Raw genomic sequence first — 57,671 nt, 5'->3', positions numbered from 1 at the left:
CCCGGCGGATATGGACAGCTGGCACATTCCGGCCTTCATCTCCCTCTCGGTGAATGTTCTTTTCTTCGCCCTCGGTTCTCTGATCACCAGCACCAGCAATGAAGAGCTGCGCGCCGCCGAATCCTGCAGCATCGGCGCCATGGCACGGCCACCACGCCGCGAACTTCTTGCCGGTTCCTCGGATGAGTTCAAGTCCGAGCTCGCCATCCCGCTTGGCAGGGACGTGGCTGAGCGCGAAGTGGCTCGGGCCCTGGATCAACTCCAGCTGCCGGACACGGAAAGACGCCCCTACCCACTGAGACGCCTGCGGGACCAGCTGGAAGTGAACCTTTCCGGCCTTCTCGGGCCGGCGATCGCCCGGGACATCGTCCGCCGCCACCTGGGCTTCAAGCCCGAATCCGGCTCCGAGCCACAGCACGATATCCAGTTTGTCGAGCTGGCTCTCGAGGACTACAAGACCCGCCTCACGGGCCTTGCCGCGGAACTCGACAGCCTGCGCCGCCACTACCGCCAGATCCTGCAGAACCTTCCCATTGCGGCCTGCTCGCTGGGCACCGACCGGGAGATCCTGATGTGGAACCATGCCATGGAGAACCTGACCGGCATCCGGGCGGACAACATCGTGGGCGCCACCCTCCAGACACTACCGGAACCCTGGCATTCGCTGCTGGGCAACTTCCACGACAGCGAAGAACACCACCTTCCCCGGCGCCGGGTTGAGCTGGGGGGCAAGGCGCACTGGTTCAACCTGCACCAGAGCGCGATTGCCGGCCCCGAACACCCGGAAGGCGGTACCGTCATCCTGGTGGAGGACCAGACCGAAACCCGGCGCCTGGAGGAGGAGCTGATCCACAGCGAGCGCCTGGCCTCCGTGGGACGCCTGGCAGCCGGCGTCGCCCATGAGGTGGGCAACCCGGTAACCGGCATCGCCTGCCTGGCGCAGAACCTCAAGCTTGAGACAGAGAGCACGCCGGTTCTTGAGACCGCCGACGAAATCCTTGGCCAGACCAACCGTATCTCCAGCATCCAGCAGTCGCTCATGAACTTTGCGCGCGCCGGCCAGCACGGCGCCAGCAACCCCCATACCGACACCAGCATCAAGCGCTGCGTTGACGAGGCAATTCATCTGCTGTCGCTGGGAGACCGCCATCAGAGCATCCAGTTTCTCAATGAATGCCCGGACGGCCTCAGTGTTGATGGCGACGAACAGCGCCTCGTCCAGGTATTTGTAAACCTGCTCAGCAATGCCCGTGATGCCTCACCCGACAATGGCGTTGTGCGCGTTAGTGGCACAATGGAAGCCGGCCTCGCACGCATTACTGTCAGCGACGATGGGGAGGGCATTCCGCCTGACCGGATCGACCATATTTTCGAGCCGTTCTACACCACCAAAGGCCCGAATCGTGGCACGGGTCTCGGACTTTCTCTTGTTTACAACATCATGGAGGAACATCATGGCAGCATTCATGCGGAAAGCCCCGCGGACCCGGGCAGTGGTCGAGGCACCCGGTTCGTCATGACATTTCCGACAGTCGGTAACACAGCGGAACAGGCAGAGAACACTCCATGAGCCGGATTCTTGTTGTTGAGGATGAGGCGGTAATCCGCTCCGCACTTGAAAAACTGCTGACGCATAACGGTTATGAGGTTGCCGGAGCGGAGTCCATTGATGATGCCGCCGGACGGTTTGACCTGAACCAGTTCAACCTCATCATCACGGACCTGCGCCTGCCGGGCGACCCGGGCACGGACCTGATCCACAGGGCCCCGGATGTCCCCGTGCTGATCATGACCAGCTACGCCAGCCTGCGCTCCGCTGTCGACGCCATGAAGCTCGGCGCGGTCGACTACATCGCCAAGCCTTTCGACCACGAGGAGATGCTGGACTGTGTGCACAACATCCTTGCGCAGCAGAGTCCCGACGCGCAGAGCGCCTCCCCAAACACCGACAGTGACAGCACCCAGGCAGCAGACCCTTCCCAGTTCATGTTCGGCGACTGCCCGGCCATGGAGAAGGTGTTTCACCTGATCCGCAAGGTTGCCCCAACGGACACCACCGTCCTCATCATCGGCGAATCCGGCACCGGCAAGGAGCTTGCCGCCCAGGCGCTGCACCACCTCAACAAGCGGGCGCCCTACCCGCTGATCTCGGTTAACTGTGCGGCCATCCCGGAAGCACTGATTGAATCGGAGCTGTTCGGCCATGAGAAAGGTGCCTTTACGGGCGCTGTATCCGCCAGAACTGGCCTGATCGAAGCCGCGGACGGCGGCACCCTCTTTCTCGATGAAATCGGGGAGCTCCCGGCCGAGGCCCAGGCCCGGCTGCTGCGCGTGCTCCAGGAGGGCGAGATCCGCCGGGTTGGCTCAACCCAGAGCCGACGCGTGAACGTGCGCATGGTCGCGGCAACCCACCGCAACCTGCGGGCCATGACACGAACCGGGGAATTCCGCGAGGACCTCTATTACCGCCTCAACGTGATGCAGATCCGTCTCCCGCCGTTGCGGGACCGGGGCGATGACATCCTGGGCATGGCCCGCCGTTTCCTGGACCGCATTGGTGAGCGCGTGACGCACCGCAACTACACCTTCTCCCCCGAGGCCATGCAGATGATCCAGCGCTACCCCTGGCCCGGCAATGTCCGCGAAATGGAAAACGCCATAGAGCGCGCAATCATCCTCGCCGAGGGCGACGTGATCACGCCCGAACTGCTCGATCTGGACGAAGAGGAAGACGAGAGCCATGTCTCCACCGGTCTTGTGGGCGCGGAAACCGTCCGCCACACGGCGCAGGCCGATGATGACGCCCCCAGCGACCTGTCACTGGAGGATTACTTCCAGCACTTCGTCCTGGAAAACCAGGACCGTATGAGTGAAACCGAACTCGCCCAGAAACTCGGCATCAGCCGCAAGTCGCTCTGGGAGCGTCGCCAGCGACTCGGCATCCCCCGCAAGAAATCGAGCCCATCCGGCTCCAGTGCCAGCCACTGATCCGCGCCCGAACTGTTACCGGTTGTTACCTCGCGGAACACAGCGCGAACCACCTCAAGGTTTGAGTAACAGTTCATTCTTTTTGTCGCGCCCACCTCTGACGTTACTCTTCTGTAACTAGCTGTATAAAAAGGGGTCCATTTTTCTGGCATGGCAGATGCTTACTTTACTGTGAAAACAAGAAGAACGCGCCGCAACAACAATAAAAACGCGCATTGAATGCAGCAGCCCAAAAACAAGAAAAAGCTGCACAGAAGCGCGCCCGGTAACAACAAGAACAAACAGGGCGTGGTCGAACTGAGTGTTTTGGAGGCAGAGCTTTTTAGCGGAGGCATTCCGCTCTCTGTTTCAAAAATGTTCAGCTCGTGTCCAGCAACACAGTAAAAACAATAAGAACAGCGCAAGAACAACAAAGAAAACCAGAATTAATGATTCTTTCGGGGTCGCCTTCGGGCGGCCCCGTTTTGATTGCGGCCCATACTGCCCCGGGGACTCGCGCAAGCGTTCGCAAACCGTTACACTCCCGCTTTTAACCCGTTTACCAACTCGACAATCAGGGATCCATGCCGAAACGCCTTTTAAACCGGCTGCAAGACTGGGTTGGCCGTATTGGTGGTCGCTCGCAGAGCGCCTCCGCCAACCAGGGCCCCAGGATCATACCCCGGGACGAGCACACCATTTCACGCCAGCACATCAGCGAATCCGCCAAGAAAGTGCTGCATCGGCTGAACCGCTCGGGCCACGACGCCTATCTGGTTGGCGGCGGCGTGCGCGACCTGCTCCTGGGCGGCAAACCCAAGGACTTTGACATCGCCACCAGCGCCACGCCCGAGGAGGTTCACGAGCTGTTCCGTAACTCGAGGCTGATCGGACGCCGCTTCCGGCTGGTTCACGTGCTGTTCGGGAAAGAGGTTATCGAGGTCACCACCTTCCGCGGCATGCCGAGCAATGCCGACGCCGATCCACACATGGACGTGAATGAACAGGGTCGTCTCCTGCGTGACAACGTCTACGGCACCCAGGAAGAAGACGCGCTGCGGCGGGATTTCACGGTCAACGCGCTCTACTACGACATCCGCGACTTCACCGTGCACGACTACGCCAACGGCCTCGAGGATCTCCACCACCGGGAGCTGAGACTGATCGGGGACCCGGTCGTGCGCTACCAGGAGGATCCGGTACGGATGCTGCGCGCCGCCCGGTTCGCCGCCAAGCTCGATTTCTCCATCGCCCCGGACACCGCCACCCCCATCCGTGACCTGACACACCTGCTGGAGGACATCCCCGCGGCGCGCCTTTTCGAGGAAGTGCTCAAGCTGTTCGCCGCCGGGCAGGGGGAAAGAACCTATGAGATCCTGACCCAGTACGACCTCTTCGCCCCCCTCTTCCCGGAGACCGCCAAGGCCCTGGCAGAGGGCGAGTCCGACGCGGTGATCCGCCAGGCACTGGCCAACACCGATCGCCGGATCGCACAGAGCAAGCCCATTACCCCCTACTTCCTGTACGCCGCGCTGCTCTGGCCGGCGCTCAGGGTGCGCTGGCTGCGTGAAGAGGAAGAGAGCGACCAACCCGCTTACCAGGCCCTGCAGCAGGCTGCCGGCGACACCGTCCAGGAGCAGGTGGGCGCCACCTCGATTCCACGGCGTTTCAGCACGCCCATGCGCGAGATCTGGGAACTCCAGGTCCGGCTCGGCAAGCGCGGTGGCCGAAAGGCGGACCGGCTGCTTGAACATCCACGCTTCCGGGCCGCCTATGATTTCCTGCTGGTGCGGGAACACGCCGGTGAGGACACCCAGGGCCTCGGCGCCTGGTGGACCGAATACCAGGATGCGGACGAGGATCGGCGCCGCGCAATGATCAAGGAGCTTGGCCAACCCGGAGGCGGTGGCAAGCGCAAACGTAAGCGCAAACCCAAACCGAAGACCAGCACCTCATGAGCGAGACCGCCTGGATTGGACTGGGCAGCAACCTGGACACGCCGCTGCAACAGCTCCACCTCGCCCTGGAGGCCCTGAACCAGATCCCGGACAGCTGGCTTCTGGACGCCTCCCCCGTCTACCAGAGCCGCCCGGTTGGTCCCGCGGACCAGCCGGATTTCCTGAACATGGCCGCCAAGCTGGCAACGGATCTGGAGCCCCTGGCCCTCCTCGACGAACTCCTTGCCATCGAAGACACCCAGGGCCGTGTGCGCAACCAGGTCTGGGGGCCACGCCTCATTGACCTGGACCTGCTGATCTTCGGCAACCAGACCCTGGATGAGCCGCGCCTCAAGGTGCCGCACCCGGAGCTGGCCAACCGTGACTTCGTGCTTCAGCCCCTCCTGGACATGGACCCCGATCTCACCCTGCCCGACGGCACGGCCCTGAGCCAGCTGCGCGAGCAGTGCCCGGACAACCACCTCAGCCGTCTCACCCACACCTGATCTTGCCTGATGGGGTGGCCCGGATTACCCTTGGACCTGTTCACAGTCATCAACCGAGGCCCCCATGACGGCAACCATCCAGACGCTCCAGGAGCGCAAGGCCAACCAGGAAAAGTTCAGCTGCCTGACGGCCTACGACGCCACCTTTGCGTCGCTGTTAAGCCAGTGCGGTATCGATGTGATCCTCGTGGGGGACTCCCTGGGCATGGTGCTGCAGGGCAAGGACAGCACCCTGCCCGTGAGCATGGAGGACATGGTCTATCACACCGAATCCGTGGCGCGCGGCAGACCCCAGTCGCTGATCATGGCGGACATGCCGTTCATGAGCTATGCCACCAACGAGACCAGCATGGCCAACGCGGCCCGCCTGATGCAGGCCGGCGCGCACATGGTCAAGCTCGAGGGCACGGACTGGATGGCCGACACCATCCACCGGCTGAGCGAGCGGGGCATTCCCGTCTGCGCGCATCTTGGCCTCACGCCGCAATTCGTGAACAAGCTGGGGGGATACCGGGTCCAGGGGCGTGACAGCGAGGCGGCGGATCGCATGGTCGCCCACGCCCGGATGCTGGTTGATGCCGGTTCGGATCTGGTGCTGCTCGAATGCGTGCCGGCGCCACTGGCCGAACGCATCACCCGCGAAGTGTCCGTGCCCGTCATCGGCATTGGCGCGGGCGCCGATACCGATGGACAGGTACTGGTGCTGCACGACATGCTCGGCATCACCCAGGGCCATCGCCCGCGTTTCGTGAAGGACTTCCTGGCCGAGGCCGGTTCCGTACCGGCGGCCATCGAGGCCTACGACCAGGCCGTTAAATCCGGTCAGTTTCCAACGAAGGAGCACAGTTTCCGGGGATGAAAACAGTACACACGGTTTCCGATCTGCGCGAGGCGGTGGATGCCTACCGCCAACAGGGCAAACGCATCGCCCTGGTCCCGACCATGGGCAACCTGCACGCCGGGCACCTGGCGCTGGTGCATGACGCGCGGGAACGGGCGGACATTGTCATTACCAGCATCTTCGTCAATCCGCTGCAGTTTGGCCCCAACGAAGACCTGGACAGCTACCCGCGCACCCTCGCCGAGGACCAGAACAGACTGGCCGACGCCGGCAACGACCTGGTCTTTGCACCATCGGCCCGGGAGGTCTACCCCAACGGTATCGAATACCATACGCACGTCACGGTGCCGGCCATCACGGAACTGCACTGCGGCGCCAGCCGGCCCGGTCATTTCACGGGCGTCGCCACGGTGGTCACCATCCTGTTCAATATGGTGAGACCGGACCTGGCCATCTTCGGGGAAAAGGATTTCCAGCAGCTTGCCGTGATCCGCAAGCTGACCCGCGATCTCTGCCTGCCGATCGAGATTATCGGCATGCCCACCTTCCGGGAATCGGACGGTCTGGCCATGAGTTCCCGGAACAACTACCTCACGGACGCGGAACGCCACAAGGCGATACGCCTTTACGAAATGCTCTGCGAGACCGCTGAGCGCATCAAGGAAGGGCGCCGCGACTTCAGCACTCTTTCCAACGAAGCCATCAAGACTCTGGACCAGGAAGGCTTTCATCCGGACTATTTCAACATCGTGAACAGTGACAGCCTCGAGCCGGCAGCATACGATGACCACAACATCACCATCCTGGGCGCCGCCTGGCTCGGCCGCACCCGGCTTATCGACAATGTCAGCCTGAGGCTGGACCCGGAAACCGACTGAATGATTGCTCATGGAGACGAGCCGTGACCTACAGCCCCCTGCCACCGCTGACTGACAGCCCGGAATGGGACGCACTCCGGGAGCAGGCCGAACACCTGCGCCCCCGCCATATGCGCGACCTCTTCGCCGAGGACCCGGACCGCTACCCGCGCTACACCCTGGAGGCCGCCGGGCTCCTGCTGGACTATTCCAAGAACCGGATCACCGACAGCAGCCTGGCCGCGCTCATGGCGCTGGCCCGTTCCCGGCGACTGGAGGAACGCATCGGCGCGCTCTTCAAGGGGGAGCGTGTGAATACCACGGAAAACCGCCCTGCCCTGCACGCCGCCCTCAGAACCCCGGAATCCGAAGCCGTCACGGTGGAGGGGCAGGATGTGGTCCCGGAGGTCCACCATACGCTGAGGCGCATGGAAACCTTCGTGGGGCAGATTCACAGTGGCCAGTGGCGGGGCATGAACGGGCATCCGTTCACGGATGTGGTCAGCATCGGCATCGGCGGCTCCTTCCTCGGGCCCCAGATGGTTTCCGAGGCCCTGCGGCCCTACTGGCACGACCAGCTCCGCTGCCACTTCGTCGCCAATATCGATGGCAGCGACATCAGCGACACCCTCCGCCACCTGGATCCCGAAACCACCCTCTTCCTCGTCCAGTCCAAGTCCTTCCGCACCCAGGAAACCCTGGCCAACGCCCGTGCCGCCCGGGAGTGGTTCGTGGAAAACGGCGGTTCCCAGGAGCAGGTCAGCCGGCACTTCGTGGCGGTCACCTCGCAGCAGGACGAGGCGGAACGTTTTGGCATTGCCCGGGACAACGTCTTCCCCATGTGGGACTGGGTGGGCGGACGCTATTCACTCTGGTCGGCCATTGGCCTGCCGATTGCCCTGGCGGTGGGCATGGACAACTTCCGCAGCCTGCTGGCCGGGGCGCACGCCATGGATGAGCACTTCCGCACGGCGCCGCTGGAGCGCAACATTCCGGTGATCATGGGGCTTCTCGGGCTCTGGTACAGCCACTTCTTTGATGCGCACTCCCACGCGGTGCTGCCCTACGACCACTTCCTGAAGAGCCTACCCGCGCACCTTCAACAGTTGGACATGGAGAGCAACGGCAAGCAGGTTCGCATCAATGGCACACCTGTTGATTACCCCACCGGTCCGGTCATCTGGGGCGGCGCGGGCGCCAACGGGCAGCACGCCTACCACCAGCTCCTGCACCAGGGAACACGCCTGGTTCCCGTGGATTTCATCATGCCGCTGCACTCGCACAACCCCCTGGGCGACCACCACCGGCTGCTGTTCGCCAACTGCCTCAGCCAGAGCCAGGCACTGATGCGCGGCAAGATCGACGAGGAAGCCTTCGAGGAAATGCGCGCGGAAGGCATGCCCGAGGAGAAGGCGCGGGAACTCGCACCGCACAAGGCCATTCCCGGCAATAAACCCAGCAACACCCTGCTTCTGGATCGGGTCGACCCCAAGGGCCTGGGTGCCCTGATCGCGCTCTATGAACACAAGGTGTTCGTTCAGGGCGCGCTCTGGGATATCGACTCGTTCGACCAGTGGGGCGTGGAGCTGGGCAAGCAGCTGGGCAAGACCATTGAGAAGCGGCTGGAGGCCGACGGCGGGCAGGGCGAGCCCCGGGAGGACAGCTCAACCACCGGCCTGATCCAGCTTTTCAGGGAGCGCGGCCAGGGGATCAGCGGCGCGGGGAAATAACCCCGCCGCGCCACTCGAACGGGATGGCCCAGAGACGCTGGTCCCGGCTGTAGTCGTTCCACAGGGCGCCATAGGAACGCTGCTCCGTCGGATGCAGCTCCTCCGGCGCAATCTCTGCCAGGGGCTTCAGGACAAAGGCGTTCTTCAGGATTTCCCGGCGCGGCAGCTCCACCCCTTCCGGCTGGCCGACCTTATCCCCGTAGGTGAGAATATCCAGGTCCAGGGTCCGCGAGCTGTAACGGGCCACGTTACGCTGGCGCCCGTTGTTGTCCTCAACCGCCTTGAGCCAGTCCGCCAGGCTGGCCAGGGGCTCGTCCGTGTCCAGACCCACCACCAGATTCAGGAAATTCTCGCCGTCAAAGCCCACCGCCTCGCTCTCATAGACAGAAGAGATGATCAGGTCCCCGAAACGCTCGTACAGGGCATCCAGCGCGCTGCGCACGTGGCGGACCGTCTCCTGGTTTGAGCCGATACTGATATAGACCCGGTTCATGCCTCACCTCCGCGCACAATGGTCACTCCCACGGATTTCGTGCCCGGCACGGCGCCCGGCTTGCGCAGCACGATGCGACGATAGGTTACGCCGAAGCGCTCATTCAGCACCGAGGCCAGCTCTTCCGCCGCTGTCTCCAGCAGGTGGAACCGGCCCTCGCGCAGACAATCACGAGCCACCCCGGCCACGGCGGCGTAATCCAGCGCGTCCTCCAGTGCTCCTGAGGTCGCGGGGCGACGGTTATCCCACCCCAGGTCCAGGTCCACCAGCAGCCGCTGCTCGACGGTGCGCTCCCAGTCGAGCACACCGATGATCGCCTCAACCTCCAGCCCTTCAATAAAAACGCAATCCATTCAATCTCCTGCCGTAATCGGCTACCCTTGGGAAAGAATCATCAGCCAAACGGGACACCCATGGACCTTCTGATCGCATTGCTGCTCTGCGCCCTGGGCTACCTCAGCGGGTCCGTCCTCTACGCGCCCCTGATCTGCAGGCTGCTCAACGCGCCACCCCCGCACCTGTACGGGTCGCGCAATCCCGGCGCCACCAACGTCTACCGTATCGCCGGTCCAGGGCCGGCACTGCTCACACTGATCGCCGATGCCCTCAAGGGCTGGCTCCCCATCACCCTGGCCCAGATGCTGGATGCCTCGCCCACAACCCAGGCCGCCGTGGGCCTCTTTGCCATTGCCGGGCACATGCTGCCGGTGTTCTCGGACTTCCAGGGCGGCAAGGGCGTCGCCACCACACTCGGGGCCGGTCTGGCGCTCGCCGCTACCACCATCATGATCACGGCCCTGATCTGGCTACTGCTCTTCCGCCACTTCCGGGTCGCCTCCCTGGCCTCGGTCATCAGTGCTGTTGCGGCCCCATTGGTCAGCCTCTGGTTCAACCCGGAGCAGTTCGCCCTCTTCGTCATCCTCATGCTGGTACTGCTGGTGCGCCACCGGGACAATCTCGTGCGCCTCAAACAGGGCCGGGAACACCTGTTCTAGCCCGCCGCATCCAGCCCCGGCAATTCCGTCATCGACCAGCGCGGCCACGCCAGCATTTCCGGCCCATCCTGCTGCCCCGCCCTGAGCCGCTCGTGGCCGGCAAAGGCAATCATGGCCCCATTATCCGTACAGAACTCGGGCCGCGGATAGAAAACCCGGCACTCCAATGGTTCCACCATCGCGGAAAGGCGATCACGCAGGGCCCGGTTGGCCCCCACGCCACCAGCGACGATCAGGGTGCGAATGCCCGTCTGTTCCAGCGCACGCCGGCACTTGATCGCGAGCGTCTCCACCACCGCCGTCTGGAACGCGAGGGCAACATCGGCGTGCAGCTGATGATCCGCCTCGCCGGCCTCGGTGGCGTCACGCAGGGTATTGCGCGTATAGGTCTTGAGCCCGCTGAAGCTGAAGTCCAGCCCGGGTCGGTTCGTCATCGGGCGCGGGAAACGGAAGCGGTCGGGCGTCCCCTCCTGGGCCAGCGCGGCAATGCGCGGCCCGCCCGGGTACTCAAGCCCCAGCATCCGCGCCGCCTTGTCGAAGGCTTCCCCGGCGGCATCGTCCACGGACTCCCCGAGAAGCTCATAGCGCCCGATATCATCCACACGCACCAGCTGCGTATGCCCGCCCGACACCAGCAGCGCCACAAACGGGAAGTCCGGCCCCTCCGGCTCGAGCATGGGCGCCAGCAGATGCGCCTCCATATGATGAACCCCCAGCACGGGAATATCGAGCGCGCGCGCCAGCCCGTGGGCGAAGGTGCTGCCCACCATCAGCGCCCCGATCAGACCCGGACCCGCGGTGTAGGCGATGGCATCCAGGTCCCTGCGTGCAAGGCCGGCCTCGGAAAGCACCTGCTCGCACAGGGGCAGCAGGCGCCGGATGTGATCCCTTGACGCCAGCTCCGGAACCACGCCACCGTAGCCGGCATGGGCGGCCACCTGGCTGTGCAGCGCGTGCGCCAGGAGGCCCTGTTCCGTGTCGTAAATGGCGACTCCCGTTTCGTCACAGGAGGTCTCGATTCCCAATACCCGCATGTCCCCGGCCCTTGCTGAAAACCGGCGTAGTGTACCAGACAGTTTCCCTTTACAGGACCGGCATGCAGGAGTAAACTCCCCGGCCCTGAACAGGTACAAAGTACACTGAATTCCAGCAGACAACACAAAGGTAGGTGATTCTTCATGCCCGCTGTGAAAGTGAGAGATAATGAACCGTTTGATGTAGCCCTGCGGCGCTTCAAGCGTTCCTGTGAAAAAGCGGGGGTTCTTTCCGAGGTGCGTCGTCGCGAGCACTACGAGAAGCCCACCGAGGTGCGCAAGCGTAAGGCAGCGGCTGCTGTTAAACGGCATCTCAAGAAGCTGCAGCGTGAACAGAAGCGTTTCGAACGCTACTACTGAGTTGAACGCCCGCCTCCGGCGGGCGTTTGCTTTTCCGACAGGAGAAGCCCATGGCTGGACTGATCCCACAGGGTTTTATTGAAAACCTTCGCGAACGGACGGATCTGGCCGAGCTCATTGGCGCGCGGATTACGCTGAAAAAGGCCGGAAGCAACTACAAGGCCTGCTGTCCCTTTCACGACGAACGCACCCCCTCCTTCAACGTCCGCCCGGACAAGGGTTTCTACCACTGTTTCGGCTGTGGCGCCCATGGCGATGCCATTGCCTTCCTGCAGGAATACGAGAACCTCAGCTTCACGGAAGCCGTGGAAAGTCTCGCCGCGCACCTGGGAATGGACGTGCCCTACGACGAGTCCGCGAAGGAGAACATGCGCAAGGCCCAGTCCCTGACCGGGGCACTGGAACAGGCCAGCCAGTTCTACCGCCAGTGCCTGCAGCAGCATCCCTCCGGCTCGCTGGCCCGGGACTACCTGCAGCACCGGGGCGTGGACGCTGAAACCGCCGAGCGTTTCGGCATCGGCTATGCGCCCCCCGAGGGCGACGCCCTGGTCCGCCACGTCAACAAGGAAACGCTGGACGCTCTGATTGCCGTCAAGGCGGTAACCGACCGCTACGAGCGCCCCCGGGACCTGTTCCGCAACCGCCTCATGTTCCCCATCCGCAACAGCCGGGGCCGCACCGTGGCCTTCGGCGGCCGCACCCTGGGCGACGACAAGGCCAAGTACATCAACTCGCCGGAATCCGAGATCTACCACAAGAGCCGCGAGATCTACGGGCTCTACGAGGCGAAGCAGGCGACCCGCAAGCTCGAGCGGCTGGTGGTGGTGGAAGGCTACATGGACGTGATCGCCCTGGCCCAGCACGGCATCAGCTACGCCGTGGCCGCCTCCGGCACCGCGACCAACCAGGAAAGCCTGCAGGCACTGCTGAAGCCGACCCATCACCTGATCTTCTGCTTCGACGGCGATGAAGCCGGCTACCGGGCCGCGGACCGGGCCCTGGAGAACCTGCTGGAACTGCTCCAGGACGGCATGCACATCCAGTTCCTGATGCTGCCCGAGGGCGACGACCCGGATTCACTGGTCCGCCGCGAAGGGCCGAACGCCTTCCAGCAGCGCATCGACGAGGCAACGCCGCTGTCACGCCTGCTGTTTGAGCGCCAGACCCAGGACCTGGACCTGACCCTGGCCGAGCACCGGGGCGAACTGCGCAGCCGGGTGGAACCCATGCTTCGCCGCATGCCCCACTCCGCCATGCGGGATGCGCTCTGGCAGGAACTCCAGCGCCTGACCGGACGCACACGCTGGTCGCGCCAGAATGATTCGCAATCAACCCGCAGCCAGCCCAACGCCCCGGAGCGCGCCGGTCAGCATCCGAGGATCCAGCTGGATCGGGACACCGTTCTCTGCCTGGCGCTGTATGAGTTCCCCGACCTGGCCCCGGACGTCACCGAGACGCTGGAAGGTCTGCAGGAGCTGCCCTCAAGCCAGGCCTTCGCCCACTGGATACAGGCCATCGGAGCCAGCACCCGCGACGACATCCTGCGGGCCATGGCAACCCAGGCCGAGGCGCGGGAACGCTTCGCCGCCCTGTTCAACCGCATCGAGCACTTCCCCGAACGCGATGCGCTCAAGGAAGATGCCCGCCGAATGCTCAACCGCAGCCGCGAGCGCAAACTCAGCCGCGCCGCCAGTGAGCTCCTTGCCCACAAAAAACCCAGCGAACTCTCCGAGCAGGAAAAACAGCAGCTTCAGGACGCGTTCAGCCGAAAAACCAGTACGAAAGAACCACGCATGCATTGAATTCCGCGCCCGCCGCCCCCATCTTTCGACGCATCAGGATCATAGCGGGCTGTGCGTGGACGCAGCCCCCATGACTGGCAGAAACGATGTCTTGCAGCTATAATGCGCGATTCATCTTGCCTAAGACAACACCGAGCCCAAAGGGTGACTATGTCAGCCAATACCCAGAAATCCCGACTCAAAGACCTTATTGCTCGTGGCAAGGAGCAGGGTTATCTGACTTACGCGGAAGTCAACGACCACCTCCCGGAAGACATTGCCGACCCGGACCAGGTGGAAGACATCATCCAGATGATCAACGACATGGGCATCCAGGTGACGGAGGTCGCGCCGGACCAGGACGACCTGCTGATCACCGACGGTGACTCCTCCGCCGACGAAGCCGCCGCCGCGGAAGCCGCCGCCGCACTTGCCGCCGTGGAGAGCGATGCCGGCCGGACAACCGATCCGGTGCGCATGTACATGCGGGAAATGGGCTCCGTGGAACTGCTGACCCGTGAAGGCGAGATTGTCATCGCCAAGCGCATCGAGGAAGGCATCCGCGACGTCATGGCCGCCGTGGCCCAGTTCCCGGGCACGGTCGCCGCCGTAATCAACAATTACGACAACATCATCGAAAGCGAAAGCCGCATCAGCGACCTGCTCTCCGGCTTCCTTGACCCTGAAGGCGAGGAACCGGTGCTGCCCGACAGCAAGTCCGACCCCGAGTCCTCCAATGCCGACGAGCTGGCCGAAAAAGCCGCCAACGCAGAGGAAGACGACGAGGACGAGACCGAGAACGAGGGCGGCCCCGATCCGGAGGAAACCCGCCGACGCTTTGAGCTGCTGCGGGACAAACTCTCCACCGCCATGGAAGCCGTCGAGACGCATGGCCGCTCCAGCAAGGTGGCACAGCAGGCCCTGGAAGACCTGGGCCGCGTCTTCGCGCCCTTCAAGCTCAGCAACCGCCATTTCGAGGAAATGGTCAACGTCGTGCGCACCACCAACGACACCGTGCGCCAGCACGAGCGCAGCGTCATGGCGATCTGCGTAAAAGAGTGCGGCATGCCCCGCAAGGAATTCGTCAAACAGTTCCCGGGCAACGAGACCAACCTGCACTGGGCGGAGGAACTCGCCAACAGCGACAAGAAGTACGCCAAGGCCATCGGCGAGCGCGCCAACGACATCGCACGCCTGCAGAAGAAGATTGCCAACGTCGAGGAAGGCGTGGGCCTGGATGTCAGCGACATCAAGGAGATCAACCGCCGCGTCTCCATCGGCGAGGCCAAGGCACGCCGCGCCAAGAAGGAAATGGTCGAGGCCAACCTGCGCCTGGTCATCTCCATCGCCAAGAAGTACACCAACCGCGGCCTGCAGTTCCTGGACCTGATCCAGGAAGGCAACATCGGCCTGATGAAGGCCGTGGACAAGTTCGAGTACCGCCGTGGCTACAAGTTCTCCACCTACGCCACTTGGTGGATCCGGCAGGCCATCACCCGCTCCATCGCGGACCAGGCCCGCACCATCCGGATCCCGGTGCACATGATCGAGACCATCAACAAGCTCAACCGGGTCTCCCGGCAGATGCTGCAGGAGATGGGCCGCGAGCCGACGCCGGAAGAACTGGGCGAGCGCATGGAAATGCCCGAGGACAAGATCCGCAAGGTACTCAAGATCGCCAAGGAACCCATCTCCATGGAAACGCCCATCGGGGACGACGAAGACTCCCACCTGGGCGACTTCATCGAGGATATCCTGGCGCTCTCACCGGTGGAATCCGCCACGGCAGAAGGCCTGAGCGAAGCCACACGCGGCGTACTGGCCGGCCTCACCGCACGCGAGGCCAAGGTACTGCGGATGCGCTTCGGCATCGAGATGAACACGGACCACACGCTCGAGGAAGTCGGCAAGCAGTTCGACGTCACCCGCGAGCGGATCCGCCAGATCGAGGCCAAGGCCCTGCGCAAGCTGCGCCACCCGTCCCGCTCGGACCACCTGCGCGGCTTCATAGACGAGCAGTAACCCTGCCAGTAGCGGGCGCCGGACATCATGTCTATAATGGCGCCCGCTGTACCCTCCTTTCCGGGCCTGTAGCTCAGTTGGTCAGAGCAGAGAACTCATAATTCTTTGGTCGCTGGTTCGAGTCCAGCCAGGCCCACCATCTTATCCCGCGCTAACCTTAAAACCGTAACGCTCAAGTCCGCTTACTCAGACATACTCAAACATCTACCACCGCCCGGAGCCTTGGCTTGTCCGACAGAAGCCGCTTATTAACAGTTCACTGCCACTCAATTTTCAGATCCTTGTGTGACTGAGCGCAATCACGCAGGTAGAGGTTGATAAGGCTTTGATACGGAATGTCCTTTTTCTCAGCAAGATTCTTGAAGTACGCAACGGTATCTTCATCCAGCCGGATCGTAACCTGCTTCTTGAGCTTCTTGGCGTATGGATTCTTGACGGATTCGGAAAAATCGTAATTATCACGCATGTCTGTACCCTTCATAAGTATTTCGTTCTCGCCTATTTGCCTTACGGGCGGAGATAATTCGAATAATTTCACCGTCTCTAACGCAGTGGCACACCACCAGTAAGCGAGAATGAATGCTTGTACCGAGAAGAATGAACCGGTTCTCCTCTTCAGAATGGTCTGGGTCAGCTATAAGACGTGCGAACTCATCCGTAAAGGCAGTTTTGGCCTCCTGAAACGAGACGTCATGCTTCTTGCGATTAGCGGCGTCCTTGCGAGGATCCCAGTCAAAGGAATAATGGCTCATACCTACATTGTAGGTACATTATAATTATTTGCAAGACACTAAGCTAGATACTGTTAACAGACTGCATCCACTCCCCGACCTTATACAACCGAATTTGTGCATACTCCCTAGTACACAAACACGCTTGTGTATGGCAAACCGTATTTCCTGATACACAATATGTCCTCCTGCCCCCTTAGGACAGAGGCAGTTCCCAGATATAATTCCACTACAATCCAACGAAGAGGAGACCCTGTAATGGCTCGAAAACGCCGTAAGGCGACAGCAACGGCTGAAAGCGAGGTCAAGCGTGATCTGCGCAGCCCGAAATATCGGATGCAGGTGGTTGAAGACAAGCGCCACTACAACCGCAAGAAGCACAAGCGCGTAGATCTGGAGAACTGGCCCGGAGCAGCAGGCACTGTTGTTCTCGGCGAGTTCTTCAGCATAACGTTTACAGCGGCCCTGCCAACCCTCGGATCTCAGTGAGCTCTCGACGCAAACGCTAAACTACCCCCTTCAAAAGACCTAGCCAAGCAAGCGCCGGCCTCGTCGCGCCCCATCGGTATCAATATACGATACCTTTTTATACGGCATTGCTTTTTAGCCGCCTTGAAGCTTGAATGCTCACATAGATTCAAGAACAAGGAGTTTCCCATGGCAACAGGTCACACCGGCACACTACTGCGCGAGCGACGCTTCGCCCCCTTTTTCTGGACCCAGTTCCTGGGCGCCTTCAATGACAATCTCTTCAAGAACGCCCTGATCATCCTGATCGCCTTCCAGGGCGCCCGCTGGGGCGCGGACAACCAGGACGTGCTGATCAACCTGGCGGCGGGCCTTTTTGTGCTGCCGTTCTTCCTGTTTTCACCCGTGGCGGGCCAGCTGGCGGACAAGTTTGAAAAGAGCCGGCTCATCCGCCTCATCAAGCTCTGGGAAATCGCCATTATGGTCCTGGCCACGGCCGGGCTCATGCTTCAGAACCTCTGGTTCCTCCTTGCCGTGCTCTTTCTGCTGGGCGCCCAGTCCAGCCTGTTCGGCCCGCTGAAATACGGGATCCTTCCGCAGCACCTCAAGGATGAAGAACTGGTGGCCGGGAACGGCCTGATCGAGATGGGCACCTTCCTGGCCATTCTCCTGGGCACCATCCTTGGCGGCATCCTGATCGAGCGTGCGGACAGCGGCCCTCTGCTGGTATCGGGGACCGTTCTGCTGCTTGCCGGGCTGGGCTACCTCACCGCCCGCGCTGTGCCCCGCGCGGCACCCGTTGCTCCCGACCTGACCATCAACTGGAACCTGTTCAGCGAAATCAGCCGCACCCTGCGTTTTACCTATGGCAACCGCACCGTGTTTCTTTCCATCATCGGGATTTCCTGGTTCTGGTTCTTCGGGGCCGTGATGCTGGCCCAGTTCCCGGCCTTCACCCGCAACGCGCTGGGCGGCAACGAGTACGTGGGCACGTTGCTGCTGGCCGCGTTCTCCCTCGGCATCGGCCTGGGGTCGATCCTCTGTGACCGCATGTCCGGGCGCCGGGTCGAGTTGGGGCTGGTACCCTTCGGCGCCATCGGCATCAGTATTTTTGCCATTGACCTGTTCTTCGCGACTCCGGGCTCCGTGGAACAGGATGCACTGATGGGTCCCGTCGCCTTCATGGCCACCGACCACGCCTGGCGCCTTATTATCGATATTGTCCTGCTGGGGGCTTTCGGCGGCTTCTACATCGTTCCCCTCTATGCCCTGGTCCAGCAGCGCAGCGAGCCCAGCCACCGCTCGCGCATCATCGCCGGCAACAATGTGCTCAACTCGCTCGCCATGGTTCTGGCCGCCGGCTTCGCCATACTGCTGCTCGGATGGGCGGGGCTGAGCATTGCCGAGCTCTTCCTGGTGCTGGGCCTGATCAACGTGGCAGTGGCGGTCTACATCTTCACGCTGGTGCCCGAGTTCCTGATGCGCTTTCTCATCTGGATACTCGTCAACACGATTTACCGGCTGCGCGCCGAGGGGCTGGACCACATTCCCGAAGAAGGGCCCGCCGTTCTGGTCTGCAACCACGTCAGCTATGTCGATGCGTTGATTGTCGCCGGATCGGTACGCCGTCCCGTGCGCTTCGTGATGTACCACCGCATTTTCAACATCCCGGTCCTGAGCTTTATCTTCCGCACGGGCAAGGCCATTCCCATTGCCCCGGCAAAGGAGGACCCGGAAATGCTGGAGCGCGCCTATGAGCGCATAGACGAGGCGCTGGCCGAGGGGCATCTGGTGTGCCTGTTCCCGGAAGGCGCCCTTACCAGCGATGGGCAAATGGGCGAGTTCCGTCGGGGCGTGGAACGCATCGTCCGGCGCCGGCCCGTCCCTGTTGTGCCGCTCGGCCTCGGCGGTCTCTGGGGAAGCCTGTTCAGCCGTCACGGCGGGCGTGCCATCCTCAAGCTCCCACGCCGGTTCTGGTCACGCATCCGATTGACAGCAGGCGCCCCACTGGCGCCGGAAGCCGCCTCCCCGGAGGCCCTGCAAGCCCGTGTCGCCGAGCTCAGAGGAGACAACCCATGACAACAACGCCGCAGACGGGCCTGATGGTTCAGGCCCTGAAACGTGCCCTCAGGGCCCGCGGGATCACCTATGCGCGGGTCGCCGAGGAACTGGGGTTGAGCGAACCCAGCGTCAAACGACTTTTTGCCAACGCCGGGTTTTCCCTGCAGCGGCTGGAACAGGTCAGTCACCTTGCGGGATTGTCCCTGACGGAACTGGCGCGGCAGATTGAGGACAGGGGGAACGAGATACGCCAGCTTACCGAGGAACAGGAAGAGACACTCGTCGCCGAGCCGAAGCTCCTGCTGGTGTTTTACCTCCTGCTCAACCGCTATGCGCTGGACAACATCATTGCCGAGTACCAGATCGACGAGCTGGAGGGCGTCCGCCTTCTGGCCAGACTCGACCGCATGGGGCTGATTGAACTCCAGCCCGGCAACCGGGTCCGGCTCCTGATCTCTCCTTCGCTGAGCTGGCGCGAGGACGGCCCTATAAGGCGTTTCTTCGACCAACGCGTGCGGGAGGAATTTTTTGATTCGCGCTTTGACCAGTCGCCGGAGACCCTCAAGTTTCTTTCCGGAATGCTGTCACGCGCTTCGCAACGCGTGATGCAGCGCAAGTTGGCACTGCTGGCCAACGAGTTCAACGAACTGGTCCGGCTGGACAGCACCCTGCCCCTGGAGGAACGGTTCGGGTGCAGCATTATGCTGGCCCAGCGTGTCTGGGCCTTTTCGGCGTTTTCACGCTTCGCAAGAAACGATTGATGGGCCGATACGCCGAGCACGGGGAGTTGCCAACCGGCTTCGATGAGGACAGGATGCAGGGCGCGTTTCGCCATAGAAAGTCACGCAGGAGTGCATGAAATGAGGGTGATGTTGCTGGGCGCCACGGGGCTGACCGGTGGCTGGGTGCTACAGGGCCTGTTGGCCAGGGAGGAAGTGTCTCAGGTGGTGGCGCTGGTGCGACACAAACTCCCCACTGTCTCCGACAAACTGGTCCAGCATGAAGCCGATTTCGATAGATTGGAGGATCACGCCCAACTGTTCGATGTCGATATCATTATTTGCTGCCTGGGCACCACCATCAAAAAGGCCGGCTCAAAGGACCAGTTCCGCAAGGTGGATCTGGGTTATCCCCTGAAAGCCGGTGAACTCGGCCGCGCCCAGGGTGTGAGGGCTTATATCCTGATGTCGGCCATCGGTGCCTCATCCTCGTCCAGCATTTTCTACAGCCGGGTAAAGGGCGAACTCGAAAATGCCCTAAGAGACCTCGACTACCCCTACCTGTCCATCTACCACCCAAGCCTGTTGCTGGGTGACCGGCAGGAGCACCGCACCGCCGAGGCCCTGGGAATAAAGGCCATGCCATTGGTCAACAGTCTGATGATTGGGCCTCTCGCCAAGTATCAGGGGATTGAGGCGAGTACCGTCGCCAGCGCGATGGTTAACGAGGCCTGCAGCCTGGCTCCGGAGTCACTCCCCGGCCAGGCCGTCCAGACCCGTGAATACGATGACATTGTGCGGCTGGCCGGGAACGGCTAGGACCCGCTCAATACGGCTCACACTTCATTGGAGGTGGGCAACATCAAGGGGTGGCTCTTTTTTGTTTTATGGGTGATCAGCAGATATTCCGTACCAAGTAAGAAGACCGACCCCAACGACAAAGACAGGTCCAACGGCTACGAGTTTCAAGGTCGCCCCTCCAATAGCCTTGCCTATAGGAACCAGAACCTCTCCGCTTTTAACGATTATCTCTTCTGCCTTAGAAGGTAGTGACCATTGCTCAAACTCAACACGAATGGGGAACGGTTCTTCCAGCTCCGCCCATGGCAGATCACCGCCTCTTACCTCACCCCTTTTACCTCTCAGGTTCGTTGTAAGAGTCAGCTGACCTGAAGGACTGAGGGAGTCGTCCCTTCTGAAGCCCAGCTGTCTTAATTTTCCGGTCTGTTCACCAGTGAGATCTTCCTCTGCAACGACGAGCTCCACAGTGCCCATTACGCGGTTACTATTATCCAGTTTAAAATTTTTAAAACTTGGCTTAAAAAGAATCTCCCTGCTTAATTTAAGTGCTTTTCCAAAATCTGGATCGATGCGAAAAAAGTACATCTCCCTTTGGGTGGTCGATACCAGTAACAGATCCTGCTGAGAGTCGACGTAAAAGCCTGTGACTCTCACCTCTTTCGCCACGAGGCTGGATGAAGGGTCTTGATGGCTGGCGCACCCAACCAACATTGCCGCCAACAACACTGAAAGCATACGGTGCATGGCCTTTACCTCCTGTGAATAACGCCTTGCTCACCGGCCATAGGGAGCGCAGCCAGAACTCCAAGCCCGTGGATACGGTGACATCTTTGGGCTGGCCGGGAACGGTCGGTTCCCTTCCATACCACTCACCCTTCATTAAAGCTGGGCAACCCCGACAACGCCATCGCCAACTCCTCATCACTGTACTCATGGTCACGCAGGTCGCCCTCGAAGTAGGCCGTGTAGGCCGCCATACCGAAGTGCCCGTGGCCGCAGAGGTTGAACACGATGGTCTCGGCCTTGCTCTCCTCGCGGCAGCGGCTGCGACAGATCCGCCTGGATGTTGTACCAGTGGGTGGGAAGGTGAGCAGGTACTTGGTCGTCATCGCAGCCCTCATGCAACAGGAATTGGCAGAGCCATCACACCCCGAGCGCGGCGCGCACTTAAGCCTGTATCACTGCAACACAGCTATCCCTTCGCCGGCCGCTGCTTGGGCTTGAACCCTGGCGGCTTGTGCTGGATCCAATCCACGAAATCGCGCAGCTCCGGAATCTCCAGCAGCTTCTCCCGGGTGTTGTAATGCATCGCCAGCTCCTGCTCGCTTCGGGCCGCGTGAATGGCGTTATGGCAGGGGCGGCACACCCAGAGGATGCGCGTCAGGCGGTCTTCGAGATCGAAGGCTTTGCGGAAGCGTTTGCGGCGATGGACGCCTCTGGGGATGAGGTGGTGTTTGGTTACGGGGAGGCCGGAGCGGTTACAGAGTTGGCAGTGGTCGGTGGGGCGTGGGACTTGCATTTCAGGCTCCGCTTTGTAGACCAATTCTGAGAATAGCCATCGACTGGAACCAGTATGGTAAGTTGGAAAAAATCACTACACTTTTGTCGGAAACATGATTGTCGTACCGCAATCGCTTCAGCCATCAAAAAAGCACTGGACATCCGAGTCAGACATCATGAGCCCCCTTGATTCTGAGAAGCGAATGTCGGTGTAGAGCCATTTGGAGCATTCCCCCATGGAGAACTGGCCATCAAAAATAATAACCCCCGGTTCCCGAGTTAGAGTTGTCACAGCACCTGACCGAATAGGGACGGTAACCAATCGAACCGACGGTACGGAGCGTCGACCACGGGTTTACGTAGCATTCGACAATGAACCTCAAGAGGCCATCCTCGTCTCTAGCCTCGAACCTATCGAAGATGAACCGCTCAGTGACTATGAAAGATTTGAACGCGGACTTTTCGGCGGTGTTCACCACCTAAGAAAAGAAATCACATACCGTCGCCTGAGCGGTAAGCTCGCAAACTTAATATACAGCCTTAACACCACTAATACCCACTTCCTCGGCTATCAGTTCAAACCAGTACTAAACTTCCTGGATTCGCCCAGCAATGGCATTCTCATCGCAGATGAGGTCGGTTTGGGTAAGACCATAGAAGCAGGCCTCATATGGACTGAGCTAAGAGCGCGCATGGACGCTCGACGAATTCTAATCGTATGCCCGGCTATGCTCAGAGAGAAATGGGTCCAGGAGCTGGCAGCACGTTTTGGAGTAAACGCTGATATCGTGGATGCGTCTGAGCTTCACAAAAAACTGGAATCCGCGTCAGCTAGACCCAACGAAGAATTCGCTTTGGTCGCCAGTCTACAAGGATTACGCCCACCACGCGGGTTTGAAGAAAGTGACTCCAAAAACGGTGCCGCCAAGCTTGGGCGTTTGTTAGATCAACTCGGAACAGAAACACCCTTACTCGATCTAGCGATCGTCGATGAAGCCCATTATTTACGAAATGAAAGCTCGCAAACTCATAAATTTGGCAAGCTGCTGAGACCAGTATCCGAAAACCTCGTTATGCTGTCAGCCACACCAGTTCAACTGCATAACCGGGATTTGTTTAACCTCCTCAATCTACTTGACGAAGATGCATTCCCTTACGAGTCAGCTCTAGAAGAAACCCTTCACTCAAACGCACCCCTCGTCGGTCTGAGAGATAAAGTCTTAGCGGGAACGGCAAAACCAGAAGATTTCACTACTGCGCTTGGAGAGGCAAATGACCGATCAATCTTCGGAGAAAGCCTTCAAATTGAGTATCTCGAGAACAATATCCCGTCAGAGGAGGAGTTAACAGAGCCACAGGTGCGTTCGGAAGTCGCCAATCAAATTGACAGAATTAACCCTCTGAACAAGGTAGTTAGCAGGACCTTAAAAAGAGACGTGACGGAAAATCGGGTCCTGCGGATGCCCGCTGCTCTCTCCACGAAGATGAGCGACGTGGAGCAAGATTTCTACGAGCGGGTTACTCACAAAGTCCGTTCTTACTGTGCAGATAATAGCCTGGCTACGGGGTTCATCCTTACGATCCCACAACGGCAGATGGCAAGCTCAATGCCTGCTGCCTGCCGAGCATGGCAGCGAAAGCTGACCCAGCAGGAAAAAGAAATAGAAGAGATAATCTATGAGCTAGACGGACAGGACCTCGAAGCTGATGCGGACGAACCGACTCAAATGAGCTCCTTGATGGAAGAGCTCGTGCACATTAGTCAGGAAGTCGGCAGCTATGACCAATTAAAAGCCAATGACTCTAAATATAACACGCTTATCAACAACTTAAAGAAATACTGGAAACAATATCCGCAGAAAAAAATTATTCTTTTCGCTTTTTATAAAGAGACCTTGTACTACCTGAACGAGAGGTTGAGTGAGGATAACGTCGGATCTGTGGTTCTCCATGGCGGAATGGACAAGAATCCGATTATTCGTGAATTTCAGGAACGTGACGACCAACAAATTCTTCTCTCCTCAGAAGTTGCCGCTGAAGGTGTTGACTTACAGTTTTCCAGCATGCTGATCAACTATGATTTGCCCTGGAACCCAATGAAAATCGAACAACGCATTGGCCGGATTGATCGTATCGGGCAAGCAGCCGAGCGTATAAATATTTGGAATCTTATTTATGAGGACTCCATTGATGAACGCGTATACACAAGACTCCTGGAACGTCTTGATATCTTTAAAGTCGCCATGGGAAGCATGGAAACGCTTCTGGGAGACCAAATACACCAACTGACAAAGGATCTCTTAACCCATGAGCTAAATGCCGAACAGGAAAAAGAACGCATCGAACAAACTGCGATGGCGTTGGAAAACAAACTTAAACAGCAAACAGAACTAGAAGAGGCTGCTCCTCAGCTCATTGCTCACGGAGACTTTATACAGAACAAGGTTCGAGCAGCCCAGGAGTTGGGCAGGTACATCCAAGGTGATGACCTTTTCCTCTACATCAGGGATTACTTGACTGAAAACTACCCAGGTTCCCGCCTTATACAAGCTGACGACGCTGAGTGTTATTTCTGCGAACTCTCCACGGCCGGTCGCACCGATCTCTCTGAGTTTATTACGCACAATAACCTCCACGGGAAGACACAGATCCTGAGCTATAAGCCCAAGCCACTGTTTTTCTGCAACAAACAAGGGATCTCATCCTCAAGGTGTGAAAAGATCACACAGGATCACCCGTTGACCCGTTTTGTCACTAAAGGATTATCGGCCAAACCAGCCGGTGCAACCGACTATGCCATCCATGCTATGGAAGTTCCCAGAATAGAGGTTGGCCAGATAAGCAATGGCGTATATGTATACGCGATCGCTCGTTGGTCGATTTCCGGGGCACTGGATACTGAAAGACTCTCTTATGTCGTAAAGAATCTGGAAACAATGGAGAGCTTATCTAGCGATGACGCCGAGTTTGTCGTAAACACGGCAGCGTTAAAGGGCTCTGACTGGAATGCTGCAAGAAATGAGATAGATACAGAATACGCTGTTGACGTCTTCGACGAAACAAGAGAAGAATTAGAAGAGGACTTCAAGAGATACTCCAACGCAATGGACCGAGAAAACCAAGATCGCGTCAAGATGATGATTGCAACTCTCGAGAAAAGACTCAGCAATCAGACGCAAAAGATACAGGAAAGAATTGAGACGTACCGACAAAGTGGCGATCAGAAAAAGCTACGGATGGTTGCTCCGGAGGAAGGTAAGCTAAAAAAGCTGAAAACAAGATTGACGGACAGAATCGAAGAGCTAAAGAAGCGCCAAAAAGTTTCGGTCAAATCTCATTTTGTAGCCGGCGGAGTAATAAAAATAAAATAGGGAGATTTACCAATGAATATGAAGAAAGCCTTAATTGAAGCATTTGAGGAAGCCGGCGAAGAATTACCGAAGAAACGCAAGCCTTCAAAAGAATCTAGCCACGAAAGCAAGCCCTCTAAGGAGCAAACAGAGGCTGGCTCGAAGCCATCCATTTCTAAAACGACAAAGAAGTCTACTAAAGCTTCAGATACTCCTCGAAAAAAACTGAATATAGCTGAAAACCGAGAAAGGCCTCAACAGTCAAAGCGTTCCGCCAATTCAAAACCCTTCTCCTTAAAAGTTAGCGCGGAAGCTAAACCTAGATTTGGAGCTGACGAACGCACTTTTACTCCCGATTTGCTTCATCTGAATAAATCAGGAACAGAAACCTGTATTGCCCTATCTGATCCAGAAAAGCAAACCGAACAAGAACTATTTCTTGGCCTAGACCTTGGAACCTCATCTCTGAAAGCAGTTATTGGCGACCGAAACCTGCAGAAGCATTACGCAGTACCTTTTTTCGATAGCCAAGGCATTGAACAATACCTACTCCCAACTCGTTTATACGAACACCATAACGCTTGGGCTCTAGAAGGCTCTTCCCATACTTACCGGGGCGATCTGAAACTCCAGTTGATGAAAGAGAGTCCAACCAAGGAGGCTAAATTACGAGTTATCGGATATCTAGCGTTAGCGATACAACGCATCAGAGGCTGGTTTTTTGAAGAGCATTACTCCACCTATAAGAATTCGAACTTGTTATGGAGCATTAACATTGGGACACCCTCCACAGAGAAAAGCACCTATGCCGATCGCATTACTCATATAGCTTGGGCTGCGTGGATTTTAGCCGCCCGGATCCCAGAGGAAATAAATTCCGAAAACGCTGACCTGGCTCTCAGCCGGGCAAATGACCTGATCGCTGGCAAGGGAAAGCCGACCGAATCTGAAGATATTGAGGTCTACCCAGTTCCGGAAATCTCGGCCCAAGTCTACGGATACGTAAGATCGGATGCGTTCGATCCAAATGCTCAGAATCTTTTCCTTCTGACGGATATAGGCGCGGGAACCGTGGACTGTGCCTTATTTAAAGTTAGAACGGAGAAGACAGAACCCGAATTTCTGTTTTACGTGAAGTCAGTGGATCCTTTGGGGGTAATCAACCTTCACAAAGCCAGACTTTTATGGTGGCAAAAGGTTTTTAAAGCTTCAGAAACAAAATATCCAGAATTAGAGAGCGCAATTAGTGATGAGCTCAACTCGCTCGGCAAACACCAAAGGGTTCCGGGAACCTGCTCAGACTACTTTACCGGCGTAGAAGTCCATAACAAGGATAACAGAAGCAACCCAGACCTGGATTTTAAGATCGCCATAAAAGAACTGATCCAAGACAACACGCTGCTGAAAGCGCACCATGACGGCGGGTGGCATGAAGAAGCTCTAAGAAACACTCCTTTCTTCCTCACCGGTGGCGGCACGAGGATGCCTTTTTACAAGCAGATCAATGAACAAGTTCAGCATCACCCCAGAGCAGCCTTCCTAAGGCTATCGCCAAAACGACTGACCTTGCCCGACAATATTATTGCCCCAGGGCTTCCACAAGACGACTGGGATCGTCTATCAGTAGCTTATGGTCTAAGTTTTGACAAAGTGGGAGAGATCGTAGACGTTGATCGCGAGCAATAATCAATCCGGATAGCAGGCTTTTCAACGATCCAAAAGGAAAATCCTTTACTTCTCCACATCATTCATTAGGTCACCTTCTTGGCTTCAAACCACTCACTCATTGCTCCATAACCAAAAATGAATGCCAGTTTTCTTGCTCGCGTAAGGCTTACATAGAGAAGAGCTCTTTCTTCGTTCTCCCGCTGGCGACGCGTCACCGCATCGGCAGCGGATCTAATGACGAGATTAAGGGGGACAAGCCCCTCATTAACAGAAGCTACAAAAACCGCATCGAACTCAACACCTTTAACCCGGTGCATCGTCGCTAGATTAAGAGAGCCTGCCGGAGTGTTCGCGCTACGCCCATCAAGGATATGGCAGGTCTGATGTCGATTCTCCAGAGCGGATCTCAACGCACTTACCTCGTTACGGGTGCGCGCTATAACGCAGCAAGCTTCTGGAGAAAGACCATTTGCATCAAGCTCAGTGAGGACCTGGTCCGCTTGTTCTTCTAGCGAACTGAACCACTTCACCTCAGGAACGGGTCCGTGCATTAGAGAATGGTAAAACTGTTGGGTATCTTTCCCCCCGTCGAGATCATCGACTTCAACGCCTTCCAGGATGCTGACGGCGAGTCGGCGGGTTTCATCCGTTGTCCGGTAATTTACTTTTAGGCGCGCACTGCGACCCCGAATATCAATCCCGCACTGCCCCAACACCACCTTGTTTTTCCCATAGATTCGCTGGTGCCCATCTCCGACGATAAACAAATCGTTTGGGGCCCGAGGCACAAGGGCCCGAACCAGCATAAATGCCTGAGCGCCCATGTCCTGAGCCTCGTCTACAATTACTGAACAAAGACTGGGTCGAAGCTGGGGCTGGCCTTCCAGCAAATGACGAGCGTCCCGATAAACATCATCCGTTTCTTTCAGGTGATTACTAGCGAGCAAATGACGGTATCTCTCAAAGACCGGCCAGATCTCGACCCTCTGTTGTCGATTCAGACGAGTGCCGCGGCCAATCCGTGATGCTTTCTTGTATTCATCAACGCTATTCACAGACTGCGGCTGAATGACTCTGGCCCATTCCTCTTGGAAAAAAGCCATGCTCAAATCTGAACTGGCTGGCTTTTCCGAATAAGCTTGTTCCCAAAGGCGTCTTTCTTCTTTCGCATCAGCGAGGAGCCCATAGTCATACCCCTGCTTTTTGAGAAAGCTCATCACCCACGCGTCCAGGTTCATGACCTCAACGCGTTCCAGAGCTTCACTGGAACAGATCTTATTCAGGTTCTGCTGAATATCAGCGGCCAGGTTGCGCGTAAAAGTGGTAAACAAAACTCTAGAGTACTTGGTCGCCACGTGCTCCGCTAACCACTTTGCCCGGTGCATGGCAACCACCGTTTTACCCGTGCCAGCCCCGCCAAGCACTCGAACCGGACCATTCTTATTACCAGTTGCCAGACGCCGCTGCATGGGATGCAGGAACACCCGCCATTTTTCAATGGACTGGTTGAGAACCTCCTGGAGCGCTTGTTCATTATCCGCAACGGTGAAATGTGCCAGAGATTCTGGACGCGTAAGGGCGGTCGTAAAGTCTTCAGTATCCACTACGTCAGGCGAGGTCAGGACGATCTCGTTATAGGCTTCTTCAAAACTTGCCCCCGCCAGAATCATAAACAGCGCTTCATAAGCATCGGGCGGAATTTGATCACGCTCGCGGGCGGTTTCAAGATCCGCCTCTATTTTCATCGCCCTTACCAAATCAACAGCGTCCTCAGGAACACCTAACTGGAGCAACTGTCGATCCCGGATAGTATCGAACAGCCCTGGTTTTTCAGGCGCAGCTGGTTGCCTTGAAGTCTCCTCCAGAGGCCTCTCTTCAACGGTGAAGACCTGCAAGCTACCCGTGTTGGGATTGATCTCCACCTTACGCTTGGCAGCCCATTCGTAAGCAGGCTCGTGGTGATCAACATAGAGCATTAGGTACAGATCTTCTTTTTCGGCAGCCGCCAGGATGATGCGTACATCCTGGTTTGCACGAATTGAACGAAGCTTATTGTCCCTGAAGGCCGTGAGCTTCTCGTAATGCAGCCCCCCGTGCTGCGGGTCCTGCTGAAAAAGCATCACCGCTTTATTGGCCTGACTTTGCTCCTTTGGAGTCAACTTCAGCAGACTTTCGAAGTATTTCTCAGAGAACGCGACACTCGCCATTTCAGGCTCCTGAATTCATTTCGTTTAGGGCTTCCACCAATGCCTTCCCCGTGGTCGCGACGCGCCACCCATCAGCCTCCAGATAAGGCTTGGCCGCCATTTGATCAGGGACATCTTCCAGAAGAAGAGCCAGTTTATACGCCTCAAGCAAAATCTCAGCCTCGCCAACGACCTCGTCTGTATTACTCATTACTTCCTCTCCAACCTGCGCCTCAACAGGCAATTTATCGATGACGCCACTCAGCAAGTCAGCAACCTCATGATCGAGCTGGTCAAACCAATCTGGCGCTTCCTGAGACGCAGTTTCCTCGCCTTGCTGTGTCTCAAGCTCCGGCCAAAGCATCCCAGCAGCAATGCCGCTGTGTCTGGATTCCGGTGTCCATGCATAGAACACCGGCAAAAACTGCAGGAAGTTGACGACCGACCAAAATCGCTGCCACTGGTAACGGGCGCTACTCTCATTAGATTTCTGCAAGTCATAACAGGCTGAAACCATCGCTTCGTTAAGATCGAACTCCTGAAGCAAGTTTTGTCCGGCGAGCAGGCTCAGTGTTATCTCTGCCGCACCTTTTTCGTCACTAAGGGTTGCAGAACCTGCAAGCGCGACCGGATCAGGCGCAAGATCCGTAAACGCCACCGGCAGGCCCTCCAGTCCATCGAGCACCTCTTGTTTAGCTTCTTTACGTGCCAAAGCTTTGGCAGGAAAGCACTGCATAAGAAACAGTAATGCCTGCTGTTCGAATTCAACTGTTTCTTGCTTGGCAAGAAACGTCATAAGCAACTCAAAGGTCGTTTTATTCTGGTGTCTGGCGGTCTGACTGGTGCCCGCCAGCTTTGCGAGCCCGGCAATAGCCGTGTGGTTCTGTTCGGGGGAAGTCATACCCGTTAGCAAGGGAACATCCGTGGCCTTGTCTCCCATCACCTTATTCACGTCATACCAGGTCAGGGTCCAAACCACGAAACCGGCATGCATTAGCGCCTGGCGCTTCAAAAGATCATCACTACTTTTCTCAGCATGGTGTCTGTAACCATCGAGAAAGATGGCCACGGGCCGACCGCCACTGGAAGCAGGCCACAAGACGAAGTCGGGACGGCTAGCAAACTGGACGCCTTCGGACATTCCCATATCCACCTGTGACTCCACTTCATAGGCTGTGTTGCCAATAGTAAGGCGATAGCCATGCTTGCCTTTGATGATGTCCTGTGAAACTCGCACCTTTTGATTGCCGACACAGTCATCGCCCGAGAATCGTGGGAGAGCCTCAGGAAACCGAGCCTCCAGTTCGCTGTCGATCCAGGGGTTGCCCGCCAACGCACTCAGCCCCTGTTCATCCTCGATCCACTGGTGCTCTCCCTCAACGATATCCCTCAGCATCTCAATCGCCAGCTCTTTGCTCGTGCTTTCCATGCCATACGCATTGCGGTATTCAAGTAAGCAGCGGTAGCAACCATCCATCGAATTGTCGTAACAATCGCAGGCAGTCATTACGTCATAGGCCATCCTGAACACCGACTGCATGTTTTCCGCCTTGCTAAGGAGCTCGTGCAAATAGCCAGTTCCGCCGGGTACAGAGTCATAAAGAACAATAAAGTGGCGACGCTCATCCGTCTCATCGACTGGCTCGCTCTGATGCGCTGCTCGCAGGTGGTCGACTTTGCCGCCGAACCGTCGCTTCAGGCCAAGTTGCAGGGCTGCAACAAAGGAATTGATCTGCTCTTCGGTACCCCCAGTGGAAAGGCGAGGCAGGAGTATTCGCAAAGCTTCAGATGAGAAGCGCCGGTATAGATAAAGGCAATTTTCTATTCCGATATCCTCGCGGCCATCAGGCAACTTCTTAGGCCCGCGAGAAAAACTGCATGACTTCAGGTGGGTTGCTTCCCCTTTGCCTGCAGCCGCTGACCGGGTTTGCACAGAACCACACTCCCTGCAAATGGGAAATCCATTGCGTTGTAGATTTTGCCCCGCGACTTCGAAGACAAATTCTTCTCCTTCACGCCGACCAAAGTTCACCTCCAGAAAATTCGCAGAACGGATAAATTCAAATCCGAACGGTTTATCCTTATCGTCCAGAACCCAGGTAATTGGCACATTGGATGCCTTGAAATCGAACAACATCTGCTTATTGAAGAAAACCGGCTCGCGCTCATCAGATCGGTCATCTAGTACGGCATCCTTCGCATTCGTGAACGCATAAACCTGCGTCATCTTCAGCATCTTGGTTCGCGCGCTTTCGTCACTCCATCGATTGGTGTGACAAGCCGGACACGCCTTATCACCAAAGCCTGAGTTTGGATCGTCGGCTGGCGCCGAATAATGGCAGCGCGGGCAAAATCGCCAGTCTTGAATATTCCGACCCTTCGCTGTTTCGACCCGGGAGATTTTGACTTTGCGGTTACCGGCATAAAACACCGATTCGGGGGCCAGCTCCGTCAAGGCAGCCTGCGCTGGTCGCTGGTATTCATATTCCCGTTTAACAAATTCGCGTTCCGCACCATCCCCACCAGATGGACGCTCCGAGCGGAAAATGACTGAATGGAGCGTGGTACCTTCCTCGGGGAAAGCGTAGTTAGGCAGCAATCCCTCATCAGTAAAGAAATTCAGGGTCTCCCGCTTATTCAAGCGGATGCGCATACTCCTGTAGCCAGCAACCTCTCGTTCGAGTTCGACTATTTCGTCTTGGGTGTGCTCGTCTTGGGGCTGCTTACGCAACTTCTCCAGCTGGCGATCCAATTCCTTGATGGTAGAAGCCATCTGCTTACGCTCATCAGCGACCAATTTCAGCCGCCCCAGAAGATACAGCTGCAAATGATCGTCTCGATGCTGGGGGCCGCCAAACAGGTACTGACGAAGCAATTCAAGATCGTCGCCACTCAGTTCGGTAGCAACGTGCCTACTGAACTCGTCCCAAATCTCCTGCATGTTGTGCTTCAGGAAGTTCAGAAGCGTGTAGGGGAAACGATCTTCCTGGGCCTTTTCCACTGCATCCAAGACCGCTTGCATGGTGACAGGGATCTGGTTATCGCCATTGGCATTAAGAGTCCAACAATCCATGGTGTAAGCCAACAGTTGTCGGCGCAGTACATGCCGAGCCTTGAGGAACACCGCAGGTGGCTCCACCGGAGCATCCAACATCCGACTCGGGTCCGCATAGAACACCAGGTCGTGGGGCCGGCCATTGGCAACGGTAAGAACGAACGAATTGCCGTCTCGACGACCTCCACGCCCTACCCTCTGCAAATAATTGGCCTGTGCTGGCGGCACCGAACACAACAACACACTGGACAGATCGCCTACATCAATGCCCATCTCCAGTGTGGGCGTGGCTGAAAGAAGGTTGAATTCCCAGGGTTTATTACCATTGATGAAGCTGTTTTCAACCCGCGTCCGTTCACTCGGTCCGAGCAGGCCGGTATGTTCATGGGCGATCACCCGGTGAATCTCTCCGTAACGGAACAGGTTGCGATAAAGGGACTCACGCACTGCAAACGTGTTTTCATATACAAGGGACGGGTGAGCAGCAGTGATGAAGGGCAAGCCAATCCACTCTTCTGCCTCATTGGATTCAACGTACATCGGGCGGTGGCCAGGACATTCCACTCCCTGTACTTCAGTTGTAACGCTGAGCAATTCTGGATTGACCGCCCATAGCTTTATCCCACGCTCGTTCAACTCCTCCTTTAAGAGTTGCTTATCACGCAGGGTCTCTAAGGCAGCCACAAGCACATGTTCAAGTTGCTTGCGATCCACCAAGGCATCAGGGTTCAAGCAGGCCAACCAATCTTCATACCAGGACTTCGAATTATTGGTGCTGTTAATAGATTCATAGCCCTCGCCCTTGCCCAATGCCGGATACTTTGGCCGTGGGGAAGAGGGACCAAGCGGGGGGGCATAATCCAAAAATGACAACAGATAAGTCTTACCCGACTTTTCACGATAGTACCTAAGATCATCCAAACCTATGGCGCCCAAGCCCACCAGGTGCTGAACGACCCCCCTCATAAAGCCCTTGGCCTCTGACTCGCCGATGCGGTAGCCAAGCCTGTTGTCCACCGTACTTGCCCATTCTGTGGCGGCTTCGTTCACCAGTTCGGCAGGCCATTGCAACGCTGCGATACCCAGGCGGTTGATGGATCGTCCAACCAAAGAACGCCAACCCAAATCCTCAAGGGCTTGCCAAAGCATCCTTTCTCGAATGAGTTTGAGTAAGGAGGTTGGATCTTCGACTTCCCCAAACTGCTCGAACGACTCGAAGTCGGCCCTGTAGCGTTTATCTGGCGGCATAAACTCACGCAGATAACTGGGTAAATCAAGCTTTCCTTGATGGGATCCGTAATTTAACCACCATTGCTCGAACAATTCGGGGAGCTCCAAGAGAGCCACAGGTCCAGAGCAGCGCTCAAAGAACTGAGTCAAAGCCATTCGTACGTTGTTTTGCCAAGTACGTGCAGCAAAAAAGCCAGCCCGGTGTGTCGCGTCCTGGACGGAATCGCTGAAAGTGAGCAGCCTTCGATCATCATTGTCGCGACTGCTAAACAACTGATGGATAGCCACTGCGCTCAAGCTGGCAGCTCGCGCACCAAAAACCACCAAGGCCGATTTTGCAGAACACCAGGGACAATCGTGCTCGTGCACCACCTTTTTCACGTTGGCCCGTTGTACTTGTTTCAGCTGGTGCGGCTTGCTGACTCTAACCAAAGCCTCATTACCAGCCTGGCATCCCTTGCACTCACCGGTGTACTCCAGCGCCATTGTTTTCCCGCACTCGCGACACACTCTGAAACTGTCTAAGTGCATTCCTGCTGGAGACTGCTTTTGCCCACCCTGCCACGGCAGCAAAAGGGTGGTTTCAGACTTATTCCCGAAAAAGGCGGCATAAATGGACTGAAGATCCGTTTCAACCACCTGATCCGTCGGATGACTCAACTCCATCGTTGTTAACCAGGCGGTGGCATGACATTCCCGGCATTGAACTAAAGGCAGTCGAACTTGCTGCTGATTCTTCGGAGGGCGGTCATCACCAAACGAAAGCAATGGAGGACGGCTTGGTGCAGAATTCCCATCAATATCCTCCCCATCCGCTGACAGTGCTTCAGGCTCTCGTAAGGTACCCAATATCCGCCTTAGTTCTCGGGACCAGAGCTGAAGACGCACTTGAACGAAAGGCCGTCCCACCTCATCCCGCGCATGGGCCATCAAAGACAGCAAGGCGACAAGAGCCACCGCTGGCTCCCGCTCAAACCGTTTCGGAATCTGCGCTGCAAGTTTCTCAACCAATTCCCGAAACGTTGGCGTGGTTTTGCTCAGCTTCAGCTGACGCAACAGATTAGCCAGCTGGCCGTGATGCTTAAGCTCTTTACCCAGGGCACTGCGACCCGCTTCTGTATTCAGGTCGTGCTCTGGCTCCTTGCTGAAATAGAACTCGAAGGCTTTATTCAGGTATGGGACCAAGCCATCCAGCATCGCGCCTTGTAGATCTTCAGGCCCGATTTCAGCGTTTGGATTGAGGTAAAGGATATCGTCGATGAATTCGGAATCGTTCTTGCGTTGTTCCGCAATCACCGATCCTCGTTGGAAAGGACTGGAGAAGATATCTGAGGCGTATTCCAACAGTCCGCCAATACTGCTTTCACCGCCCAAAGTGGCGGAGGTACCCGCGCAGATCAGTTCCTCGTCGCCTAGCTCAAACCGTGCCCGCAAACGGCGAATAAGCAACGACAAATCCGTCCCCTGAGCGCCGTCAAACGTATGCAGTTCGTCTACTACCAAATACCTCAACGTATCCGGTCCGTTGTGCGCCCATAACTTCTGGTCCTTGGGACGCATCAACAGGAAATCGAGCATTTTGTAGTTGGTCAGGAGGATATCGGGGGGATTATCTCGAAGAACCTCCTTATCAGTGATGACATGGTCCAGCCCCATGGATTTGGCACCCTGACCATCACCACCTACAAACAGGCCTACTCGCAACCCTTTTAACGCTGGCTGACTATGAATGATCTCCGCGAAACGTTTTGCTTGGTCACTCGCCAAGGCGTTCATCGGATAGATCACGATCGCCTTGATACCCGATGCGTCGTGTCGCTGGCAGTGATCAAGGAGCGGATAGAGAAAACACTCGGTTTTACCAGATCCCGTACCCGTGGCTACCAGCGTGTTAGCCGCTTGCTTGTCCGACGCTAGCCGTTGCCATGCCTGTTCCTGATGGGCATAGGGAGGATGTTCGGTTTCAAAGCCCTGAAAGAAATCCCGACCTGTCGATCCCGTCAAAAAAGGAAGCCCGACGGACACGTAAGGCCCCTTCAGAAATGCCTCGCCATCCTGATGCTCTTCCACCAGGCGGCGGAATTCACCCTTGAAAGGATCCGTCTCAGTTTCAAAGCCGGTGACGATGAATTCGCGCAGCGCGGCCGATACTTCATTGGCTAACAGAGCTGGGATCATTCTTATTATCCGTATACCTTATGGACTCAGCAGAACTGAGCTGCTCTCTCAGCTCTGCCCCTTGAGCAATGGGCCATGGCCGGCTTACCTCGACGTCAGGTCGCCGCCAACAACCCCATCATTTCATCCCAAGTATCTCCTGGATGACGGCTTCAGCATCGTTGCTCAAGCTTTCTCCCTCCTCCGTGGTGTATAGACGATCGGGGAAATGTTGCTCGTACCAACTTTCTTTCTCCTTCCAATGCTCCTCGTACTCAGGTTGCGACAGCAACCCGAGGTGTTCCCAGTAGTATTCTTCCCCACCTACCTGAAGCGTAAAATCTGGCAGGTACATGGTTCCATCTGCTGCTTTAAGGGGCTTCTCGTACCAGAAGGTAATGTCACGCTCATGCAGCATATTGGCAATGATCACTTCCGACTTGCTGCGGACCATATCGCCGGTGAGAGCCTGGTGGATTTTCCCCGCCTCGTACCAGTCCGTTCTGTTTATGATTGCCTCTTTGACTGGCTGGAATTCAAACAACGAAGAATTGATGGTAGACAATGCAGACTGCTCAGGGCGCATCGCATTCACCACGGTTGAGACATCCTGCTCAACAAAGACCGTGCATTTTCGAGTTGCCCTGGTCAGTGCGGTATAGACCAACTCCATATACTGCGCCGAGTGGCTAGATTTCGGAAGAACGAAGTAGACATGGTCAAACTCGCTGCCTTGAGCCTTATGCACGGAGATTGCGTAGGCCAACTCTAAATTAGCTTCCGGTTTATCACTTGCTCTACCCGTGTAATTCACGCTAATGAATTCTTTGCCGGAAAACTGCACTGCAAATTCGGTGACCTTATAGTTAGGCGCTTTTATCTTTGACCATTTCCCAATGGGCACAACAGTTCCGATCTCACCATTGAAGATTTCAATGTCTGCGCGCTTTTGCCGTGTGATGAAATCAAACCCACGTAACGCTCTTGAACTCGGGCGATTTACGAACTGAATGACTTTATCGAAGAGGGTGATCCCATCAACCGCACCCTTCTTTAACCAATACTGACTCTTAAAGGCCTGCACGTTCTGGTTAATGGACTCAGTGCCGTAGAGTTCACCACGCACGGGACTCAAAATCTGGAAGCAATTGATATTGTCCTTTAGAGCATGCCCCCACTTTTGAGCGTCGGTCTTGTCTTGGTTGTCTTCCGTGGTCAAATCACGCGTGACGCGATTGATCAGTGTTTCTTGCAATGCCTCAGCATCGCTCCAATAGACAACGTCCAGATCCTCATCAATCTCGCCACCTTCATGCAGCTTCATTATCATCTGCTCGCGCTCAACAGAAGCTGCTTCGTTCTCCTCCCGGTCGCCTCGCACCGCGTCGTTGATAAACAGATTCGCGAGCGAGAGGATGCCGTGGCCTTTACCACTCACCCGACTCTCAAGCTGACGAAGGTTAGAAGTAAGCTCAACCAAGTGATCCGGATAATGAGCTCGCAGATGAGAGACGATGTCGGCGTAGAGCTTTCCCACGCCGATTGGCGGCAACTGGGCCGCATCCCCGACCAGAATCAATCGGCTGACCGCGCCCCAATCCAATGCCCGGAACAGCGCAGACATCAGGGACAGGTCAATCATTGAGGACTCATCAATAATCACGGTGCTGTAGTCCCCCAGGCGTTTACCCCCTGAGGATCGGAAGGTCATGTTGGGGTTCAACCAGCCGTACTTGGCCAGAATTGAATGAATCGTAGAGGTAAAGACCGGGTTTAAACCGTCTTCGGTTAGAAGACGCCGGATCCGGTCCGTCGCCTTTCCGGTCGGTGCAACTACCGCAACGCTCGAACCCTCTCCATATAGCTTATAGATCGCCTTGATCAAGGCCTTGATCACCGTGCTTTTCCCGGTGCCAGCCCCGCCAGTCACGGCTACAAAGCGTTTATTGATGATTCTCTGACAGGCCTTGATCTGCTGGGCGATCGCTTCCTCATATTCCTCACGAGCATTGGCAGCCAACGAACTCTCCTCCTGAAAAAGGACCTTTTTCCAGAAATCGTTACCAATGGGTCGTGGTAGATTAATATCCGATGCCGTCAGCAGCTGGCTTAACTCCTTTTCAACTTTGCGCTCGTTGTCCCAATTTTCTAAAGCATAGAGATAGACGACCCCATCTTCTGTTCGCTGGTAAATCGCCCCGTCGTAGAACTCTTTATCGACTCCCAGGTATTTATTGGTAATCAGATTTTGCTTCCATTCTGGCTGAGCCAGAATTCGTTTATTGACCTGATCGATCAGAACCGAAGCCGGCATAAAGGTCTGCTGGGTATTACCTCTGATGGTCTCCAGCAATAACGCCCGAATGCGTTCTTTGGAATTCTTTTTGAACAGCGGCGTGCCAGAAAGCTCAGGAGAAGGCAGCATGCCCCGATCAACCATGCTCCAACGAATCACGTCTCCGCCATCACTCCCCGTGTACTGCTCGGAGAGCAAGTAGGGATTCGCCTCCAGATCTTTAAGCTCAGCACTTATGCCATTCTTGAAACGATCTTCAGATAGGATTGCTTCTAATTGGTCTTTATTCAGCGCCACCCTGGAAAGCACGTTCAGCATTAGCGGTAGGTTGTCATCATGCTCAAGCGCGATGGTTCTACGAATCTCCTCCAGCTCATCCTCGTGCGGATGAAAAGCTGTGACATAGTCAATGTGGCCGGCCAGAAAATCGGAAACCTCCGAAAACGCCTTTTGTTCGTCCCCGCTCTCCACCATGGCCCTGAAGCCGCTGATGGCCTCTTCCAATCCCAGATATTCCAGAATGCCCGGCATCCCTGGGAAGGCGCCCCGACTTATCCAGAGTTCAGCGATTAAGCTTTCCAGCCACTGGATGCGTTGGTCCCAGTTTTCGCTGTCGTCCTGAACATCGTCGCGGACGATCCGTGCGGACTCTAAGAGCTGCTCGAGCAAGCCCAGCGCTTCGTCGTCACTGACAGGTTTCGTGGCATATTTGCAAAGCCACGTGTTCTCGGGGTAGGCGGCGAATTGCTGTAGAATATCCGGCTGATCCAGATACCGATGGTAGGGCAGGCGCAGCCCCTGTTCGGGATAATGCGATGTGATCCCGCGTTGCCACACAAAGCCCTTGTATTTTTCCAGTGTCCGTTCTGAACAGTTGTCATAGAAAATCGTGGGCGCAATCTCCTTGATCCGCGCCACCCCAACCAACACGTAAACGCGGTTTTCATCGTCACTCAGAGGGTTGGAATAGTTAGCGTAATAAAACACCAGGCTTTTATTGGGCTCGAAGCTTTGAAAGTGCGCTTCGGCATGCTCGAGGCGCTTATCGTAGTCAAACCCACCACCTGATTTTTTTACCCCCTCCTTGTTGTACATGGCCTCATAAGGCCAGGTACAGGCGGTTGCTGGAGGAATTTCCCAGTACCGGGTTTCAGTGTCGTCATTAAAAAAGTCCGGTGGATCAGCCAGTATCTCACAGCCTTCCTCCGCAAAGGCCGAGGCGCTGTACATGCAGGGGGGAGGTCTATCCAGCTCATTGAATTTTTTGCCCGCGTTGCGCTTTTCCCACTCCAAGTCACGTTGTTCGCGGATGAGCTCGCCAGGGTAAGACGCACAACCAACGCAGTATGTATTCTGAGCGGGGTTCTGGCAGATTCGCCCATTCCATCCGTCATTGTGCCAGGCAAGCCGCAATGTCATGTGTGTGGTCACGTCTCCACTCCTTCTGATCCGGCGTTAAACACCTCCCAAGCCACCCGATAGTCCTCTTCACGATCCGGCCGGAAAAACGGCGCCTTGTATTCCACGGTTCGCTCCACAGGGCCGCCGGGAAGGGTGTCGTCTATGTAGGTTTTGAACACGGAACCTTCGGTGAGGTGCTGGATGTCTCCCCAGCCTAATGCGATCTGGTCTTCCTGCCAGCCAAGCGCGTCGACACGGTAATGGGTGCCTTCCTTGAGTTCTTGCTTGTTGGCCTTGCGTGGCAGGCCCACGCCGACGAGACCCTTACTGGGGGTAAAAACAATGCGGCCGGCTTGGTCGTAGTAAGTCTCGGCTTCGTACTGGCGCATGACGGGAAACTGGACCCGGTAAATGGTGAGCAGCTCTTTCAGCGTGAGGCCAAGGGCCTGGGCTACCAGGACGTCGATTTCTACCAAGGCCTGACGCCGGGCATAATCTGCGCGAAGGGCGTTTCCACGCTGCCACTCGGGGGTCAGCTTGGCGAAGAAGTCCTGTGGCAGCGCGGCAATTGGTCCACCGATGGCCCAGCGTTGTTTGCGAAAGTCATCTTGCCAGTTGGATTGCCAGAGGTCGGCGTAGTGGTTCGTCACAGACGTTAGTGCCAAAACTCTGGATTTGATTGCATCTCCCTCGACAAGAGGAAAAGTTCGCAGTGTCGATTCGTATACATCCGCCTTACCAGTCGTTTTAAGGAAGAAGTCGGAAACCACTGAGTAACAAGCAGCTGCAAAACTTAGCAAATGCTCTGAATACCTAAATGTTGTGGAAAGCACAGGGTGGATATGCCCTACCTGTTTCGGAACAATGGACCCTATCAACGACCTTTCTGAAGATGCACCAAACATTCTACGGTTAACCCACCGATAATACTCCGTCACCAACCGCTCCTGATGCTCGTCCGCTTCCACCCAAGGCACGCGCGGGGTGCGGTCGCGGTAGGTACTGGGGTCGCAAGCAGGGACATAGTTGGTCCGCGGTAGGTAGTCATCCGGCAGGGTTTGCAAGTCGAGTTTATCGTACGCCTTGTTGGTGTCACACACTGCCCGGGGAGTGTTGTAGAAAGGAGTTCCTACAAAGAAATGGGGGCCGGAAAGTATCCACTGCTCCGAGGTTTGCGGGAAGCGGGTTTCTCGTTTGATAGTGCCATCCTGCTGAGCATTGGTTTCATGCCACATCTCCAGTGACAGGTATTGCCCTTTCAGATCCCCCAGCCGCCGTGGCTGCGCGGCGAATTTTTCCAGTACGTTGGTAAGCTGTCGGGCATGAAGTGCCGGCAGACGCGCTTCCAGGGCATCAGTGCCTGCCTCATCGTATAGCTGGGCGAATAGGGCCAACTCGTGCTGGCCAACCTCGATAATACGGTCGCGGTGGCCGTCGAAGTTCCACTTAACCTTTACACGGCCATCCGGCAGTTCCATTTCTTTTTTGATTCCTGGAACCTGACCTTCCCCATCATGTGAAAACGACTGATCAATTGTCCCGGGACTAAAAAGATTTGAAACATGCTTGAATTCTGCCTCATTGAGCGGCCCATGAACGTTGATGCTGAATAACGTCTGGTTATGTACTTCGGCAAAGAGCTTAGTTTCGTTGATGAACTGGAAATGCGCCCTCAAACGGGGGTATAGCTTTTGCCTAAATTTTCCGCCCTTGGGATCGTCGTAAACTCCCTCAGGGTGTAAAAACCCACTCACTCCCTGCCCATTCGCATTTGCCCAGGCCCGGGGTAGGAAGCATTTGTATAGGTTGGTCTGCACCCCTTTGAGCTGCGGATAGTTCTGGGTGGCGTTCAAGAACGCCTGCGAGCCTTCCGCTTCGGCCAGCTCAGCAAACCAGGCCTGCTTTAATTGCGGGCTGCGTTCAAACGCCGCTTCGCGCTGGTCGGTAAGCTGTTTGGCACTAAGTTTGTGTAGCACAAAGGCGGGGTTATAGTCACCCAGGATGCCTCCTTCCTGCCATTCCACCTTACGCCAAGGCGGATTGCCCAAGGTGATATCAAAACCGCCTCGGCTGGCGAAAACGTCAGCGAAGGCCAGTTCCCAGTGGAAAAAACGATACTTTTCACCGAGGTCATTTGCCACCTTCAGCGTTGCGAAGAAAGGGTTACGGAAGAGCTTTTCGAGGTTAAGCTCTCCACGCCGGTTACTCACCTCGCGAGCGGCTTTGGTTTCTTCACGCAGGGTAAGTTGGTGGTCTTCATCACCGAACAGATCCGTTTGCGGTTTGGCAAAGGGGTCCACCTCACTCTGATCACCATCTGGCTGAGTAGATGATTTGTTTGTTTTTTCCTCGTCAAATAGCGATTCCTGCTCCGGCGCGAACTCAAAAGTACCGGCGCTGTTAAGTATGGTGCTCAGGTCGAAGAGCCATTTCTGGCGATCAGGCAGTTGATCCACTTGGTCCAACGGCCAGAACCAGAGTGCGCACCAGTAATCCATGGCCAACTTAAGGCGGCGGTATGGGGAAGCAATACGGGCGTTGGTGTTGAAGATCCCGCTGGCCCGCAGATCGTCTTTGTCGCGGGTACTGGTGTGGTGTTCTTCTACGTTTCCCTGCCCCCAGAGTGCGTAAGCATCTTCCGTCCGTTGGCGGTGCTGGGCGAGCATCTGGGTGTGCTCCAGCCAAAGACGGTCAACCGCCTCACTGAGGCTCTGGAGTATAGAAATCTCCTCCTCATCCAAGGGGGCACAGAAATCTTTTTTCCAGTCTTTGATCGCTTTAAAGGCGTCGGGCCGAAGCTTCTTGGCAACCTTGTCGTTGTACCCGGCCATACCCGGGTCCGGAAGCAAGAAATGGTAGATCTCGCCCTCTCTGCGGCCGCCCTGTCCTGTTGGATCCAGCAAGGTTTCCGGGCTTAGGCGTCGCGGCGCATTGTTATACCAGTAGCCTTCCTTGGCCTGTTTTTTCAATGCGGTCTTGGGGTGTACTTCCCGCCGGGCGCCGATCAGGCTGTTACCTGGGAACAGCTGGTAGCCGAACCAGGGCACGTTGTGGCCACCGCTTAGGGCGTTCAGCCATAGAGAGACTTCGGCGAGTTCAACCGCGATGGGGTTCAAGTCCACCCCAAACACGTTGCGGTCCGCGATGTGCATTTTTACCCGCTGCAGTTCGCGCTGGTAGTCCTCATGAGGGATGCGTTCGCCCAGTTCCCGCTGCTTGCGGATAAGGTAAGCTTCAGCCAACTGGTTAACGGCTTCGTTCAAGAACGCGGCACTTCCCATTGCCGGTTCGCAGACCGTTAGATCGAGAATGTCATCCGCCTTTAAGTCCTCAGTGAGACGCTCTTTCAGCGTATATTTCACCAGGCTTTTGGTGAGGACTTCCGGGGTGTAATAGCTCGCACTCTTTTCCCGATCCCGCCCGGCCATGCGGTAGATGAACTTCCCTTTGGGGTGTACCCGTAAACTGAGCTTACCGTCGACCTTGTCGTAAACACGCCCCTCTTCGTCGAACTCTTCCAGCTGCTCACGTTTAACGAAATAGCCGGTTTCGAGTTCGTCGGGGTTGATGTTCTGGCCTTTAGGGGCAACTTCGTAAAGGTCTTCTGTGGCGAAGAAACCACGATAGCTCAGGAGGGCCTCATAGACCGCACCCAGCTGGTTAATACCCAGCTGGGTATAACTGACTCGGCCACGGCGCTTTTTGCCCTTCTGAGGACGCGTCAGAGACATGGACCGAATCACATGCTGAAGCGTTTCGTTGCTAAAGACCACTCGGTTGAGCAATGGGGTTTGGTCCGGATCAAACAGATGGCTGTCTAGCCCATCAATTGAGAACGCATTCGCCGTGCTCTCGCTGCCGTGATAATGGGTTGGCCGGTAGCCCTCATAAACCAGGCTGAACATGCGCTGCAGGCTTTCATGAAAGTAGTGGCCGTTGCGACTTTCGTCAGTGGTTAGGCGCACCATTTCGAGGTCGCGCAGGCTTTCCAAGCTGTAGCCCATCCTCCACGTTTCATCATTGGTGGGGAGATAGCCCAGCTCCGGGCGGGCCTCGATGTAAAACAGGAACAGGATGCGATACATATACCGCAGGCATTCCTTGGAAAGCTGGTCCGGATTCAGCGCCTTGCCTCCAGAGAAAATGCCTTCTTTGCGTTCCCGCGCCTGTTCGATGAGTTGCTCGGCCGCCTCATTGCCCAGCTCTTCGATGGCTTCGCGGAGCGCGTATTTGAGGTCTTCGGATACGGCGAAGGCGTGTTTGTGGCTGTTCTCGTCCAGGCTGTCGAGTCTGCACTGGCCCTCGTCCGGGGCCAGGCTTTCTCTATGCAGAAGCACCGCGGTAGCTTTCAGGGTTTTATCGTTACGGCGACCGAGGATTTCTTCCCAATCAAAACGCAACATCCGGTTTTGCGACCACTTGTAGCGGTCGATCAGGATGCCCTGGCGGTCGCTGATTAGGAGGACCCATCGCGGCGGGTTATCCTGGCGAAACACTGCTTGGTCCAGGATGCTGTACCAGTCTTTGTTTTTCAGTGTCTCGTGGTGAGGGCCCTCGCCGATGAACTGGCTGCTTTGCAATTTGAGAGAAAGCGGGTCTTCGCCTTCGTTGTCTGCATCCAGCGCACCCAGCACCCAGAGCTGATCGCCCAATGCACTGAGCACTGGCAGCTCGGTATTAGGGGCCACCTCCCGATTTTCAGGCTGATAGGGAATGCCCAATATTTCCATCAAATCTTTAAAGAAGGCACGCTGCAACTGAATGCGACCTTGCACACTACGCTCGGATTTAAGCTTCTGACGCAGGGCGAAGTAACTCTGGTTTAGATTCCGCAGCGCCCGGTGGGGTGTTATGTAATCACCGCCCTGCTCTTTAGCCTCTTCCTCTTGGCTTTCCCAGTTCTTTACGGTTTCGGCAAAGTCGCCCTCAAAGACCTCAGCGAGGTAGTGGGAGCTGAAGAATTCGTTGTCGTTGGTTAAACCAATAAAGGTCGCGGCGGTGTCTTGAACTGCCATGCTTATTCGTCCTGGTTAACCGTTGTCGCGAACAAAGGCGGCGATAATTTGAATGTAGGGCACTGGTTCTATGGTGTGGGTTTCGTGCACCCAGGTTTGGTACTCGTCAAAGACCTTTTCGATCCGGTTAAGTCGCTCTTCCCTTCTTGCCGATTTAAAGTGATCAGCCTGTCGGGAGCCTTCCAGCTGTAAATCCAACTGTTGAATTTGACGCTCCTTGAGGGCTTCAATCTTTGACAGCTGTTCCCGCAACTCCTGTTCTGTGGCGCTGACGTAAGCCTGTTGCCGCTGTTCCATCGCATCTTTCGCCGCTTCTATTACCGGTTTGCGCATATCTTCTAGGCCAGTGAGATTTCCTGGCTGGGCACGATTGGGCAATTGGCTGTCCAGTTGTATCTGTTGCAGCCATTCTTCGGCAGCTTGGAGACCGGTGACGCGACCGTTCTGGCACGTAATAGCGAACCATTCCCAGATCACTGGGTGGGCCTTTCGGTTTGGGATGAGGCCGCTGACCAGAAAAACGCTGTCATGCGGTTTTAGAGCTTGTTGTATGGTATTGGTATCTGGCAAAACCAAAACAGGCGCACTGTGGCGCGCCACCTGAGCCAGCAGCTTGTCCTGCAACCATAGAATGGCAGGGTGCTGGGGCCATAAGTAATGAAGCTTGGGCCACGCGTTTTCATCCTGCCGGCTACGGCGGATTTCCTCTTCAAAACGCTCTTTGTCCGCTGTTAGCACCAGATTGCCGTCATTCGGGCTGATTTCCGGTGGCAGAAAACGGAAACGGTATTCCAGGTCCTCCGGCGGTGTAAGAGTGATGGTTCTCCGGTCCTTGTTGACGGTAAAGTCCACCTGCTTACGGTCCCGATTAAGTGCTTGCAAGGCCTGGTGGGCAAACTCGAAGTCGCTCCCAAATAAGCTGTACCGTTCAACCGTATTTTCTTCGACCTCTACCTCACTCTTTGACTGAGCCGCTTCCGGATTGAGAAAAAGCGAGAGTAGATCATCGGCTTCATTGCTTTCGTCGGGTTGGTGTTGCTGATCGAAGACCTGCGCATCGGTCCCCGTAGCCATTGCTTCGGCTGTGAGGGATTCCTCCGCTTCGACATCGTGGACCTTCATGAAGGTGGCAGGGTCGCCAATGTTCCTATACGCCTGCTCATCCTTCTCCTTAAGGATTTCAAGAATGCGTTGGTCGCCGCGTACTTTCGGATTATCACTCTGGTTAATCAGGTAAGTGATGATCGGTGTCTGTTCCTGGCCATAGCGGTCCACCCGGCCGTTACGCTGTTGGAACACCATCAGCGACCAAGGCAGATCAAAGTGCACCACCCGATGCGAGAGGTAATGCAGGTTAATACCCTCACTCGCCACATCAGAACACACTAACACACGCAACTTGCTCTCCGGTTTGCCAAAGTCTTCAACGATTCCCTGTTGTTCCACATCGCTCATGCCCCCATGCAAAATGCGGATTTCCTCGTCTTTGAGCTTTAGGTCGGACTGCAAGTTGTCCTGTAACCAGTTCAGCGTTTCGATTCGTTCGCTGAAGATAACCAGTCGGTCGTGGGTGTTGGTTTTCTTCCAGCCGTAGTCTGAGCTCTTCAGGAGTTTTAGGAGTTCCCGGTATTTGTTGAAGTTGGCTGGGGTGACGTTGCTCAGTGCCGACTTAAGAGATTTCAGGGCTTCGATTTCCTGCTGCTCATCCTCGCTGGCCTCTTCTTTGTTCGCCAGTTTTCGGATGCGCTGCTCGACGGACGCCAGCGCAGCTGCCGGCGAGCTGAAAATGGATTTTTGAAGACCGATGCGCACCAACTGGCCATTCCTGGTCTCGTTATGTTCACCCCGATAGGTGAACGGCACATCCAACAGAGCGTCGTAAGCTGTTTCCTCTTCTCGGGAGGCCATTAAGTGGATATCTTTCACAACCCGTTCTTTGAACTCCTGCTGAACCTGGTCTCGGATATCTTTTTTAAACCGACGAATAACCAGACCTTTGTCGCGAAAATCTTCCTTGGCGTAGTCGTCTGGATCGCTGATCGCGGTTGGATCCAGCATATTCATCAAGCTTGCGAAGGAGCGTGCCTTACCGTCGTGCGGGGTTGCAGAGAGCATGATCAACGTATCTGATCGGCCCGCCAGCAACTGCGCCAGTTTCGCCCGCTGTGAACTGGTACCCCGTTGCGCCACGTTGTGTGCTTCGTCGATGACGATAATATCCCAGTAAGCTTGTTCTAGGTGACGGCGGTATTCGTTATCTTGCTTGAGAGTGTCGATAGAGATGATCGACTTATCGTAGTAATAGAATGGATTGTGATTACCCGGAATGTAGTTGCGCACCCGCTGCAGACCGGCAGAATCCAAACGAGTAAGAGGGATGGTGAACCGATTCCACAGTTCTTTCTGGAACTGGGTCATCATACTCTTGAGGGTGAGCACGAGAATGCGTTTACCGCGGCCACGGCGAATGAGCTCCGTCACCAGAATGCCGGCCTCGAGGGTTTTGCCCAAGCCGACGGCATCGGCAATCAAAATGCGTTGCCGGTTTTGCTTCAAGGCCTGAAGAGCGGGATCCAGCTGATAGGGCACCGGGTCCATGGCGGCTTTATGGCCAAGGTGAATGCGTCCATCTGCCGGAGTGATTTGTCGCAACTGGGTTTCAATGAACAAACGGCTTTTCTCAAAGCCTGGGGTCAAATCCTGTTCGAAGCGCGTTTCAGCTGGATCCAGAACACGGATAGCGTTGGCCTCTTCCTCGAGCCGCGTGAGAAAGCGGGCGCTTTTTCCATTTACCAGTTCGGAAAGCCCATCCACGGTAAGGATGTAACCGCCATCATCGGAGGGATCCGCCCTCCGGACAATCCATTCGCAATCTCGAATGACAACACGGGCGCCTGGAGCGTAAAGAGCTTGCATGCCTAGTCCTTGGGGCTGTAGCGACTTTCTATAATTAAAGGGGGACTGGGAAGTCATGATACCTTGTCACGAATCGCGGCTGGACGCCTCTGAAATCGCACATGCGCCACGCGGTACCAGCATTCGATTCCGTGACCGGATGAATAGAGCGAATCCGCGACAATATCCTCCTGAGGTAATCTGTTGGGTGCCCCAGACAATTCCACTTTACGAAGCCCGTCAGGGACTTCCACCTTTGGCAATACAAAATCAACCATCCAGTTCTCACCTACTCCCTGATCCTATGTTCATCCACTGGACACTGAATGCTGGACGATGGTTTAGCCTAGGCCCATAACCATCCGAGAACAGCACCAACGCCCCCGGAGGCTCCTTCTCCAATGCCTCAAAAACCGGCATAAAGTTTGTCCCACCCCCGGCTTCCACCTTCCAGTGTTTCAGTCGATGCAAGTCCTGCTCCGTCAGCACCTCATCCCGGCGTATGTCTGTATCAAACGTCAGTACCCTCAGCGTCACGCGTTCAAAGCTTTTCAGGATAGCGTGGAGCTCACTGAGAAACTGTGGCACCTGGGCAACGCAGCTTCCACTGGCGTCGATCCCGACTGCAAGGTTAATTGCTTCTCCCTGTCGGCTCGGCAGGTAAATTCCCCGATGGATGTGGCGCCGGTTGGGTCGGCTCCAGTTGTATTCTCCCTGAGCTGTTCTCTGAACAAATCGTAGTAGACGCGTCCGCCAATCGACAGTCGGATTGCGGATTTTATTCACATAAATCTTCAAGGCACCCGGCAGGTCACCATAGCCACTGCGACTCTGCTGCGCTGTGCTGATAAGGCGTTGGCGCCAGCGGTCAGCGTCACTGTGGTGAGGCGCTCTCGGTGCAAAGCCTGGATCCAGTTTGGGCCCGGCTGAATGGGCATGGATCTTGATAAGGTCATGCTCATCCAGAGTGTTGCCTTGGTTACGCCGGGGATCGGCTTCCAGACGGGTGTAGATCGTTTCGGCGGATTCCCCGGCAAATTCGGCATCGAATAATGCGTTATCCGGGCAGTGTCCGAGCATTTCCTTGAGAAGCTGGTTGATCTCGTAGTCCGTAGCGCGATTCCAACGGTTGTGGTCGCGGCCGAGCTGGCGGCGGAAATGACCCAGGGCGCAATGCCAGACTTCGTGGGCCAGGATAAAACGTTGGTCCTCCTCGCTACGGCGCTGCATAAACTCAGCGTTAAAGAACAGGGTTTCGCCATCCGTGCCAGCCGTGGGCAGGCGGTCGTCCACCACAGGTTGGAGGTTAAGGTTCATCAGCAGCTTGGCAGTGAACGGCTGGAGAGTCAGCAGCACCAGGCGCTCATCCTCGCACTGCTTCAGCATGCGCTTCTTCAGGGCTTGGTCCGCTTCAGTGAGGGTGCCCTGTGGAAGTGGTGTGGCTTCGCTGCTCATGCCGGATACCCGTCCGTATTGAGGTTTACATGGCGGCTGAATACGGCGCCGTGTTGTTGGCTCCACTGCGCAAAACGGCGGTGGCCCAGCAGGGTTTCGGCGCGTCGTTCCCGGCTGGAGGCGTTGGGTCCGTCCATCGCATCGAGCATGGCGAGGGTGGCAAAGTCCGAGGTCATGGCTTCGCTGATTCGGAAGAAGCCGTCCACGCGTTGTGGCTGCTGCTCTTTCGGCCCCTGCCAGAGGTATTGAGGCAGCGCCGTGGCGAAGGCATAGCGCTGGTCGGCACGCTCCGGGAACCGGGGCTCGGCCCGCCCCAGGAGCATGGCCTCTATATCCGGGAGGTCGCTTGACTGGCGACGGAAGGCCAGGAATTCGGTTCCGGCCCCCTGCCCTACCAGTCCCTGCACCATGAGGCTGAGGCTCTCCTCCGGGAGTCGGCTCGCACCATTAATGAGGCTCTGGGCAACCCGAGTCCAGCTGCGGGGGCTGGGCCAGCCCCGTTCCAGCTCGCCTTCCATGGAAAAGAAGCATTCCGGGCGGAAGCGCAGAAAGGCAATCACGTCCGGATGCAGGCCCTGGCGGGAGGCCCACTGGCACCAGGTCTCAAGCTCGGGTTCCAGTTCCAGGTGACAGAACCGGTTGGCCAGCGCGCTGGAGATGGTATGGGACACGGCGTGGTCCTCGCTGCGGTTACCGGCGCCAACCACCAGCCACTTGTCTGGCAGGCTGTAAAGGTCACCCAAGCGCCTATCCAGGATCATTTCATAGGCGGCCACCTGCATGGAGCGGTCGGCAGCGGTGAGCTCATCGAACAGAATAATCCCGCGACTTTCCGGGTCTCGCGGCCATTCACCGGCAATGAGCCAGTCCACATGATCGTCCTTGGGCACAGGCAGCCCGCGCAGATCCACAGGCTCACGCTGGGACAGGCGAATGTCGATAAATTGAATGCCCTGCTCGTGGCAGACGTCACGCACCAGGGTGCTCTTGCCCACGCCGGGCGGCCCCCAGAGCATTACCGGTGGGAGTTCGTGGGCCAGCTCGGGTTGCCCGTCCAGAAGAGCCACCTGATGGGTGAGGATCTGTTTGATTTGTTCGGGTGCGGCTGTTGTGGTCATTGGGCCTCCTGAATGGGTGAAGCGGGTTCCGGGGTCAGGGCCATTTGCAGGAATCTGCTGCGTACACGTCTGGGATTCGCGACGATACCGAAGGTCTCCTGGATCCACTGATCACTGGCGTAGGCCAGCCGGATCGCTCGCATTCGTATTTCCTTAGGCTGGCGCGCAAGGAGTCGCTCAAAGAGTTCCGCCAGCTTGGAAACCGTCAAACCGGCGGTCATCAGATCCAGAATGGCTTTGTGGGTTCTGTCATCGATCCTGTCGGTCTGCACCAGCCATTCGAGCCGTCGCGCCAGAGCACGGCCTTCAGCGCTTTGACTCAGTTCCCGGCTCAACGGGGCCTCGGCCATACCCTGCAGGGCCCGAGTCATGATTTGATGGTCGATGGGTTCAGCCTCGGCTCGGATGCCGTTGGTTACCAGGGCACTCAAGCAGGGAAGCGAGCGGCACTGATTCCCGAGGACGCTGGAATAATCCCTTGCCTCATCGCAGTGCACCCGGCAGCTTCGCCAGATGGCCAGATCCGCCTGCAGGCCTTCCTGGGCCAGGTCATCGGGCAGTGTCCAATCCCAGCGCTTGGTGGCCCGCGCGTATTCGCCTTTGGTCAGACCCAAAGACTTTTTGCGTTTTGAGCGTTTAAGCTGCCGCGCCAACAACTCCTGTCGGACACTCCAAACTTCAGCCGGATCCACACCTGCCTCGCACAGGCTCCGCAGTGCACGCAGGGCACTGACAACTTCACCACGCTTGTGGCGGTGTGCCAGCACCCGCAGCAATACGTTGACCTGGCTGTGGTCACCAGCGTGAACCGCCTCAAGGTGTCGGCTGAGCGTGGATTCATCCATGAACAACCGCGAGCTGGCCAGCAGCGAGTCCGGTACACTGCCGTGGCATTCGGTCGGCACACCCAGTGGCAGTTCCACAACCTTGAGCCGTTCGCAGTAATAGAGCGTCAAAGCCTTTGCCTGGGGGAAATGCAGTTCTTCGAGCTGTGGGCAGCGAAGAGTGGCCTCTGCCCATGCACCGGCAATGGTCAGGCGCCGGGTTGAGGGGCCCTGTTGGCGGAGCGTTATGTGCTGACCAACGCCGGAGACATACTCAAGCCGGCGCGCGTCCGACACGTCCAAAACCGTTTGCTCCGCGTTGCCGGTGATCGCGGTCAGCGCCGGGGCGTTCTGGATACGGACCCGTCCTGCGGTGTTGATCTGGATGTGCTGGAGCTGATCGCCGCCAAGCACCAGCCAGTCATCGCCCTCCTCAAGACGCAGCTTCTCGGTCTCATCGCCCTCATGACCGATCACGATTACCAGCCCGGCGCCCGGGCTCAGTCCCTCCACATCTGTAGGCGCTACGACTCGAACTCGCTGCCAGGGACGCGTGCCCCCGTCCCTTTCCATGAGAAACCGCGTTGTCTGCCAATCGGCATCGACCTGGGCCACCGCTCCCTCAATGTGAAGGTCGGCGGGTCGTTTAGCGTCAGCGAGGTGCAAAACGGCGCCGCTGTCGCATTCGGGCAGTTCAATGCGAGTGAGCGCAGGGGTGGCCTGCAGCATGAGATGCAGTGGGGCGTGCTCAGCCTTTTGCGTAATCCGAAGGGTTGTCAGTTCCGGCGCTCGGACCAAATCCAGCGCTTTGAGCCTGGGATGGCCCAAACGCAGTTCTCGTTCATGCCAGTCCTGAAGCCGGCATCCGCCGCTTGCATCCGGGCTGTACGCCTCGTAACTCGATCCACTCATGAGAAAACCTCCTCTGATGGATCCAGTATCGAGCAAGGATGCGACAGATAATGTCGCGACAAAAAACCGCCTGCCATGGGGTACTGATCGAAGGTGATTCCGTCAAAGTTGCAGCATTCGGGCTGGTGGCGATGGAAGCTTTTCAGATCGAGGCGGCTGGCAACAAGGCGAGGTTATGGCGCGCAAGCCGCGCGCCACCTATTACTATGAGCTCAGTTCTCCTTTTGCGCTTTCCCACTGCTGTGATGCTAGGGTTCGTGCGTCAATACCCCAGATGTAACGGAAGCCCTGAAGCAACAGAACAAGGAAGATGATCGGAATAATCACGGTCTTCAGGACAAAAAGTGCCATCAGCCTCAATATGGCATCTACCATCGCTTCGGCTTCATTTTTTATTGTCGAAAAATTCAGCATTTCCTTAGCGGAGTTCACCTTCTCTGTAGCAGCCGCTATCCAGCCTTTGCCCTCACCACGCAAAGTAGCTTTGAGTGCAACAATTTGCTCATTAACCTGGCTGAGTTCTTCTGTATACCCTTCAAGCTCTGCGATTGCCTGTTCATGAGCCTGTTCGTCTTCTTCCACTCGGTTGACTAACGCCTGGTGCTCAGACTCCTCAGGGAAATACTGCTCCACCAAACCTTTTTCTTCCTGCAGATTGGAAAGTTCTGACTGAGACGCCTCCAGCTCAGCTGCGGTCTCATTCACAGCGCTCTCAGCGCTCCCAACCGATTCCAACAAACGTTCTTGCTGATCGGTCAAAGCATTAATCTCGGACTGAATCTTGGTGCGCTCCTCCTTATTCACCCCACCCCCAGCTTTTTGCTGAACCTGCCCTAATTTTTCCGAGGTTGCACTCAGCTTCTGCTGTGTGGCTTCGGTTTTCTCCGCAACGAACGCCTGACTTGCCATTCCATTGAGAAAAACCACAAGTACCAAGAGAAAACGGGCCAGTCCCGCAAGGGCAAATGCCTTCATGCAGAAACCGGAGTACCGCCCGCCCTTTATGAAAAGTGACCCTATTAATAACAGTCCGGTCACGGTGAGCAGGATTTTGAAAAAATTGGCGGACACGATTTCGACCATTAACTTTTGGATGATCAGTGAGGCGATAGCCATCCGCATTACGTTGGATCCGTCCTCAACGAGATCGTCAACAGGGTCCGCCATTGCTCCCAACCCAACAGAGGCTATCTGAACGTCGAATTCAGCTGTTTTGATTACTGAAATCACCCCATTGGCTACACGAAGGCTTCCATAGGTCGTTAGAGCCTGAACTATTGCATCATTCACATAATTTTCGGTTTTGCGGTCGATCACGCTGAGCCAGGAAATGGCGATCACCAAAAGGATTGCTGTGATTGCGGCCCAAAGGCGGCGGCCGTGAAATACCTGTCCCGAGCCAACCAACGTATCGAACCCGGTTTCACGGGGTTGCGTTTCAGTGGTTGGCTCCTGATTATTTTCTTCGGTCATGATACAAATCGCTCCGTTTCACTACAGCGGATGGCGTACTACAGAACCTCTCGGAGGCCTATGGGCCGCGACCTTACCGCATTATGAATTGTGGGTCATACTCCGCGAACTCACTCGCTCAGGCATTGATCAACCTGAAGTTAGCGGGTTTTAATGAGAGGCTAGCTCACCCAGACAAAATGCTCCGGATTCAGCGCCGACTCACCTTGCCAGCGGTAAGCAACGAGTTTGCAGCCCTCGTTATTTCCCAAACCTTTGGCACCGATACTGTAGTCCAGACAGGCAATGCGATCCGCCATCAGTTCCGGTTCTCCGCTCAGCCAATAATGGCCGACGAATACCGGCTTTATCTGGTCATAGCCCGGCAGGATGTGCTCAGGGATTGGCTTGTGCGGAATCTGTTTAATCACTTCTGGGGGGACGAATGCTAGATCGCGATAAGTCGCGCCATGAAGATTCCACCATTCCGCGCGGATATCCGTTCGTTCATTGCCATCTTTATCTTCGAACGCGTGCCCTTCGGGCAGCGGGATTTCCAGCCCTTTCAGGATCACTTCCGCTGCCTCAAATGGCACCGTGCCGCGAGCTGTTAGTGACGGCCATGCGTTCGGGAGAGCACGTTGCTGGCCATCAAGAAACGGCTGAAGGCAATCGATATATTGCGGGTGCCAGCACGCATGCACCACTCGCAGTTCCGGCAGATCGAGGTAAAACGGAAGCTGCTCAAACCATTCGATAAATTCCGCATGCACGGATGAGTCTTCTCCAACCGCATCTAGGAAGACCTGGTGCTGGTTGCGATTCTTGTCGGTGTGCGGGCGGAGATACTCGCCAGGATTCTTGGGATCCTGCTTGGCCCAGGCAATCGCGTTGAACTCGTGGTTACCCATCACCGCCATTGCGTGACCTGCCTCAACCATTGCCCTCGGGATGCGTACGCTTTCCACTTGCTCCGGGCCCCGGTCAATGAAGTCTCCCAGAAAGATCACCTTCCGTTCGGGGTGCTGCCACACGCCATTCTTTTCCTCGTATCCAAGCTTTGTCAGCAGCGCTTTCAACTCGTCTGCATGGCCGTGAATATCACCGATCAGATCGTACATAGGTTCTCCACTATCGCGTTTAGGCGGTGCTGACCTTCTTTAACCTGTAAAAGTAGAAGCACCGTTCGTGTTCCACCAGCTGATAATCCGGAAAGCGTTTCAGCAACAACCATGCGACGCGCCGATAGAGATTGCAGCGGCGATCACTGCGTGCCGCGAAGCGAAAATGCGATGGGCGTTTTTCGCCAACCCACTCACAGAGCAATCGCAGTGTGCGCCGCATAACCGCTACCGGATAACGGGTGGCGCCGATGTCATCCATTACAAAGGGGGTGTAATCCCAGTCGAAGGGGTCGTAGTCCGGCTGATAGCTGGGTGATGCTCCGCCGGTGATTCCCAACTGGATTTCATGGGCACGGGTGAAGCGAAGCTCATACAGAAGACCGTCCACGCGAAAGGTTTGTTTCATGGGGTTTCTCCTCTGCCGGCGCCACTACCTCTAATGTTGGCTCACGGAAACGACATCCGCTGTCGCGCATGGGGTACAGCATCTACACTCAATGCTGTTCATAGTCACCATCGACAACTGGAACGAACACAATGTCCGAGACCTCGATCCGCTACCTCACCATGCTGCGCATGATCCCGCGATACCCACGCACGATCACAGCGCCCCAACTTGCGGAAGCACTTACTGAGCACGGTTTTGACCTCAATATCCGTTCGGTACAGCGGGATCTGGACAAGCTCTCGGCACATTTCCCGCTGATGGTGGATGAAAGTTCCCGCCCCTACACCTGGTCCTTCAACGCCTCTGCCGCGAACAGCATGATTCCGGCACTGGATATGCCGGCCGCCCTGACCCTGGAACTGGCCCGCGCCTATCTGACGCCGGTATTGCCCCAGCGTGCGCTGGAACATCTGAAGCCGCACTTTCAGGAAGCGCAAGAGACACTCGGGCGCCGTGACAATCCACTGGGGCGCTGGCCCGACCGTGTGCGGGTCATCAACCGGGGCCTGATGACCCGGCGTCCAATCGTTAATGCGGAGGTGCTGGAGACGGTCACGGAAGCCTTGCTCAAGGACTACCAGTGCGATCTCACCTATCAAGCCCGTTCGTGGCCCGAGCCTGAATCAATTCGGGTCCATCCTTATGGCCTGATCTTCCGCGATCCGAACGTCTATCTAATCGCGACAATCGATGGCCGCGAAGGCATACGACAACTTGCTCTTCACCGTGCAACGGACAGTCTCCTGGTGGAGGAGCACGTTGACCGGCCTAGAGACTTCGATCTAGACCAATACATTTATTCTGGGGCCATGGGCCAGCTCTATTCACGGAAGCCCATTCAGTTGCGGCTGCGCTGTGACAAGACGTTTATGTACCACCTGAAAGAATCGCCTATGAGCCTGGACCAGCTCATTGAAAACGAAACCGAGGAACACTTTGAGCTGATGGCGACCGTTGGGGATACCCAGGATCTACGTTGGTGGTTGATCGCGCAGGCGAGTCACCTGGATATCTTAGACCCCGAATATCTGCGGGAAGCCACCGTGCAGACGCTGGAGGAGGCGTTGGAGAGGCAGAAAGCATTGCGTTGAGTCGATCGGTCAGCGCCTGCTGACCAGCCTTCGAACACACAGTTTCCATTCATCGGCGGGGGCGGGTTCCCCAGCGATGGGTGAGACTGAAACGGGGTTAAGCTCACCTCTTTTAGGTACAAATATCCCAATACTGGAAATAAATTACTCACTTAAAGTTAACCTTAAAGTTTATATATTATTGATTAATAACCTTTTTTAAATATTACGGTCTTGGCACCTTAATTGCTTATAGATTATCGACACCAATTAGGTGATGTTTTTCGATCAATCGAAGGGAAGATTTAACGTGGCGTTACTTCACTATCAGAATCTAGGCGTCGGTCGTCCTGACGTGCTTATGAAAAAAGCTTTCTTCGGCCTAAAGACATTTAATGACTTCTTGAACCAGACGAAGAAGTACATGGAAAGCGACGCAGCCCTTGTCCGTTTGGCATGGAAAGATGGGCTTCCACCTGGGTCGAAAAGCTCCGACTCTTCACAGGAAAAGCAAGGTATCTGGATCCAATTAGAGGAACCAAGGGATCGTCCAAATGAGCCGGAATCGAGCTTTAGGGCATTCATGGACGAAAACAACCGCGAAGTTTTTGCTGTAGAGGTGGCCGAAGACGAAGAAAAGAGAGCCTTTGGACCAAATGCCTTCAGAAAAAACAACAGTATTCAGGTGATAGATCGTGATGTCGAGAATTACCAACTTCTTTTGGAACATCGCCCATCATCCAGCCAGCTGATTCTAAAACCGGAAACGTACACTCTCCGTCGACAGCTGGAAGCACTCAGGCGACTGCAAGACAGCCCTTCGAATGCTCACGTCCCTATACTTCGGTTATTCGAATCACTCGACCACGCGGAATGGTTGCCTTTAATACAGGAAAGCGTGGGCAATTGGCGAGTACTGACTGACGAAACGCGCGAGGGCACCGATGAGCAACGGCAATTCGTCAATATAGCCTTAGCTACACCTGATTTTGCATTTCTGGAGGGACCGCCGGGGTCCGGGAAGACGACGGCCATTTGTGAATTAATTCTTGAATCTGTCAGCAGGGGGCACAGAGTGCTGTTATGTGCCTCGACCCACGTGGCTGTCGATAACGTGTTGGAACGGCTGATGGACGAGCAGAACCCACACAGAGATATGATGATACCAGTGCGTGTGGGCGATAGTAGTAGGATTTCAGAAAAGGCGCGCCCTTGGCAACTGGATACTTTCGTTAAAACTGAACGGCGGCGCTTGTTGAGCAAACTGAGGGAAACGGTACCTCGCACAGAATCCCAGGAAGCGCTTCTGGATACTCTGCGCCACGGCAATTCCGACATTGAAAGGATGGTGCTTGACTCCGCAAACCTTGTCTGCGGAACGACGATCGGCATCCTTCAGCATCCAGATATAAAAAATCAAAGGCAGCACTCAGCCCACTTCGACACCCTAATCGTAGACGAGGCCTCAAAAACAACCTTTCAGGAGTTTCTTGTACCGGCCTTGCTTGCCAAAAGGTGGGTTATTGTTGGTGACCCAAAGCAGTTATCGCCCTATGTGGACGGTGCCGCCTTAGCATGCAACATAGAAACATGTCTGCCTGACAACGTTGCCCGTGAGGCCTGTGTTGATGTGTTTTTGGCAACGCATCGAAACCTTAACAAGCACCGGGTTGCAGTCGTTGCGAGCAATAGTGAGGCAGATAAGAACAAGTACTTGAGCCAGGCCCAAGCTAACGATGTCAACATTGCGGGTGCAAGTGACGGGGAGGCACCCTTTTCATCAATTATCCTGGACAGTGAGTCCGAGCTGGAAACGCATTTTGACAACTTGCCGCTGGATACCAAAACGGTTCGTGCTCGTCCAGCAGCACTGAATCCTCTGCGCAGGCAGGTGAGTGCCTGGAAAAGGATTAACCGGGAAGAAAAGGTAACTGAGCTGCCAGAATGGTCAGAAGAATTGAGTTGGCGCCTAGCCAGCCTATATGAGCAACGCTTTGCTGAAGATCCGGAATCGGGAGTTCGGAGTAAAACCGCGGGGAAATATCGCGGTGAGATTGTAAATTTGCTTCCAGCAGGTGACTTGGCTAGTGAATGGAAAAGTGTGCCCGAGGCTATCAACCGTATCAGACGCGTTGCCTTACCTTCGATTCTTGAATCCCTCCGTCATGGATTTGATCGAGATCAGCAGCAGAAGCATGGCACAGCCTTATCC

At 56.3% G+C, this 57,671-nt stretch carries 37 protein-coding genes, 1 tRNA gene and 1 pseudogene (2 of these 39 cut by a window edge); 20 read left to right on the top strand and 19 right to left on the bottom strand.

The features are described 5' to 3' along the window. From DES49_RS03460 to pgi, 7 genes are all read left to right on the top strand, one after another. A protein-coding gene (locus tag DES49_RS03460) for an ATP-binding protein (RefSeq protein ID WP_133734963.1) crosses the window boundary here: on the top strand, window positions 1-1,570 show its 3' portion. 1,385 nt of this gene lie to the left of the window's left edge; 1,570 of the gene's 2,955 nt are visible here — the last part of the coding sequence; its start codon lies off the left edge, out of view; it ends in the stop codon at window positions 1,568-1,570. Next, window positions 1,567-2,988: a sigma-54-dependent transcriptional regulator gene (locus tag DES49_RS03455; RefSeq protein WP_133734962.1), complete on the top strand. Its 1,422-nt coding sequence runs from the start codon at window positions 1,567-1,569 to the stop codon at window positions 2,986-2,988. Before DES49_RS03460 ends, DES49_RS03455 begins: the two co-directional genes overlap by 4 nt. A gap of 563 nt (window positions 2,989-3,551) precedes the next feature. Continuing rightward, the gene (gene pcnB / locus DES49_RS03450; protein WP_133734961.1) at window positions 3,552-4,925 is read left to right on the top strand and encodes a polynucleotide adenylyltransferase PcnB; all 1,374 of its coding nucleotides are present in this window, start codon (window positions 3,552-3,554) and stop codon (window positions 4,923-4,925) included. Continuing rightward, the gene (gene folK, locus DES49_RS03445; RefSeq protein ID WP_133734960.1) at window positions 4,922-5,410 is read left to right on the top strand and encodes a 2-amino-4-hydroxy-6-hydroxymethyldihydropteridine diphosphokinase; all 489 of its coding nucleotides are present in this window, start codon (window positions 4,922-4,924) and stop codon (window positions 5,408-5,410) included. The genes pcnB and folK (DES49_RS03445) overlap by 4 nt, the downstream gene beginning before the upstream one ends. A gap of 64 nt (window positions 5,411-5,474) precedes the next feature. Continuing rightward, window positions 5,475-6,269 carry a 3-methyl-2-oxobutanoate hydroxymethyltransferase gene (panB, locus tag DES49_RS03440; protein WP_133734959.1) on the top strand — a complete coding sequence of 265 codons (795 nt, stop codon included), beginning with the start codon at window positions 5,475-5,477 and terminating at the stop codon, window positions 6,267-6,269. Then, window positions 6,266-7,129 carry a pantoate--beta-alanine ligase gene (gene panC / locus DES49_RS03435; protein ID WP_133734958.1) on the top strand — a complete coding sequence of 288 codons (864 nt, stop codon included), beginning with the start codon at window positions 6,266-6,268 and terminating at the stop codon, window positions 7,127-7,129. Before panB ends, panC begins: the two co-directional genes overlap by 4 nt. Before the next feature lie 38 nt (window positions 7,130-7,167). Next, window positions 7,168-8,838, top strand: coding sequence for a glucose-6-phosphate isomerase (pgi, locus tag DES49_RS03430; protein WP_133735043.1), 1,671 nt, complete (start codon window positions 7,168-7,170; stop codon window positions 8,836-8,838). On the opposite strand, the gene folK (DES49_RS03425) is transcribed toward pgi, so the two are convergent. Next, window positions 8,819-9,331 carry a 2-amino-4-hydroxy-6-hydroxymethyldihydropteridine diphosphokinase gene (folK, locus tag DES49_RS03425; RefSeq protein ID WP_133734957.1) on the bottom strand — a complete coding sequence of 171 codons (513 nt, stop codon included), beginning with the start codon at window positions 9,329-9,331 and terminating at the stop codon, window positions 8,819-8,821. The genes pgi and folK (DES49_RS03425) overlap by 20 nt on opposite strands. Then, entirely contained in the window at window positions 9,328-9,684 is a 357-nt protein-coding gene (gene folB, locus DES49_RS03420) for a dihydroneopterin aldolase (protein WP_133734956.1), read from the bottom strand. Before folB ends, folK (DES49_RS03425) begins: the two co-directional genes overlap by 4 nt. A 60-nt stretch (window positions 9,685-9,744) precedes the next feature. Between folB and plsY the strand changes: the two genes are divergently transcribed. Next, entirely contained in the window at window positions 9,745-10,326 is a 582-nt protein-coding gene (gene plsY, locus DES49_RS03415) for a glycerol-3-phosphate 1-O-acyltransferase PlsY (RefSeq protein WP_133734955.1), read from the top strand. Here plsY and tsaD read toward each other — a convergent pair. Continuing rightward, window positions 10,323-11,360 carry a tRNA (adenosine(37)-N6)-threonylcarbamoyltransferase complex transferase subunit TsaD gene (gene tsaD, locus DES49_RS03410; protein ID WP_133734954.1) on the bottom strand — a complete coding sequence of 346 codons (1,038 nt, stop codon included), beginning with the start codon at window positions 11,358-11,360 and terminating at the stop codon, window positions 10,323-10,325. The genes plsY and tsaD overlap by 4 nt on opposite strands. A gap of 144 nt (window positions 11,361-11,504) precedes the next feature. Between tsaD and rpsU the strand changes: the two genes are divergently transcribed. The 4 genes from rpsU to DES49_RS03390 all read left to right on the top strand — a co-directional run bounded on the left by rpsU (window position 11,505) and on the right by DES49_RS03390 (window position 15,662). Continuing rightward, complete coding sequence (gene rpsU / locus DES49_RS03405) at window positions 11,505-11,720, top strand: 30S ribosomal protein S21 (protein ID WP_133734953.1); 216 nt, start codon at window positions 11,505-11,507, stop codon at window positions 11,718-11,720. A gap of 50 nt (window positions 11,721-11,770) precedes the next feature. Next, window positions 11,771-13,522 carry a DNA primase gene (gene dnaG / locus DES49_RS03400; RefSeq protein ID WP_133734952.1) on the top strand — a complete coding sequence of 584 codons (1,752 nt, stop codon included), beginning with the start codon at window positions 11,771-11,773 and terminating at the stop codon, window positions 13,520-13,522. Between the two features lie 150 nt (window positions 13,523-13,672). Further along, window positions 13,673-15,523, top strand: coding sequence for an RNA polymerase sigma factor RpoD (gene rpoD / locus DES49_RS03395; protein WP_243864848.1), 1,851 nt, complete (start codon window positions 13,673-13,675; stop codon window positions 15,521-15,523). A gap of 62 nt (window positions 15,524-15,585) precedes the next feature. Next, window positions 15,586-15,662 (top strand) — tRNA-Ile (locus tag DES49_RS03390). Between the two features lie 117 nt (window positions 15,663-15,779). Here the strand turns inward: DES49_RS03390 and DES49_RS03385 are convergent. Together DES49_RS03385 and DES49_RS03380 are read right to left on the bottom strand one after the other, a co-directional pair. Then, complete coding sequence (locus DES49_RS03385; RefSeq protein WP_243864846.1) at window positions 15,780-15,989, bottom strand: BrnA antitoxin family protein; 210 nt, start codon at window positions 15,987-15,989, stop codon at window positions 15,780-15,782. After that, window positions 15,982-16,275, bottom strand: a complete 294-nt coding sequence (locus tag DES49_RS03380) for a BrnT family toxin (RefSeq protein WP_133734949.1) — start codon at window positions 16,273-16,275, stop codon at window positions 15,982-15,984. The genes DES49_RS03385 and DES49_RS03380 overlap by 8 nt, the downstream gene beginning before the upstream one ends. Before the next feature lie 237 nt (window positions 16,276-16,512). Between DES49_RS03380 and DES49_RS03375 the strand changes: the two genes are divergently transcribed. The 4 genes from DES49_RS03375 to DES49_RS03360 all read left to right on the top strand — a co-directional run bounded on the left by DES49_RS03375 (window position 16,513) and on the right by DES49_RS03360 (window position 20,321). Then, window positions 16,513-16,743 (top strand): hypothetical protein, encoded by a 231-nt coding sequence (locus tag DES49_RS03375; protein ID WP_133734948.1) that lies wholly within the window; start codon window positions 16,513-16,515, stop codon window positions 16,741-16,743. 168 nt (window positions 16,744-16,911) lie between these two features. Further along, window positions 16,912-18,801 (top strand): MFS transporter, encoded by a 1,890-nt coding sequence (locus tag DES49_RS03370; protein WP_133734947.1) that lies wholly within the window; start codon window positions 16,912-16,914, stop codon window positions 18,799-18,801. Then, entirely contained in the window at window positions 18,798-19,544 is a 747-nt protein-coding gene (locus tag DES49_RS03365; RefSeq protein ID WP_133734946.1) for a helix-turn-helix domain-containing protein, read from the top strand. The genes DES49_RS03370 and DES49_RS03365 overlap by 4 nt, the downstream gene beginning before the upstream one ends. A 99-nt stretch (window positions 19,545-19,643) precedes the next feature. Then, entirely contained in the window at window positions 19,644-20,321 is a 678-nt protein-coding gene (locus DES49_RS03360) for an NAD-dependent epimerase/dehydratase family protein (RefSeq protein ID WP_133734945.1), read from the top strand. 66 nt (window positions 20,322-20,387) lie between these two features. Here the strand turns inward: DES49_RS03360 and DES49_RS03355 are convergent, their stop codons facing one another. The 3 genes and pseudogenes from DES49_RS03355 to DES49_RS03345 all read right to left on the bottom strand — a co-directional run bounded on the left by DES49_RS03355 (window position 20,388) and on the right by DES49_RS03345 (window position 21,822). Continuing rightward, window positions 20,388-21,047 carry a hypothetical protein gene (locus tag DES49_RS03355; RefSeq protein WP_133734944.1) on the bottom strand — a complete coding sequence of 220 codons (660 nt, stop codon included), beginning with the start codon at window positions 21,045-21,047 and terminating at the stop codon, window positions 20,388-20,390. Between the two features lie 125 nt (window positions 21,048-21,172). Continuing rightward, window positions 21,173-21,346, bottom strand: a pseudogene (locus DES49_RS03350) (TrpB-like pyridoxal phosphate-dependent enzyme); the annotation flags it as partial. Between the two features lie 149 nt (window positions 21,347-21,495). After that, on the bottom strand, window positions 21,496-21,822 hold the full coding sequence (locus DES49_RS03345; RefSeq protein WP_133734943.1) for a hypothetical protein: 327 nt from the start codon (window positions 21,820-21,822) through the stop codon (window positions 21,496-21,498). A 217-nt stretch (window positions 21,823-22,039) separates the two neighbouring features. On the opposite strand from DES49_RS03345, the gene DES49_RS03340 reads away from it, so the two are divergent. Together DES49_RS03340 and DES49_RS03335 are read left to right on the top strand one after the other, a co-directional pair. After that, on the top strand, window positions 22,040-25,174 hold the full coding sequence (locus tag DES49_RS03340; RefSeq protein WP_208297008.1) for an SNF2-related protein: 3,135 nt from the start codon (window positions 22,040-22,042) through the stop codon (window positions 25,172-25,174). A 12-nt stretch (window positions 25,175-25,186) separates the two neighbouring features. After that, the gene (locus tag DES49_RS03335) at window positions 25,187-26,839 is read left to right on the top strand and encodes a hypothetical protein (protein ID WP_133734942.1); all 1,653 of its coding nucleotides are present in this window, start codon (window positions 25,187-25,189) and stop codon (window positions 26,837-26,839) included. Window positions 26,840-26,904: 65 nt separating this feature from the next. On the opposite strand, the gene DES49_RS03330 is transcribed toward DES49_RS03335, so the two are convergent. The 11 genes from DES49_RS03330 to DES49_RS03280 all read right to left on the bottom strand — a co-directional run bounded on the left by DES49_RS03330 (window position 26,905) and on the right by DES49_RS03280 (window position 54,347). Then, complete coding sequence (locus DES49_RS03330; protein ID WP_133734941.1) at window positions 26,905-29,028, bottom strand: UvrD-helicase domain-containing protein; 2,124 nt, start codon at window positions 29,026-29,028, stop codon at window positions 26,905-26,907. A gap of 1 nt (window position 29,029) precedes the next feature. Beyond that, window positions 29,030-35,470, bottom strand: a complete 6,441-nt coding sequence (locus DES49_RS03325) for a DEAD/DEAH box helicase (protein ID WP_133734940.1) — start codon at window positions 35,468-35,470, stop codon at window positions 29,030-29,032. A 118-nt stretch (window positions 35,471-35,588) separates the two neighbouring features. Further along, a complete protein-coding gene (locus DES49_RS03320; RefSeq protein WP_133734939.1) occupies window positions 35,589-39,176 on the bottom strand; it encodes an AAA family ATPase in 3,588 nt (1,195 codons plus the stop codon). Next, a complete protein-coding gene (locus DES49_RS03315) occupies window positions 39,173-44,161 on the bottom strand; it encodes an Eco57I restriction-modification methylase domain-containing protein (protein ID WP_133734938.1) in 4,989 nt (1,662 codons plus the stop codon). The genes DES49_RS03320 and DES49_RS03315 overlap by 4 nt, the downstream gene beginning before the upstream one ends. Before the next feature lie 15 nt (window positions 44,162-44,176). Continuing rightward, the gene (locus tag DES49_RS03310; RefSeq protein WP_133734937.1) at window positions 44,177-47,077 is read right to left on the bottom strand and encodes a DEAD/DEAH box helicase; all 2,901 of its coding nucleotides are present in this window, start codon (window positions 47,075-47,077) and stop codon (window positions 44,177-44,179) included. 264 nt (window positions 47,078-47,341) lie between these two features. Continuing rightward, window positions 47,342-48,511: a vWA domain-containing protein gene (locus tag DES49_RS03305; protein ID WP_133734936.1), complete on the bottom strand. Its 1,170-nt coding sequence runs from the start codon at window positions 48,509-48,511 to the stop codon at window positions 47,342-47,344. Then, window positions 48,508-49,629 carry an ATP-binding protein gene (locus DES49_RS03300; RefSeq protein ID WP_133734935.1) on the bottom strand — a complete coding sequence of 374 codons (1,122 nt, stop codon included), beginning with the start codon at window positions 49,627-49,629 and terminating at the stop codon, window positions 48,508-48,510. Before DES49_RS03300 ends, DES49_RS03305 begins: the two co-directional genes overlap by 4 nt. Further along, window positions 49,626-51,365 (bottom strand): hypothetical protein, encoded by a 1,740-nt coding sequence (locus DES49_RS03295; RefSeq protein ID WP_133734934.1) that lies wholly within the window; start codon window positions 51,363-51,365, stop codon window positions 49,626-49,628. The genes DES49_RS03300 and DES49_RS03295 overlap by 4 nt, the downstream gene beginning before the upstream one ends. A 204-nt stretch (window positions 51,366-51,569) precedes the next feature. Beyond that, window positions 51,570-52,838 carry a hypothetical protein gene (locus DES49_RS03290; protein WP_133734933.1) on the bottom strand — a complete coding sequence of 423 codons (1,269 nt, stop codon included), beginning with the start codon at window positions 52,836-52,838 and terminating at the stop codon, window positions 51,570-51,572. A gap of 161 nt (window positions 52,839-52,999) precedes the next feature. Further along, window positions 53,000-53,938, bottom strand: coding sequence for a metallophosphoesterase (locus DES49_RS03285; RefSeq protein ID WP_133734932.1), 939 nt, complete (start codon window positions 53,936-53,938; stop codon window positions 53,000-53,002). A 19-nt stretch (window positions 53,939-53,957) separates the two neighbouring features. Beyond that, window positions 53,958-54,347: a hypothetical protein gene (locus DES49_RS03280; RefSeq protein WP_133734931.1), complete on the bottom strand. Its 390-nt coding sequence runs from the start codon at window positions 54,345-54,347 to the stop codon at window positions 53,958-53,960. A 131-nt stretch (window positions 54,348-54,478) separates the two neighbouring features. On the opposite strand from DES49_RS03280, the gene DES49_RS03275 reads away from it, so the two are divergent. After that, window positions 54,479-55,480 (top strand): helix-turn-helix transcriptional regulator, encoded by a 1,002-nt coding sequence (locus tag DES49_RS03275; RefSeq protein ID WP_133734930.1) that lies wholly within the window; start codon window positions 54,479-54,481, stop codon window positions 55,478-55,480. A 289-nt stretch (window positions 55,481-55,769) separates the two neighbouring features. Beyond that, on the top strand, window positions 55,770-57,671 hold the 5' portion of the coding sequence (locus DES49_RS03270; protein ID WP_133734929.1) for an AAA domain-containing protein. Its footprint extends 687 nt past the window's final position; only the first 1,902 of its 2,589 coding nucleotides appear in the window; it begins with the start codon at window positions 55,770-55,772; its stop codon lies off the right edge, out of view.

Origin of the sequence: Halospina denitrificans (assembly GCF_004364635.1) — a bacterium.
Taxonomy (GTDB): Bacteria; Pseudomonadota; Gammaproteobacteria; order Pseudomonadales; family Oleiphilaceae; genus Halospina; species Halospina denitrificans.
The sequence above is the reverse complement of the archived record's forward strand: the minus strand, read 5'-3'. Positions and strand labels throughout refer to the sequence as shown.

Bases quoted from the DNA above. Each gene is read 5' to 3' on its own strand.
- DES49_RS03455 (WP_133734962.1), top strand. From the start codon at position 1,567: ATGAGCCGGATTCTTGTTGTTGAGGATGAGGCGGTAATCCGCTCCGCA.
- pcnB (WP_133734961.1), top strand. From the start codon at position 3,552: ATGCCGAAACGCCTTTTAAACCGGCTGCAAGACTGGGTTGGCCGTATT.
- folK (WP_133734960.1), top strand. From the start codon at position 4,922: ATGAGCGAGACCGCCTGGATTGGACTGGGCAGCAACCTGGACACGCCG.
- panB (WP_133734959.1), top strand. From the start codon at position 5,475: ATGACGGCAACCATCCAGACGCTCCAGGAGCGCAAGGCCAACCAGGAA.
- panC (WP_133734958.1), top strand. From the start codon at position 6,266: ATGAAAACAGTACACACGGTTTCCGATCTGCGCGAGGCGGTGGATGCC.
- folK (WP_133734957.1), bottom strand. From the start codon at position 9,331: ATGAACCGGGTCTATATCAGTATCGGCTCAAACCAGGAGACGGTCCGC.
- folB (WP_133734956.1), bottom strand. From the start codon at position 9,684: ATGGATTGCGTTTTTATTGAAGGGCTGGAGGTTGAGGCGATCATCGGT.
- plsY (WP_133734955.1), top strand. From the start codon at position 9,745: ATGGACCTTCTGATCGCATTGCTGCTCTGCGCCCTGGGCTACCTCAGC.
- tsaD (WP_133734954.1), bottom strand. From the start codon at position 11,360: ATGCGGGTATTGGGAATCGAGACCTCCTGTGACGAAACGGGAGTCGCC.
- rpsU (WP_133734953.1), top strand. From the start codon at position 11,505: ATGCCCGCTGTGAAAGTGAGAGATAATGAACCGTTTGATGTAGCCCTG.
- dnaG (WP_133734952.1), top strand. From the start codon at position 11,771: ATGGCTGGACTGATCCCACAGGGTTTTATTGAAAACCTTCGCGAACGG.
- rpoD (WP_243864848.1), top strand. From the start codon at position 13,673: ATGTCAGCCAATACCCAGAAATCCCGACTCAAAGACCTTATTGCTCGT.
- DES49_RS03385 (WP_243864846.1), bottom strand. From the start codon at position 15,989: ATGCGTGATAATTACGATTTTTCCGAATCCGTCAAGAATCCATACGCC.
- DES49_RS03380 (WP_133734949.1), bottom strand. From the start codon at position 16,275: ATGAGCCATTATTCCTTTGACTGGGATCCTCGCAAGGACGCCGCTAAT.
- DES49_RS03375 (WP_133734948.1), top strand. From the start codon at position 16,513: ATGGCTCGAAAACGCCGTAAGGCGACAGCAACGGCTGAAAGCGAGGTC.
- DES49_RS03370 (WP_133734947.1), top strand. From the start codon at position 16,912: ATGGCAACAGGTCACACCGGCACACTACTGCGCGAGCGACGCTTCGCC.
- DES49_RS03365 (WP_133734946.1), top strand. From the start codon at position 18,798: ATGACAACAACGCCGCAGACGGGCCTGATGGTTCAGGCCCTGAAACGT.
- DES49_RS03360 (WP_133734945.1), top strand. From the start codon at position 19,644: ATGAGGGTGATGTTGCTGGGCGCCACGGGGCTGACCGGTGGCTGGGTG.
- DES49_RS03355 (WP_133734944.1), bottom strand. From the start codon at position 21,047: ATGCACCGTATGCTTTCAGTGTTGTTGGCGGCAATGTTGGTTGGGTGC.
- DES49_RS03345 (WP_133734943.1), bottom strand. From the start codon at position 21,822: ATGCAAGTCCCACGCCCCACCGACCACTGCCAACTCTGTAACCGCTCC.
- DES49_RS03340 (WP_208297008.1), top strand. From the start codon at position 22,040: ATGGAGAACTGGCCATCAAAAATAATAACCCCCGGTTCCCGAGTTAGA.
- DES49_RS03335 (WP_133734942.1), top strand. From the start codon at position 25,187: ATGAATATGAAGAAAGCCTTAATTGAAGCATTTGAGGAAGCCGGCGAA.
- DES49_RS03330 (WP_133734941.1), bottom strand. From the start codon at position 29,028: ATGGCGAGTGTCGCGTTCTCTGAGAAATACTTCGAAAGTCTGCTGAAG.
- DES49_RS03325 (WP_133734940.1), bottom strand. From the start codon at position 35,470: ATGATCCCAGCTCTGTTAGCCAATGAAGTATCGGCCGCGCTGCGCGAA.
- DES49_RS03315 (WP_133734938.1), bottom strand. From the start codon at position 44,161: ATGGCAGTTCAAGACACCGCCGCGACCTTTATTGGTTTAACCAACGAC.
- DES49_RS03310 (WP_133734937.1), bottom strand. From the start codon at position 47,077: ATGCAAGCTCTTTACGCTCCAGGCGCCCGTGTTGTCATTCGAGATTGC.
- DES49_RS03305 (WP_133734936.1), bottom strand. From the start codon at position 48,511: ATGAGCAGCGAAGCCACACCACTTCCACAGGGCACCCTCACTGAAGCG.
- DES49_RS03300 (WP_133734935.1), bottom strand. From the start codon at position 49,629: ATGACCACAACAGCCGCACCCGAACAAATCAAACAGATCCTCACCCAT.
- DES49_RS03295 (WP_133734934.1), bottom strand. From the start codon at position 51,365: ATGAGTGGATCGAGTTACGAGGCGTACAGCCCGGATGCAAGCGGCGGA.
- DES49_RS03290 (WP_133734933.1), bottom strand. From the start codon at position 52,838: ATGACCGAAGAAAATAATCAGGAGCCAACCACTGAAACGCAACCCCGT.
- DES49_RS03285 (WP_133734932.1), bottom strand. From the start codon at position 53,938: ATGTACGATCTGATCGGTGATATTCACGGCCATGCAGACGAGTTGAAA.
- DES49_RS03280 (WP_133734931.1), bottom strand. From the start codon at position 54,347: ATGAAACAAACCTTTCGCGTGGACGGTCTTCTGTATGAGCTTCGCTTC.
- DES49_RS03275 (WP_133734930.1), top strand. From the start codon at position 54,479: ATGTCCGAGACCTCGATCCGCTACCTCACCATGCTGCGCATGATCCCG.